This is a genomic window from Streptomyces brasiliensis, from assembly GCF_014647875.1.
Taxonomy (GTDB): Bacteria; Actinomycetota; Actinomycetes; order Streptomycetales; family Streptomycetaceae; genus Streptomyces; species Streptomyces brasiliensis.
On the sequence record NZ_BMQA01000024.1, the window covers coordinates 1 to 56,283 of the forward strand.

General features: G+C 68.2%; 53 protein-coding genes and 4 pseudogenes (1 of these 57 only partly in view). 24 read left to right on the forward strand and 33 right to left on the reverse strand.

The window, feature by feature from the left end:
• A partial coding sequence (locus IEZ19_RS28940; protein WP_229840932.1) for a hypothetical protein occupies positions 1-208 on the forward strand: 208 nt, incomplete at its 5' end.
• Between the two features lie 37 nt (positions 209-245).
• Here IEZ19_RS28940 and IEZ19_RS28945 read toward each other — a convergent pair.
• The 5 genes from IEZ19_RS28945 to IEZ19_RS28965 form a co-directional block, all read right to left on the reverse strand.
• Positions 246-878: a peptide deformylase gene (locus IEZ19_RS28945; RefSeq protein ID WP_189314268.1), complete on the reverse strand. Its 633-nt coding sequence runs from the start codon at positions 876-878 to the stop codon at positions 246-248.
• Between the two features lie 746 nt (positions 879-1,624).
• Complete coding sequence (locus IEZ19_RS28950; RefSeq protein ID WP_189314269.1) at positions 1,625-1,936, reverse strand: replication initiation protein, RepL2; 312 nt, start codon at positions 1,934-1,936, stop codon at positions 1,625-1,627.
• Positions 1,933-2,385 carry a MarR family transcriptional regulator gene (locus tag IEZ19_RS28955; RefSeq protein ID WP_189314270.1) on the reverse strand — a complete coding sequence of 151 codons (453 nt, stop codon included), beginning with the start codon at positions 2,383-2,385 and terminating at the stop codon, positions 1,933-1,935. The genes IEZ19_RS28950 and IEZ19_RS28955 overlap by 4 nt, the downstream gene beginning before the upstream one ends.
• Positions 2,386-3,306: 921 nt before the next feature.
• Positions 3,307-4,500: a ParB/RepB/Spo0J family partition protein gene (locus IEZ19_RS28960; RefSeq protein ID WP_189314271.1), complete on the reverse strand. Its 1,194-nt coding sequence runs from the start codon at positions 4,498-4,500 to the stop codon at positions 3,307-3,309.
• Complete coding sequence (locus IEZ19_RS28965; RefSeq protein ID WP_189314272.1) at positions 4,497-5,762, reverse strand: ParA family protein; 1,266 nt, start codon at positions 5,760-5,762, stop codon at positions 4,497-4,499. The genes IEZ19_RS28960 and IEZ19_RS28965 overlap by 4 nt, the downstream gene beginning before the upstream one ends.
• A gap of 277 nt (positions 5,763-6,039) precedes the next feature.
• Here IEZ19_RS28965 and IEZ19_RS53615 point away from each other — a divergent pair.
• Positions 6,040-6,102 (forward strand): annotated as a pseudogene (locus IEZ19_RS53615) (hypothetical protein); the annotation flags it as partial.
• 31 nt (positions 6,103-6,133) lie between these two features.
• A pseudogene (locus IEZ19_RS51090) lies at positions 6,134-6,432 on the forward strand (transposase); the annotation flags it as partial.
• Here IEZ19_RS51090 and IEZ19_RS28975 read toward each other — a convergent pair.
• The 3 genes and pseudogenes from IEZ19_RS28975 to IEZ19_RS28985 all read right to left on the reverse strand — a co-directional run.
• Positions 6,425-6,934: a hypothetical protein gene (locus IEZ19_RS28975; RefSeq protein ID WP_189314273.1), complete on the reverse strand. Its 510-nt coding sequence runs from the start codon at positions 6,932-6,934 to the stop codon at positions 6,425-6,427. The pseudogene IEZ19_RS51090 and the gene IEZ19_RS28975 overlap by 8 nt on opposite strands.
• A 640-nt stretch (positions 6,935-7,574) precedes the next feature.
• Positions 7,575-8,435, reverse strand: coding sequence for a hypothetical protein (locus tag IEZ19_RS51095; protein WP_229840935.1), 861 nt, complete (start codon positions 8,433-8,435; stop codon positions 7,575-7,577).
• A gap of 378 nt (positions 8,436-8,813) precedes the next feature.
• A pseudogene (locus tag IEZ19_RS28985) lies at positions 8,814-8,986 on the reverse strand (DUF4291 family protein); the annotation flags it as partial.
• 79 nt (positions 8,987-9,065) lie between these two features.
• Here IEZ19_RS28985 and IEZ19_RS28990 point away from each other — a divergent pair.
• The 6 genes from IEZ19_RS28990 (at position 9,066) to IEZ19_RS29010 (ending at position 15,781) form a co-directional block, all read left to right on the forward strand.
• On the forward strand, positions 9,066-9,863 hold the full coding sequence (locus tag IEZ19_RS28990) for an SMI1/KNR4 family protein (protein WP_189314274.1): 798 nt from the start codon (positions 9,066-9,068) through the stop codon (positions 9,861-9,863).
• A gap of 904 nt (positions 9,864-10,767) precedes the next feature.
• A complete protein-coding gene (locus IEZ19_RS51105; RefSeq protein WP_229840938.1) occupies positions 10,768-11,022 on the forward strand; it encodes a hypothetical protein in 255 nt (84 codons plus the stop codon).
• A 162-nt stretch (positions 11,023-11,184) separates the two neighbouring features.
• Positions 11,185-11,484 carry a DUF1963 domain-containing protein gene (locus IEZ19_RS51110; protein ID WP_229840940.1) on the forward strand — a complete coding sequence of 100 codons (300 nt, stop codon included), beginning with the start codon at positions 11,185-11,187 and terminating at the stop codon, positions 11,482-11,484.
• Between the two features lie 1,069 nt (positions 11,485-12,553).
• A complete protein-coding gene (locus IEZ19_RS29000) occupies positions 12,554-13,651 on the forward strand; it encodes a bifunctional DNA primase/polymerase (RefSeq protein ID WP_189314361.1) in 1,098 nt (365 codons plus the stop codon).
• Positions 13,648-15,198, forward strand: a complete 1,551-nt coding sequence (locus IEZ19_RS29005) for a DNA primase family protein (RefSeq protein ID WP_189314275.1) — start codon at positions 13,648-13,650, stop codon at positions 15,196-15,198. The genes IEZ19_RS29000 and IEZ19_RS29005 overlap by 4 nt, the downstream gene beginning before the upstream one ends.
• Positions 15,199-15,400: 202 nt before the next feature.
• Entirely contained in the window at positions 15,401-15,781 is a 381-nt protein-coding gene (locus IEZ19_RS29010; RefSeq protein WP_189314276.1) for a DUF6009 family protein, read from the forward strand.
• A 142-nt stretch (positions 15,782-15,923) separates the two neighbouring features.
• On the opposite strand, the gene IEZ19_RS29015 is transcribed toward IEZ19_RS29010, so the two are convergent.
• From IEZ19_RS29015 to IEZ19_RS29025, 3 genes are all read right to left on the reverse strand, one after another.
• Positions 15,924-16,865 (reverse strand): alpha/beta fold hydrolase, encoded by a 942-nt coding sequence (locus tag IEZ19_RS29015; protein WP_189314277.1) that lies wholly within the window; start codon positions 16,863-16,865, stop codon positions 15,924-15,926.
• 152 nt (positions 16,866-17,017) lie between these two features.
• Positions 17,018-17,956 (reverse strand): RNA polymerase sigma factor, encoded by a 939-nt coding sequence (locus tag IEZ19_RS29020; RefSeq protein ID WP_189314278.1) that lies wholly within the window; start codon positions 17,954-17,956, stop codon positions 17,018-17,020.
• Between the two features lie 160 nt (positions 17,957-18,116).
• Positions 18,117-18,800, reverse strand: a complete 684-nt coding sequence (locus tag IEZ19_RS29025; RefSeq protein ID WP_189314279.1) for an aggregation-promoting factor C-terminal-like domain-containing protein — start codon at positions 18,798-18,800, stop codon at positions 18,117-18,119.
• A gap of 1,274 nt (positions 18,801-20,074) precedes the next feature.
• Here IEZ19_RS29025 and IEZ19_RS29030 point away from each other — a divergent pair.
• From IEZ19_RS29030 to IEZ19_RS29040, 3 genes are read left to right on the forward strand one after another with little or no spacing between them, the layout of a single operon-like run.
• On the forward strand, positions 20,075-20,962 hold the full coding sequence (locus IEZ19_RS29030) for an ABC transporter substrate-binding protein (RefSeq protein ID WP_189314280.1): 888 nt from the start codon (positions 20,075-20,077) through the stop codon (positions 20,960-20,962).
• Complete coding sequence (locus IEZ19_RS29035; protein WP_189314281.1) at positions 20,959-21,804, forward strand: ABC transporter permease; 846 nt, start codon at positions 20,959-20,961, stop codon at positions 21,802-21,804. Before IEZ19_RS29030 ends, IEZ19_RS29035 begins: the two co-directional genes overlap by 4 nt.
• A complete protein-coding gene (locus tag IEZ19_RS29040; protein ID WP_229840942.1) occupies positions 21,794-22,630 on the forward strand; it encodes an ABC transporter ATP-binding protein in 837 nt (278 codons plus the stop codon). The genes IEZ19_RS29035 and IEZ19_RS29040 overlap by 11 nt, the downstream gene beginning before the upstream one ends.
• A gap of 60 nt (positions 22,631-22,690) precedes the next feature.
• Here the strand turns inward: IEZ19_RS29040 and IEZ19_RS29045 are convergent, their stop codons facing one another.
• Complete coding sequence (locus IEZ19_RS29045; RefSeq protein WP_189314282.1) at positions 22,691-23,491, reverse strand: FadR/GntR family transcriptional regulator; 801 nt, start codon at positions 23,489-23,491, stop codon at positions 22,691-22,693.
• A 540-nt stretch (positions 23,492-24,031) separates the two neighbouring features.
• Between IEZ19_RS29045 and IEZ19_RS29050 the strand changes: the two genes are divergently transcribed.
• From IEZ19_RS29050 to IEZ19_RS29060, 3 genes are all read left to right on the forward strand, one after another.
• A complete protein-coding gene (locus IEZ19_RS29050) occupies positions 24,032-25,027 on the forward strand; it encodes a PDR/VanB family oxidoreductase (protein WP_189314283.1) in 996 nt (331 codons plus the stop codon).
• A 98-nt stretch (positions 25,028-25,125) separates the two neighbouring features.
• Positions 25,126-25,893: an enoyl-CoA hydratase/isomerase family protein gene (locus IEZ19_RS29055; protein WP_229840944.1), complete on the forward strand. Its 768-nt coding sequence runs from the start codon at positions 25,126-25,128 to the stop codon at positions 25,891-25,893.
• 73 nt (positions 25,894-25,966) lie between these two features.
• Positions 25,967-26,461, forward strand: coding sequence for a MarR family winged helix-turn-helix transcriptional regulator (locus IEZ19_RS29060; RefSeq protein ID WP_189314284.1), 495 nt, complete (start codon positions 25,967-25,969; stop codon positions 26,459-26,461).
• Between the two features lie 106 nt (positions 26,462-26,567).
• On the opposite strand, the gene IEZ19_RS29065 is transcribed toward IEZ19_RS29060, so the two are convergent.
• From IEZ19_RS29065 to IEZ19_RS29130, 14 genes are all read right to left on the reverse strand, one after another.
• A complete protein-coding gene (locus IEZ19_RS29065; protein ID WP_189314285.1) occupies positions 26,568-27,584 on the reverse strand; it encodes an amidohydrolase family protein in 1,017 nt (338 codons plus the stop codon).
• On the reverse strand, positions 27,581-28,723 hold the full coding sequence (locus IEZ19_RS29070; RefSeq protein ID WP_189314286.1) for a Gfo/Idh/MocA family protein: 1,143 nt from the start codon (positions 28,721-28,723) through the stop codon (positions 27,581-27,583). Before IEZ19_RS29070 ends, IEZ19_RS29065 begins: the two co-directional genes overlap by 4 nt.
• Complete coding sequence (locus IEZ19_RS29075; RefSeq protein ID WP_189314287.1) at positions 28,720-29,322, reverse strand: RraA family protein; 603 nt, start codon at positions 29,320-29,322, stop codon at positions 28,720-28,722. Before IEZ19_RS29075 ends, IEZ19_RS29070 begins: the two co-directional genes overlap by 4 nt.
• Positions 29,319-29,981, reverse strand: a complete 663-nt coding sequence (locus IEZ19_RS29080) for an RraA family protein (protein ID WP_189314288.1) — start codon at positions 29,979-29,981, stop codon at positions 29,319-29,321. The genes IEZ19_RS29075 and IEZ19_RS29080 overlap by 4 nt, the downstream gene beginning before the upstream one ends.
• Positions 29,971-30,633, reverse strand: coding sequence for an RraA family protein (locus IEZ19_RS29085; protein ID WP_189314289.1), 663 nt, complete (start codon positions 30,631-30,633; stop codon positions 29,971-29,973). Before IEZ19_RS29085 ends, IEZ19_RS29080 begins: the two co-directional genes overlap by 11 nt.
• Positions 30,630-31,604, reverse strand: coding sequence for a DODA-type extradiol aromatic ring-opening family dioxygenase (locus IEZ19_RS29090; protein ID WP_189314290.1), 975 nt, complete (start codon positions 31,602-31,604; stop codon positions 30,630-30,632). The genes IEZ19_RS29085 and IEZ19_RS29090 overlap by 4 nt, the downstream gene beginning before the upstream one ends.
• Before the next feature lies 1 nt (position 31,605).
• Entirely contained in the window at positions 31,606-32,373 is a 768-nt protein-coding gene (gene phtC / locus IEZ19_RS29095; protein WP_189314291.1) for a 3,4-dihydroxyphthalate decarboxylase, read from the reverse strand.
• A gap of 53 nt (positions 32,374-32,426) precedes the next feature.
• A complete protein-coding gene (locus IEZ19_RS29100; protein WP_189314292.1) occupies positions 32,427-34,622 on the reverse strand; it encodes an acetate--CoA ligase family protein in 2,196 nt (731 codons plus the stop codon).
• A complete protein-coding gene (locus tag IEZ19_RS29105; RefSeq protein WP_189314293.1) occupies positions 34,619-35,800 on the reverse strand; it encodes an acyl-CoA dehydrogenase family protein in 1,182 nt (393 codons plus the stop codon). Before IEZ19_RS29105 ends, IEZ19_RS29100 begins: the two co-directional genes overlap by 4 nt.
• Positions 35,797-36,873: an amidohydrolase family protein gene (locus IEZ19_RS29110; RefSeq protein ID WP_189314294.1), complete on the reverse strand. Its 1,077-nt coding sequence runs from the start codon at positions 36,871-36,873 to the stop codon at positions 35,797-35,799. Before IEZ19_RS29110 ends, IEZ19_RS29105 begins: the two co-directional genes overlap by 4 nt.
• A gap of 36 nt (positions 36,874-36,909) precedes the next feature.
• The gene (locus IEZ19_RS29115; RefSeq protein WP_189314295.1) at positions 36,910-37,902 is read right to left on the reverse strand and encodes a TIGR03619 family F420-dependent LLM class oxidoreductase; all 993 of its coding nucleotides are present in this window, start codon (positions 37,900-37,902) and stop codon (positions 36,910-36,912) included.
• A 70-nt stretch (positions 37,903-37,972) separates the two neighbouring features.
• Entirely contained in the window at positions 37,973-38,203 is a 231-nt protein-coding gene (locus IEZ19_RS29120) for a hypothetical protein (protein WP_189314296.1), read from the reverse strand.
• Positions 38,204-38,210: 7 nt separating this feature from the next.
• Complete coding sequence (locus IEZ19_RS29125) at positions 38,211-39,485, reverse strand: aromatic ring-hydroxylating oxygenase subunit alpha (RefSeq protein WP_189314297.1); 1,275 nt, start codon at positions 39,483-39,485, stop codon at positions 38,211-38,213.
• A 146-nt stretch (positions 39,486-39,631) separates the two neighbouring features.
• Entirely contained in the window at positions 39,632-40,495 is an 864-nt protein-coding gene (locus IEZ19_RS29130) for an isocitrate lyase/PEP mutase family protein (protein ID WP_189314298.1), read from the reverse strand.
• Positions 40,496-40,979: 484 nt separating this feature from the next.
• Between IEZ19_RS29130 and IEZ19_RS29135 the strand changes: the two genes are divergently transcribed.
• Complete coding sequence (locus tag IEZ19_RS29135) at positions 40,980-41,591, forward strand: TetR/AcrR family transcriptional regulator (protein ID WP_229840946.1); 612 nt, start codon at positions 40,980-40,982, stop codon at positions 41,589-41,591.
• Positions 41,592-41,636: 45 nt separating this feature from the next.
• On the opposite strand, the gene IEZ19_RS29140 is transcribed toward IEZ19_RS29135, so the two are convergent.
• Positions 41,637-42,500 (reverse strand): 3-hydroxybutyryl-CoA dehydrogenase, encoded by an 864-nt coding sequence (locus tag IEZ19_RS29140; protein ID WP_189314299.1) that lies wholly within the window; start codon positions 42,498-42,500, stop codon positions 41,637-41,639.
• 159 nt (positions 42,501-42,659) lie between these two features.
• The gene (locus IEZ19_RS29145) at positions 42,660-43,847 is read right to left on the reverse strand and encodes a thiolase family protein (RefSeq protein WP_229840948.1); all 1,188 of its coding nucleotides are present in this window, start codon (positions 43,845-43,847) and stop codon (positions 42,660-42,662) included.
• 443 nt (positions 43,848-44,290) lie between these two features.
• Here IEZ19_RS29145 and IEZ19_RS29150 point away from each other — a divergent pair, with 443 nt between their 5' ends.
• Positions 44,291-45,370, forward strand: coding sequence for a hypothetical protein (locus tag IEZ19_RS29150; protein WP_308429017.1), 1,080 nt, complete (start codon positions 44,291-44,293; stop codon positions 45,368-45,370).
• 144 nt (positions 45,371-45,514) lie between these two features.
• Here the strand turns inward: IEZ19_RS29150 and IEZ19_RS29155 are convergent, their stop codons facing one another.
• The gene (locus tag IEZ19_RS29155; protein WP_189314302.1) at positions 45,515-46,441 is read right to left on the reverse strand and encodes an SDR family NAD(P)-dependent oxidoreductase; all 927 of its coding nucleotides are present in this window, start codon (positions 46,439-46,441) and stop codon (positions 45,515-45,517) included.
• Positions 46,442-47,054: 613 nt separating this feature from the next.
• Here IEZ19_RS29155 and IEZ19_RS29160 point away from each other — a divergent pair.
• Complete coding sequence (locus tag IEZ19_RS29160) at positions 47,055-47,552, forward strand: DUF1877 family protein (protein ID WP_189314303.1); 498 nt, start codon at positions 47,055-47,057, stop codon at positions 47,550-47,552.
• A 129-nt stretch (positions 47,553-47,681) separates the two neighbouring features.
• Here the strand turns inward: IEZ19_RS29160 and IEZ19_RS29165 are convergent, their stop codons facing one another.
• A complete protein-coding gene (locus tag IEZ19_RS29165; RefSeq protein ID WP_189314304.1) occupies positions 47,682-48,080 on the reverse strand; it encodes a VOC family protein in 399 nt (132 codons plus the stop codon).
• Between the two features lie 91 nt (positions 48,081-48,171).
• On the opposite strand from IEZ19_RS29165, the gene IEZ19_RS29170 reads away from it, so the two are divergent.
• A complete protein-coding gene (locus tag IEZ19_RS29170) occupies positions 48,172-49,158 on the forward strand; it encodes a helix-turn-helix transcriptional regulator (RefSeq protein ID WP_189314305.1) in 987 nt (328 codons plus the stop codon).
• A gap of 294 nt (positions 49,159-49,452) precedes the next feature.
• On the opposite strand, the gene IEZ19_RS29175 is transcribed toward IEZ19_RS29170, so the two are convergent.
• The 3 genes from IEZ19_RS29175 to IEZ19_RS29185 all read right to left on the reverse strand — a co-directional run bounded on the left by IEZ19_RS29175 (position 49,453) and on the right by IEZ19_RS29185 (position 53,386).
• Complete coding sequence (locus IEZ19_RS29175) at positions 49,453-50,253, reverse strand: SDR family NAD(P)-dependent oxidoreductase (RefSeq protein WP_189314306.1); 801 nt, start codon at positions 50,251-50,253, stop codon at positions 49,453-49,455.
• Positions 50,254-50,449: 196 nt separating this feature from the next.
• Positions 50,450-51,250: an SDR family NAD(P)-dependent oxidoreductase gene (locus IEZ19_RS29180; protein WP_189314307.1), complete on the reverse strand. Its 801-nt coding sequence runs from the start codon at positions 51,248-51,250 to the stop codon at positions 50,450-50,452.
• 714 nt (positions 51,251-51,964) lie between these two features.
• Complete coding sequence (locus tag IEZ19_RS29185; protein WP_229840949.1) at positions 51,965-53,386, reverse strand: MFS transporter; 1,422 nt, start codon at positions 53,384-53,386, stop codon at positions 51,965-51,967.
• A gap of 278 nt (positions 53,387-53,664) precedes the next feature.
• On the opposite strand from IEZ19_RS29185, the pseudogene IEZ19_RS29190 reads away from it, so the two are divergent.
• From IEZ19_RS29190 to IEZ19_RS29210, 5 genes and pseudogenes are all read left to right on the forward strand, one after another.
• A pseudogene (locus tag IEZ19_RS29190) lies at positions 53,665-53,841 on the forward strand (ATP-binding cassette domain-containing protein); the annotation flags it as partial.
• A 173-nt stretch (positions 53,842-54,014) separates the two neighbouring features.
• Positions 54,015-54,425, forward strand: coding sequence for a VOC family protein (locus IEZ19_RS29195; protein WP_189314308.1), 411 nt, complete (start codon positions 54,015-54,017; stop codon positions 54,423-54,425).
• Between the two features lie 299 nt (positions 54,426-54,724).
• The gene (locus IEZ19_RS29200; RefSeq protein ID WP_189314309.1) at positions 54,725-55,243 is read left to right on the forward strand and encodes a helix-turn-helix transcriptional regulator; all 519 of its coding nucleotides are present in this window, start codon (positions 54,725-54,727) and stop codon (positions 55,241-55,243) included.
• Positions 55,243-55,887, forward strand: coding sequence for a VOC family protein (locus IEZ19_RS29205; RefSeq protein WP_189314310.1), 645 nt, complete (start codon positions 55,243-55,245; stop codon positions 55,885-55,887). The genes IEZ19_RS29200 and IEZ19_RS29205 overlap by 1 nt, the downstream gene beginning before the upstream one ends.
• Positions 55,888-55,965: 78 nt before the next feature.
• Positions 55,966-56,283 carry the 5' portion of an iron chaperone gene (locus tag IEZ19_RS29210; RefSeq protein ID WP_189314311.1) on the forward strand. The gene runs 168 nt beyond the window's last position, so 318 of the gene's 486 nt are visible here — the first part of the coding sequence; it begins with the start codon at positions 55,966-55,968; its stop codon lies off the right edge, out of view.

Here is a 56,283-nt window from a genome sequence, read left to right on the forward strand (position 1 = left end):
CCCTCTCCCGACCCCCACCGGGGTCGGCGTCAGGGTGTCCACCACTCAGGGGGAGGTCCCACACGTGACCCGACTGGCGCTGGCCGACCTGGGCATCAAGCCACTTCCCCGCGGCTTCTCCGCCCTCCGATCCTTGCTCTCTGTAGAGCGATCTGCCCTGCTGATCACCGTTCCCATGATGATCTCGGCGATCATCGCGTCCCACTGAGCCAGATCGCACACAGAGACTGGCGGCACCTGGTCCGTTACGGCAGCGGGAAGCCGAGCTGCTCCGCGGCGGTTGCGAGCCCGGCGGCGCCCCACCGCTCCACCACCTGCTCCGCCGTGGACAGGGACCGCAGTTCGGCACGGTCGAGGTGGAGCATCCCGTCGAGGTGGTCGGTCTCATGTTGCATGATCCGCGCCCCGAGCCCGGCGTGCTCTTCCACCAGGCGCTGTCCCGTCTCGTCCTCGCGGTCCAACCTGATCCGGTCGGGACGAGCCACCACGGCCTGCCAGCCGGCCACACTCAGGCATCCTTCGAAGCTCGCCGTCCGCGGTCGGCCCACAGCCTTGTACGAAGGGTTGACCAGCACGGTGAACGGCACCGGCTGCTGTCCGCGCTCGATCAGCCGGGCGGAGAACTCCGCAGGCGTCGCCAGCACCGCGAGCCGCAGTGGAAGCCCGACCTGGGGCGCGGCCAGTCCGACGGCTCCGTGGGTCTGCTCCATCGTCTCGCGCATCCTGGCGATCAGACGCTGCAGCATGTCATCGTCGAGCTGCCCGTCGTAGGAATCGGTCTTCTGGCGGAGTACGGGATCGCCCGCCTGGATGATGCTCAACGGCCCCGGCTTCTCGAGGAGTTGGGCTGCCTTGTCGGTGAGTTCGGTGCTTCCCATATCTGACCTTTCGGATGTGTCCCGGTGGTGCCGAGCGGACTTCGAGGTGACGCGTAATACCTCGCCCCTGCATAAGCGGTGCCGGGCCGGTGCGGGTTCACACCCCTGCTGAAGGAGTGAGGAAAAACACGTGCGCAGTATCGCTGCGCAAACATGTGTCACAGAAAGCAAAATACGTGTGTTCGATGTACGATGCATGCATGATGCAGGGCGGGGTGTGAACGCGATCTGTCATCGTCCGCCGGCGGCCCCATGAGCAAGGCGGTTCAGGGCATTGACATCGATGAGGGAAAATCGCTGACGGCACAGTGAAGCGGCTCCGCACCCGCTGATCGTGGGCGCCGGCTGTCGCGAACCGGTTAAGGGCGAGAGGTCGCGTTCGAGATCACGCAGGGACGAAGGGTCCGGGGGCGGAGAACATCGTCCGCGCCTGAAACCTCCGAACCGCCTGCTCTGGTACCGCCGCGACGCCGAAATCGCTCCGAACGGGCATGCGGCCATCTCCGGGAGAATCGTTCTGAGCGAAGAATCGAACTGTTCGAATTAGGCGCGGATTGGCTACCGTTCGCCCCATTTACGAGATTCGAGTGAGGGCGCCGCCGCTGCCCCGCCCTCACTCGTCGAGGAGGGACTGGGGTACGCGACACGAGCGGCAGAGCGGCACGATTGCCCGGACGGCAAGCAAGGCGTCCTACAGATCGTTCCTCATTGACGTGACGTACATGAGGAACGATCCACGGAACGTCTCAGGTAGCCCGACGGAGAGGAACGACGACCCGCTCCCCCAGCCGCCCGGGGGTGAGCCGGTAGTACTTGATGTGCCCGATCTTCTCGGTTTCCTCGAGCCAGCCGAGTCCGATGACCTGTTTCCGGGTTCTGGAGAAGACGGGCGGCGCCATGCCGACCAGCTGGGCCAGCTGGGCCGCGGTCTCCAGAACGGCACCTGAACGATCAGTCGGGTGCAAGGCGTAAAGCATCACGACGAGACGCTGGTTGGCGGTCATACCCGCCGTGGCCTCCAGCAACCTGAGGTTCTGCTGCTTGGCCTCACTGGTCACTTTGCCTCCCACCGTGCTGGGGTGTTCTCGTTGAAGCCAGGGATGTCTGGTGGATTACATGCTTTCACCGCTTCACGCTGCTCCAAGCCTGTTCCATGGAAAGCAATGTAAGGACTGATGCGGTAGAGCTTGTAGTTCCCGATACGTCCACGGACGACCAGGATGCGGTGCTTGGTGAGTTTCCTGTTGATTTTTCCGACCGCGTCCGTCGACATCCCCACCCTCTTTGCGATGTCGGCTCCCGTGGCCCTCAACGGCTCCATCCCCTCGGGAGATACGCCGATCCACCAGAGGACGAGAAACTTCTCACTGGGGGTGAAGGCCCTCGACTCGGTGATGGCCTCGACCCTGGCTTTGTCCACCTGGGTATGCCTGCCGGAGAAGGCATACGGCGCATAGGGAATCGGCTCACCCGTGTCGGCGTCGACCAGCCTGCGTACTGCTCCCAACACGCCCTCCGTGCATCGGTCATTGCCGCGCTGTTCCATAGGGGCGGTCTTCAGACCGCTCTCATGAACTTAACGTACATGAGCAGGAAGTCAATTAACTACGCCTGTCGGCCGTGTCGCTTGCCTGTCGGGCCACATGCGCACCCCTCGCCCAGAGCCTCATCGCCGCGCGAGAGATGAACGTGACGTACATCTACAACGATCCTGGAACAGCGGTACTCAGTTGCTGTGGACGTGGTGGCGGTTCCTCATGACTGCTTGGCAGTCCAGAAAGACTGGGGACCGCGTCTCCTGAAACTGGGTACTCAGCTCCTCCGATCCGCCTCCACTGTCACAGGATCTGCCTGGCAGTTCGTACGATCTTGGTCGAAACGCCTATTTCCGCAGGTCAGACCCGTGTTGGAGACGTTGCTCTCTTACCTTGTGACACAGGGCCGTATCCCACTCCCCCACCCCACCCGACCCCGTATGGGCCGTCTCCAAGCGACTGCTTGATCCGGCACTCCGACCGGCTTGGTCCATGACACCGCCGCTCGGCAACACTTCCCCCCTGTGCGCCCGCACCACAGAAAGTCAGCCACGACGAACCGGTACACGGTCTCTCAGCCGCACGTGTGCCTCGGTCAACCCCCACTGGGCCCAGCCACGCCACAAGTCTTTGAACCCACCACAATGAGGCAGCCGCCGACGAAACCGCAGGCGATACGCCGGGACGCCGCAAGCCCCACCAGGGCTGGCCGACTGCGGACCCCTACCCAGGAGGACGGCGCGCGGCCGGAGGAGCAGAGCCGATCGGGGCAAGCGCGGCGACCAGAGGCGGACTTGATCAACCGACGGCCTGTCCGCTTATTGCCGCGTGATAGCGAGAAAACGCCTGTGGCCGGCACGAGGAAGTGCTCGTGCCGGCCACAGGCGCGATGATCACGAAGCGCGGGTCCGAGACCCCAAACGCTGGCTCTGATGCTCGTTCAGGATGTCCAGCATCTTGTCGAACTCTTCGTCACTCATCTTCTGGATGAGGTGCATTGCGATGAACGCACCGTCGTCGTAAGGGAGTCGGCGAGCAGACCCCGACTCCGCCTTGCCCGGCTCCTCATCGGCAGACACCCTGTCGGCCGCCCGGGGATCGGGCACGCTCTCCCCCTGCTCGACTGAAGCGTCCTGCTCGGGGGGATCAACTGCCTCCGCTGCTGCTGGCGTTATGTCGGCAGCAGCAGCACCGGCACCGGTGGAAGGGCTGCTCGCAGGCTCACGCGTGCTTGTGCGGGTGGGAGGAACGATCTTCGGCGGCTCGGGGGTCGGTACTTCCTCAGCGACCTCCCGGTCGTCGACGGCCTGGGAAGGCACGGGGACTTCCCGCGTGGTCTCTTCGTAGGGCGCGACTGGTGCGGGCACCCTCCGCTCCGCATCCTTACGCGCGCGTTCGGCCTTGAGCTCTTGGAGGGCGGCTTCCTGCCGGTCCTGCGGTTCCTTGGCAACGGAACGCAGAAGTTCGACAGGCTCCTCCCCCACGACTGCCTGAAGTTCTGGGCTCAGATTGAGCAGAGAAAGGCGCTGGGACACCCAACCCTGGGATTTGCGGAGCCGCTTGGCAAGCTTGACCTGTGACCCGTGAATGGCGAGCAAGCGTTGCAGAGCCCGTGCCTCGTCGAGGGGATCGAGGTCGTTTCGATGGATGTTCGCGACGAGTGCCGATTCAAGGATGGCGTCCCCGTCACTGCCCTGCTCATCGTCGACCATGACGTTGAGGTGGGTGAGGCCCGCCTCGCGAGCGGCCGCCAGTCGACTGCTGCCGTCCACGACGACATGAGTGGTGTCGGGCTCGAGGTCATTCGCACGGGCCGGGTTGGCCTTGATGTAGGCGTCACGGTTCATGACCGTGATGGCCTGCTTCTGGCCGTGTTCCTCGAGGCTGCCCGCGAGTTCGGTCAGATCGCCGAGGGTGGTGCGGGGGTTCTCGGGGTTGGGGCTGATGCGGCTGACGGGGAGCCGTGTCGGAGGGGCCACTCCTTCGGTCGGTACACCGGTGGCGGCACCAATGGCGGCTCGGCGGGCGCTGACGGGCCGGGTACCGTCGCCGAAGCGTCCGGATCCCAGTTGGGCGGCCTTGCTCATGAGATCTCCCGGGCCAGTGCGCGCATGGCAACGGCCTGCTGCGAGGCGGGCGCGTAGCTCAGCAGGGGCTGCTTCATGCGGACTGCCTCCTTCTGTTCCTTGAGGTCGGTGATGAGGCCGACGACTCGCGGATCCTTTATGTCGATCCATCCCTGCAGAGACGACGTGGCGATGTATCCGCGTCGGCCGTCGTAGAGGTTGACGACGATGCCCAAGTAGTCGATGTCGAGGGCGAGGTCGTTACGGAGATCCTCTATCTGGTTCGTCAGCAGGTCGTAGGCGTCAGCGGAGCTGTCCTCAGCCTGGACGACGATGAGGGCTCCGGATTGACCCGGCCCTTCACCGTCACGCCGGCGCCCGTAGTAGGCGGCCGCATCCATGCTGAGGCCGAGGCTGGGCGGGCAGTCCACGATGATTACGTCGTAATCGGCTTCGAGTGGCATCAGTGCCCGCTCCAGGGCCGCCTCGCGAGCGCGCACCGCAGACAGGCGTACGTCGAGCAGGAAGGCGTCATGACATGCGGGCAGGAGGTGCAGCCGCCCCCCGAAGTGCTCGTCGTCGACGGAGACAAGCAGATCCCGCAGGTCACCCTTGGGCTCGCCTGCCATGTGGTTGGTGAGGCTGTCACCGTTCATCGCCAGAGGGGCAGCGCCCAGTTGGTTGGTGAGGTGGCATTGCGGATCGAAGTCGACCAGGAGGACACGGAGTCCGTGTCCCGGAAGCTTCTCGATGTCGAGCGGGTCGGTATCGGTGTCGCTCGCGTCGGCCTGGGCATCTCCAGCCCGAAGAGCGGCGGCCAGGGCCTTGGCGACGCGCACGGGGAACAACCGGTTCGGGTCCTCCGAGAGCGCCTCCCCCACGCCCGCGGTGATGGCGGTCTTGCCCACGCCGCCCTTCTGGTTGCAGACGACGATGCGACGGGTGACGTCCGGGCGCTGGACATCCGGCGCGGGGTTCGTGTCGAGCCAGAGCTGGACGGACTGGGCGAGACCCTGAATGAGGGATACGCGCCGGTCCTCCGCGATGCTTCGGAACTCCTCCCACTGCCCTGGCGGCAGGAAGGTGGAGAAGGACTCGGCTCCAGCGGTGTCGACCGAAGCCGTGGCTGAGGCAAGGTCGCACCAGGCGTCAATGCCCTGCTCGACGGCGGTCTGGATCTCGATGCCGAGTTGGGCGGTTCTGACTTTGAGGCTCTGCCGGAGCCATCCTGGCAGCTTGGAGACGACCTTGGCCCGGTCGCTCGAGGTTGCTGGCATACTCATGGCGCTACCTTACTAACGTCCTAGATCATCTGCTGTATCGACACGTTAGTTAGTGCGACTTGATGACGCGTAGGGGCCTGACACCCCTATTACGGCGTAATAGCTCCGTCGGGTTCACCCCAGGCGCATGAGGCCATCCCCGCTCCTCAGCGGCGTCTCCCCCACAAGCCCTTGAGCCCCCCATTACCTTCTTGCCAGCCCTGGCCCCGCAACGGGCTCCCGGTCTCCGGAGCCGGCATGACTGGACGCTGTCGTCATCGCGGACGCGGCCCGCGACATGCCTCACACGCTGCGCTCGGTCGAGCTCGAAGACGAGACCATCGCCGAGCTGGAGGTGATCGTCGGCTTCGAAGATGACCTGGCCGGAGAAGCCAACAGGATCAGCAACTGGCTCCGCGGCCTGCCCCGCGACGAGGAGTTCGGGATCCTCGATTCGGCGCGAACAACCGTCGCAGAGGAGAAACAAGCAACTCAAACGGGCTTCTTCCTCTCCGCGTTCGCCGCTCTCGCCGACCCGGCATCCAGGGCCTATTACGACAGGAAGATCAGCCAGGTCGAGCACGACACCCAGGCCCTGCTCCGCCTCGCCCGATGCCGAGCCGACGTCCTGTTCGCCATACTCCACGACGGCACCTTCTACGAACCTCAGGCGGCAGCAGCGGTCACATGACCGGCGGTTCAGCAAGGATCACGACGCGGTCGGCTTCAGCATCAAACCCGAGTACTGGATGGCCGTAGTCGCCCTCTGGATCCATCAACACCGGCTTGCCAAGCCGTCGCCCGATCGCCCGATCGCCCGATCGCCCGATCGCCCGAAGAAAAACGCAGAGCACGTCGAGTCGTTCCTGCCCCTGAAGCTCTCGCAGATCCACATCGAAGTCGATCTCATCGGCCGCATGGAAGCGGAAGATCGCCAGCACATCGTCAGAGGGACAGACCCGCAACTCAGGGAACTCTGCGTCAACCGGTCGGGAAAGCACTACCTCGGCCCGGGGTACAGGCAGCATCGTCTCGCCTTCGGAGTACTGGCACTTCCAGCCGCTTTCACCAACGAGGTCGAGGAGCGCCTGCCAGTCCTCCACCGAGGCGTCTGACACGCGCACGTCTGGCAGCGACCCCATCAGGTCAGGGGCGAAGAAGCACGCGACGTCAGCCCATAGCAGCTCGGACACCCCGTCATGCTGCCCGCCATCCAACCCAGCCCCAACCCGATTTTCCTTGACGAACCAGATGGTGGCCCCGGGCGGTGCGGGTCTGTCGAGCCCTCAGATCTATTACGGCGTAATAGCCACAGCACGATGGACAGCTCGGCCTCCCCATCACTCTGCTCTGCCCGAAGCGTCCGATGCCTCGCTCAATGGTCGTGGTTCGAGCCGCCCTTGTGCTGTGCGTCAGGGCTTCGTCAGTCGGCAGATCTGGATGGTCATACCAATGAGTGTCAGAAGACTGCGCTCGGCGACTGCGCTCGGCGCCAGCCGGCCGGCGCGACGGCTGGCACCATCACGGCGCCGCCGAGCGCTGCCAGGCCGGCCACACCACCGTGCAAATGCCGGGGGACCGCGGACCGCTAACGCCCGAGTGGAGCGGTCCGCATGCACGACTGCCCCGGCCGACCTCACCAATCGCCCTGGCAGCCCCGGCGTCGAGGAACGCGTGGTGTCAACTGCGGGAGCAGCACCGCGTCGGTCTGCTGCAACTGGCTGGACTGGTGCAACTACAACCTGGCTGCTCTCCCTCTACCTATTACGACGTAATAGGTAGAGGGAGAGCAGCCAGGTGGCCGACGGTCCCAGGTACAGACCACAAACACATTCACGCCCCCGGCACCTGGGCGTCTGAGAAGCCGGCCTCGTTGCTCAAGACCTGTCCCTGTTGGAGTTCCACAGCAGCAGCCAGCGCCAGACGGGCCTCCTCGGTCAGTGCGGCAGAACGAGCCGAGCGCCTCTCCAATTTGGTCAGGGCCCGCAGCGCCGCGTCGAGATAGCGGTTCAGGCTCACCATTTGCAGCGGTGTCTGGCAGTGGGGCAGTACTGCCTCGATCTCCTCAAGCCAGTAGTCGATGTCGTCGTCCCGCAGCAAGGCCTCGCGTTGTTCCAACAGTCGAGTGGCAACCGGCACCATGAGCTCATGCAGTCGCTGCGCTGCTTCCTGGGCTCGGCGCTCGGCGGCCTGCTCCAGAGCAAGTCGGCGCTCCGCTTTGAGAACCGCCTCGGGGGTCCGGCGCACATGGTTTGCTAGGGGAGTCTCATCGATCAGCTCGACAGCCTTCAGCCGCTTCGCCTTGTTGTAAGCAGCGTTCGGCGCACCCACTGCCATCGCGGGAGCCAGCTGGATCCATTGGGCTCCTGCGTTTCGCGCGTCATCCACTGCGCGTGCCTGGTGGATCTCGGTCTGTTCGCGCAGGTACTCCCACAACTGCACTCGCTTGAGAGCTGCGGCACGCTGCACCTCAGTCGATTGCCTCCGTAGCGCCTGAACGTGCTTCTCCACATACAGCAGTGCACCGAACAGCTCGTCGTCGGCCGGCATGCGCTCCACGTCCGGATCCTCTGCCTCCTCGTGTATCTGACGCAGCTCGCCGACAACAGCCGGAGCATCGAGGGGACCGATCCGCATCGATGCTCTGATCAGCGGTTTCGTGGGGCGAGCCGAGCTCCGCTTGCGTTTCGTCATGCTGACAATCCTGGCCCACTGGGCCCGTTTCACAGAATGTGAAACGGCTCATTCGAGGATGAGGCAACCCGAGCAAAAAACAACAGCCCTGCTCCAACGCATGGCTGTGATGGGCATGGGCCTATTACGGCGTAATAGCAAGCTTCCTCATCAGCCACGCTGGCCATGCCGACGTAGCTGATGCTGTGCCACAGAGGTCCGTAGCGCTGGCAGTTGGTTCGACAGGAGGGCGTCTCCTCCAGCTCGGGCCAGACGACGAGGATTCTCGACAGCTTCATCGACGGGCGTCCCGCTCACGATCGTGGGCGAGGTGCACGTGAGGTACCGGTGGGGGAGCGGCTGAAGGTGCAGGTCGCGTTCGGGGGCCCATTGCACCCGGGCCGGAGCTCGCTTCAATTGGCGCTTCCACGTGGCGCGGTCGGCGTGGAGCCCGTGCTCGTAGTGGGACAGGCAGGTGTGTTCCAGCGCCCACTCGAAGCCTTCACGGGAGATCTCGACGGCGAGGACGGTCTCCTGCCCTTCCTTGGCGCCCACCCGCAGCGGTACATCATCCGCAGGAACGACGGCTTGATCCATGTCTCTTAAGTCTGAGCACGGCCATTGTCAGTGCGGTGCGATTCACTGTCCGCCATGGAGCTCACGCAAGCGACCGTCAACGACCTGCTGGCCCAGCTCGGCCCGGGGGACAGCTACATGTATCTGTCCAGCGAGCTGGACCCGCAGGCTCTGACCGACCTGCTCGCCAGCAGGTACGGCGCCCCGCGCACCCTCGTCCTCGACGGTTTCACCGATCCGACGGTCGACGATTCCAGGGGCGCGGCTCTCCTCGTCCCCTTCGAGGACCGAGCCGTGAAGATACGGGCGTGGGCGTACGGGAATCAGTGGGTCGGCACGGGTGCGGCGCGAGACACCGAAGGGGTCGAGCGGCCAGTGCTGGTGGTCGCTCACCGGCAGGTGCCAGAACCCTTGGCGGTCGCTCCGGACGAGGACGTCGACTGGATGGAGCGGCTCATAGGGATCACCGGCTGGACGCAGCCCGCCCAGCGGCCGGACGTGTACTGGGCGGAGGTGGAGTCGCGGCTGGGCACCGCGCTCCCGAGGGACTACAAGCGCATGGTCGAAACGTTCGGCGTGGGCGCCTTCGACGGATACCTGGACCTGAACCAGGAGCCGTGGGCGGATCTCAGGGAGGACGGGCTGCTCATCTGGGCGGGCACGGAGCACGAGGACCTGTACTGCTGGAGGGCGGACAGCGACGACCCCGACCGTTGGCCCGTCGTCGTCCGGTCCTTCGACGGCAAGGACGCCGCCTTCGACTGCCAGGCCGCGGAGTTCGTCTGCCGCATCCTCATCGACCCGCACCACCCGTACACGATGGCCCGCTATTTCGACACCCACTGGTTCATGAGCTACCGGAAGAGCGACTGACCGAACCCGCGCGCGCCGATGGCATCCGCAGCCAGGTGGGCCAGTGCCTTCGGGGAACAGGGCAGAAACACTCGTCTGACACAGCGGACTCGGAGTGAGAACGGGCCCTTGTTCTGCCTTCGGAACTCGGCCACGAACATCTGACGCGACACAACCGATACACCAGTGCCGCCCCTGGCTTCAGGCAAGCGAGACCCGACGCCACCTCTGTAAGCCACGCCCGCCGGGTGCCACTTCGGGACAGCAAACCAGACCGCTATTACGCCGTAATAGCCTCCGACTGATCAAACAGCACTCCGTCCACTAGGGGCCAGGAGCTACCAGTACTTCGTTTGTCTCTCGCGCTATGAGTAGTCGGCGTCACCACGGCGTGAGGCTGGGGGAGTGGCGTTCGTTGCCTGTGTGCAAGGGGTTGACGCTGAAGGGCCAAACGCAAGCCGACTCAGACCGATGGCCGACGGCTGTCAGCGCGGTGCGACCCTGAAGCTCAAGACCATCAGGAACGTCTCCGTCGACGGAGCGACGCAGGAACTCGGCGCCTCGGATGGCCTTGTGGCGGTGCCACCCCTTGCGCGAATAACTGCGCGACCTCGAACCACAGCCACCTTCTGCTCCGGGCTCCACTGCTGTTCACCTGTGGCCGGTAGCTGCCCGCCGAGCAGGGTCGGTACTCACACCTGCGCGCGTGCTCCACAGCCCGGGGAGCCGCCTGACTCAGAAGACTAGGGTGTGCGGTGATCGACGACTGGAACATGGACAGAGTCAAACGCTTCCGCGCCGAGGCAGCGTCCCGGGGGCTGCCGACGGAAGAGGTTGAGGAGTGGATACGGCTCGCCGTGCCGGGCACGTTCTTCACGCAGGGCGGTGACGGGCCGCTCGCGGTCCGGATGGGGGGGGCGCCCCGATGCTGCCGGAAGGCGGGCCGGACCCGCGCCGGAGCCTCGTCGTCTCCGTCGACTGTGCGCTGCTGCCGACGGGCGCGGCCGGACTTCCCCTGCCGGGCGACGGCCACCTGCTGTTCTTCGCCGACCCCGACCTGGACTTTCGTGGCCAGAGGAACGACGCCGTGTGCTACGTCCCCGCCGGGGCACCGACGGCGGTCCGGCACGTCGCCACCACGTACGAGCCGTTCCCATCACAGGACATGCGCACGATGTGACATCACTTGTCCCCGCCGATGCCGGAGAGTTTCGCCATGACGTGGGACGACGACCCCGACGACGAGGAGTACCAACTGGCCGATGACTTGCAGGACGCCTGGACGCAGGTGGGGGGCTCGTGGCCGATCTAGACCTTCGCACTCGCCGGTCACCCGCTCATCATGAACGACGATCCCCTTCTCCTTGCCCGGGACAGTGAGCCGAAGGCAGCAAACACAAAGGACACCGACGACTGGGTTCTGCTGGCCACTTGGCTCTGCGGCCAGGAGGTCAGGTGGCTGGACTCGGGTGTCGTCAGCTGGATGATCCGCCGTCAGGGCCTGACGGGCCTCCGCTTCGACCGCGTGTACGGTCACGTCGAGATGGGGGGACGGCGACTCCCGGCTCCCTTCGCACGGGACGGAGCCGTAGAGGCGGTGCCTCGATGTCGGGGAAAAAACCGCCCCGTGCAGCACCGATGACCTGCCCATAGTGGGCCGCACGGGCCTCGGCAGTGGCGACGTCCAGGTGCCGCTGGCTATCACGTCCATCCTCCCGGATGGCAGTACGCAGTTCCTGCAAAAAGACTGCAGGAACAGGCTTCAGCCCAAGCACATACCTGAGCCCCATTACGAGCCTGTAGGCGAGAGCCGGGGGAGTGCCTCCAAGAGCTTCAGGAGCCCGCCAGCAGCACCGACGACGGCTGTGGGCTCTGGCCGGACAGAGCGATACGTGCACCTCACGGCAAAGGAACGTATCTTCTCCAACCCGACATCAGCCACCTTCCCGACAAAGAGGCATCCGACGCAAAAAAAACGGCGCCGGAATGGCGGGTCCTGCGCGCGGGGCGAGTGAACGCGAAGCAGGGACTGAACAGATTCCGTTGGGGCCCGCCACCACGGTCGCCCCGGCAGCCGTTTTCGAAGAGCCGGTCTTACGGGGGAGGGGCTGAGGGACCTTGCCCGGGACTGGGAGGGACTCTGGTTCTTTCGGTCCCTGACCTTCCGTCCCTGACGTTTGCGCAGGTCAGAGCCGTTCCCTCCCCTCCGCCAGGGACTGTAGGGACTGAAGAACGCAATTATGACGTAGATAAGTGATGTGTTCGTACGCGCGCGCATACGAACACCACATCAAAAACAGCTCATAATGGCGAAGTTGAGTCCCTACAGTCCCTCTCTCGAGCGGTTATGAGGCCCTGACCTGCACTGATGCTCAGTGACTGACCAGGAACCGGCGATGTGCACAGCCCCTGCCGTTCGGTCCCTGGACCCTTCCGTCCCTTCCCTGGTGCAGCCGCCCCCTCGAAACGCGACATGCCTTCTGCGCGTCGGTCCCTTCAGCCCCTAGGGTTGGAAGAAACCTCCGAGTCAAGGGACCCAAGGGACCAGGAACCTGATAGAAACGGCTCGCGGGTTGGACAGACCCTTTTTCGGCGAAGGTGGGCCTTACACTCTTTTCGCATCAGAGTCCCTTCGGTCCCTGACGAAGCGGGCTCCCTGTCAGGGGTGTGAAGTGATCGGGCAGACGACAGAAGTGACGAGGACGATTCCTGTGCCGCGCGAAGGTGAGAACCGAGACAGTGCAGCCAGAAACGCGCCCACGTCACCGCGAGCCGTCGCGCGGTGGTGTGCTGCGCAGGGTTGGCCTGTCCATCCTCTGTCCCCGGGTCGGAAGACCCCTGTCGGGAACTGTTCCTCCTGCTCAGGAGCCAGACACGAGCCGACGTCGTGCCCCTGCCTGCCTGCAGGACGCCCTTGCCATGGTTTCCACGCTGCGACGACCGATCCGGGCCTTGTCGATCGATGGTGGGCCGACACCCCGTCCGCTGGAGTGGGTGTCGCCTGCGGCCCTGCCGGCCTCGTCGTGATCGACATCGACGCTCACCAGGTGTCTGTCGCAGACCGGGCACATTTGTTGCCTGGCATTCCCATCCCCGAGCAGGTCGAGCTCGATGGTCTGGCCTCTGGCTTCGACACGTTGGCGCTGCTGGCGGCTTACCGGGGCGCGAAGGATCCGGCGCAGGACGAGAGCACGCTGCGTGTACGTACGCCTTCCGGCGGCCTGCATGTCTGGTACCGCAATCCCGAAACGTCCACCCGCTACCGCTGCTCGACCGGTTCCGGTCGAAACACGGCGCTCGCCTGGCAGGTCGACGTGCGTGCCAACGGCGGCTACATCGTGGCTCCGGGCACACGTACGCCACAGGGTGTCTACCGTGCGGTGGGGGCGGCGCGGCATCCGGCCATACTTCCGGAATGGCTTCGGGGTGAACTCCGCCGTACGGGACATGTCATCGAGAGCCAGACTCCGGCCGCGGTTGCCGTACCCCTCGCAGTAGCCGCTTCCCCAGCGCGCGCCCCGAGGCGCGCGGCTCCCGCCCATCAGGTCATCGACCCGCTGATCGCCTTGGTCGCGGAGTGTGCCGTCGCCCCGGAGGGGACCGGTTTCACGGAGAAGCTCAACAGGGCTGCCTACACGGCCGGCGGTCTGATCGGAGCGGGGCATCTCGACCACACCGCCATTCGCGACCGACTTGTCCGTGTCGCTCACTATGCCCGCCCTTGGCAGCAGTCTCGGAACGAAAAGATCGTTGACGACGCCCTTGCCGTGGGGTCCGTCCGTCCTCTTCACCTCAAAGGACGCCCATGAGCAGCAGCGCCGAAGGCTCACCACGTTTCGACCCGCAGGCTGCTGCTCAGCAGATGCTCGACCTCGAGTCGGCGGAACTGGTCCCCGGTCCCGTCAGGCTGCCCGCACAGGGCTTCATCGGTGCTTCTGCCTCACCTGTCGCCCCGGGAGCCGGTGCCTCGGCCCTGCTGCCTCCCTCCCTGTCCGACCGGGGGAACGCCCGTCTCTTCGTGGAGCTGCATCACGACCAGTTCCGCCATGTGGAGGGCTTGGGCTGGTTCGCGTGGGACGGCTATCGGTGGAAGCGTGGGGGAGGGGAGAAGGCCGCTCTGTGGGCCGCGGGGGAGATGGCCGAGGACATGTCGGCCACCGATCCGCGTGGTGTCTTCAGCGACCGTGAGCTCGGGCACCACAAGCGGCGCACGTTGTCCACCGCCGGTCTGAAGGCCCTCCTGACGCAGGCGAAGGCGTCCCCGGACATCTCAGTGGATCCCGACAGGCTCGACGGGGATCCCTACGCCCTGTGCACCCCCGTCGGAGTGGTCGACCTGCACAGCGGGCATCTGCGCAAAGCCGACCCCACCCGTGACTTCCACTCCCGTGCCACCAGCGTCGCCCCGCAGGAGATGGAGACGCCCCGCTGGCACCGCTTCCTCGCCGACACCTTCGGTGACGATGACGAGGGCCGGGAGATGATCGACTTCCTGCACCTGCTGCTGGGGTACTCCATCACGGGCGACGTGGGAGCCCAGGTGTTGCCCTTCCTGCACGGTGAGGGCAAGAACGGCAAGTCCGTGCTGCTCGACATCATGATCCAGATCCTCGGTGACTATGCGGACGCGGCCCCGCCGGGCTTCCTGATGGACCGGGGGGCCTTCTCGGAGCACTCCACGGAGCTGACCGAACTGCACGGGCGTCGTCTGGTGGTGTGCAGCGAACTGAAGCCGAACGACAAGTTCGACGAGGCACGCGTCCGACTTCTGACGGGTGGTGACAAGATCAAGGCCCGCCGCATGCGGCAGGACTACTTCTCGTTCACCCCCACCCACCACTTGTGGCTGTTGGGCAACCACCGTCCGGAGGTCTCCACCGGCGGCTTCGCCTTCTGGCGACGCATCCGCCTGCTGCCCTTCACCCGGACGGTCCCGGCCCACCGAAGGATCGACAACCTCGCCTTCGAACTCGTTCGCGACGAGGGCCCGGGGATCCTCCAGTGGCTGATCGAGGGGGCGCAGCGCTATCTGCGCACCAGAGACCCGCTGGAGGGCCCTGACAGGGTCCGTATGGCCACGACGGCCTACGCGACCACCGAGGATCACATCGGCCGCTTCCTGGCCGAATGCTGCACGCGGGACGGAGACTCGGGGAAGGACCTGAGGGTGGAACAGGGATTGCTCTACTCGGAGTACAGCTCCTGGTGCAACGTCGGTGAAGGGATCCGGCCCGCGACTCCCCGAGCCTTTGCGAACCGCGTCCGACAGGAGGTGGGCGTGGCCTCGCCGACCGACATGATCAAGTCGAATGGCCGAAAATACTACCCAGGTATCGCACTACTGGAGCACGCATGACGGCTGACATAGGTCAGCTATCCACACTATGGGCCCTACACCGGTGTCGTCGTGCGCTCTACGATGGTGGTCCGGTCCCGCATGCGGCGGCCCCAGCAGAGCGGCCCGCCACTTGGCGGCGAGCGGGCCGGAGAGAGACGGACAGATGCCCGGACATGCCCCCATGGCCGGGGAGCACGCCGACGAAGGAGGGGCTGCAGCCATGAGTTCGCTGTTGACCGAGAGCGACCTCATCCACGAGGACGAGGTGGTGTGGCTGGAGAACCTCGAAAAGCTGGACTACGTCCGTCAGGCACTGGACAAGACCAGGCGGCGCAACACCAAGCCACCGTACGCGCGCGACGGGCGCATGGTGGGCTACGCACTGCTGGACGAGGACGCTTCTCCGGATCCTGACAGCGGCCTGTACAAGCGCCGGGTGTTCTTCCTGCTTCCCCATGACCGTGACAGCTTTCCCGACGGCCTCTACCGCGAGGGGGCTCCGGGTGAGGCCGTCGACCCGCGCACGATCGCCCCGAAGAAGCCGGGAGCGAAGACGCCCAGGTCACAGAGCGGGACGGTGGCCGTAGCGTCGGCGCCCTGATTCCCTGGCACGGCACAGCACGGGATCCTTCATACAGGGCGTGCAGACAACTCTCCATCACCACTACGAGCCCAGTACCGCACGAGGTTCACACGGGTCGACCCGAGGAGGGGGCCGACCCGCGTGAGGTGCCTCCGGTGGCCTACGCGGCACCGTCCTGCGAGGTGCTGGTCCGAAGGACGAAGTCACGGACCGCGCCCGCGAACAGTTCGGGCTCCTCGATGTGCCCCATGTGCCCGCTGTTCTCCAGCACCAGCAGGTGCGAGTCGGGGATCAGCTCGTTCAGTTCTCGCGCCCAGCGAGGCCCGCAGATCACGTCGTGCCGGCCCACGACGACCAGAGCTGGTGTCTCCAGGCCCTCGAGGGCGGCGCGATCGTCGATGACGTCGGGCGTGAGGTCCACGTCCAGGCCCGAGATGTACGTGGCCTGGATCGCGTCCCGGAACGGGGCCAGCCGTTCCTCGTCGCCCCAGTAGTCGGCGAAGTACGACGGCAGCACACCTTTGGCGACCGCCACGGTCTGCTCGTCGCTGGAGATGCCGGACATCGCGCCGAACGCGGCCAGCACATCGGGCAGTCCGGGATGACCGGCGTGCTTCGCGGCGAACGCCTCCACCATGCGGCCCGCCTCCGCCCCGTGCTCGGGGCCGGTGACGGGTGCGCCCTCGTACAGCACGACGCCCGCCAGCCGCTCGGGGCGGTGCAGGGCGTGGTAGGCGGCCACGAACGCGCCGTGCGAATGCCCCAGGAGGTGCACCTTGGGCACGCCGAGCCGGTTGATCAGCGTCTCCAGGAATCGGCTGTACCTCTCCCGGGTGTAACCGTGCGGGTGCGAGGGGAGACGGCTGTCCTCGGCGGTGCCGATGGGTTCGACGTAGACCATCGTCAGGTGCTCTTCGAGGGCGGGCATGCGCAGGTAGTTCCAGAAGATGCCGGGACCGCCGGAATGCGCCACGCACACCGGGCCGTTGCCGTGGACGTGATAGCGCTGGACGATTCCGTCCGTCTCATAGGAGTGGGTTCCGGGGGAGAGGTTTTCGGTGCCGGACGCCGGGCCGTCGGTGTGTGCGGTGGGTGCGTTCATCGGGATCTCCGTGGGGTCTGCAGGTGTCTGTGACACCGGCAAGACGCTCCGGGTGCCGAGAAGTTCGATCGTCAGAATGTGATCTGGGTCATGTTTCCGGGCAGACGCGGCATGGCCTGCACTCAGGCGGCGGCAGGAGCGGGGACTGCCTGCTAGGGGCGTGGTGTGTGGCAGAGGGAAACCCGGTCGAAGCGGCCACCGTCCAGCGACATGATCCAGGCGACACCGGGCGGGCAGTGGTCCGGATCGTCAGGCGGGTTGATCAGTTCCATCTCCCAGATGACCAGGGACCGGCCGGCCACCACGTGCAGCGGGCGCTGGCGTACACCGGCCGAGAGGTCACCGTCCATCCCCGTCAGCAGGAGGTCGGCTCCGCCGAGCCGCCGGCCTCCGGACAGCAGCGAGACCCCGGGGGAGTAGCGGTCCCTGACCACCTTGCCGAACTCGCCGCGCTCGGCGGCCGCGAGTGTCTCGTGCGCCTCCTGCCAGCTGGCTTCGGTACGGCGTGCCGCGTCCTCGTGTGCCGTGGCCGCGGTGGAGCTGAGAGCCTGGGCGAGGGTGCCGCGTGCCTGACTCAGCCGGCTGCGCACGGTGCCGACGGGAACCGCGCATGCTTCGGCAATCTGCTGGTACGAGGTGATCCCGGTGGAGAAATAGCGCAGAACGAGCGGCAGGCGCAGAGCCGGGGACAACGCCTCGACGGCCTCCCAGATCCAGTCCCGCAGCGCATGGCTCTGCAAAACCTGTTCGGGCGTGGCCCCGTTCGACGGCAGCGGCACCGACTCCATGGGCTCGACACGGCGGGAGGCGCGCAGCAGCGTCCGGCAGTTGTTGCGTACGACCATGCGCAGCCATGGCCCCACCGCTTCCGGATCGCGGACGTCCACGATGCGGCGCAACGCCACCAGCGCCGCTTCCTGCATGACGTCGTCCACGTCCGGGCCCGGCCCCAGCAGGCTGAGCGCCACCGCACGCATCCCGGGCCGGTGACGCTCCAGCAGCACGGCCAGAGCCGATGTGTCGCCCGCCTGCGCGGCCCGTGTCAGTGCCGCGTCCTCCACAGGCCCGATGTCCCTCGGTATCCCGCTCATACCCTGCCCTCCCGGGTCACGATACCGGCCTTCTCTCGACCTGACCGTTCCGAGACACATGGCGACCGGACCAGCGGGGACCTGACGTCGCCGGCGGGGAACCCGTTGCGCGGCGTCAAGGTACGTGTGGCCGGGGCGGCCGGCTGGCCCGGAACGGGGCTCAGTACCAGTGATTCGCCTGCCAGAACGTCCAGGCGGCACACGGGCTCCCGTAAGCGCTGTTCATGTAGTTGAGGCCCCACTTGATCTGGGTGGCCGGGTTGGTGCGCCAGTCGACGCCGACGGAGGACATCTTGGAGCCCGGCAGGGCCTGGAAGAGGCCGTAGGCACCGGAGGAGGCGTTGACGGCCAGGTAGTTCCAGCTGGACTCGTGGTCCACGATGTTGCTGAAGCACTGGAACTGGGCGCCCGGCACCATCTGCGCGGCCATCGCCTGGATCTGCGCGACGGTGTAGGAGCTCCGGACGGGGAAGCTGGAGGCGTCCCGGGAGGCGGCGGCCTTGGCCTCGGCGCGCTCCTTGGCCTCCTGCTCCGCCTTCTCGGCGGCTTCCTTCTTCTGGATCGCGGTCCGGGCGGCGGCCTTGCGGGCGGCCTCCTCGGCATCCTTCCTCGCGCTCATGTCCGCCTGCATGGCCTGGGTGTCGGCCTGGCGCGTCAGGGAGGCGATCTGTACCTGTGCCTGGTGACCCGCGGGTATGTCCGCGAGGAGCGTGGTGTCTGCTGCTGGCGCCTCTGCGTCGTTGTTCTGTGCGGTGCTGCCCGAAGCAACGCCGACGACGCTTCCGACGGCGGTGACCGTGGTGGCGGAGACCACCGCGAATCCCCGGACCGAAATCGGGCTCACGCGTCTTCCTTCCGGTTCGTCCGTAGGGTCGTGCCGCGACTGTTGCAGGTGTCTCACCTGTCGGGTCCGGCAGTTGGAACACTCTGCCGTGCCGGAGTAGACGGTGCAATCTTGGAGCAGGTGTGGATGGTCACACCTGATGTCGGCCGGGTGGTTCACGACGTCGTCACATGTATCTGTTGCGGTGCCATCTCAGCACACCAGCGCCGTAGAAGTTTCACATCGGTCGATGAGCAGGACGCTCATCGACGAGGTCCGCTACCTGCGCGAGTCTTCCCGGCCGAAGTGGTCACCGTGGCGTCCCGCGTCATCGGGCCGATCGAGGACGGGGCACGATGGCGGTTCGAGCACACGATGTCGCGCGAGAGCGGGGAGGAAGCGGCTGTGCGGACCCTCGGTGCCTGGATCGACCTCGGCGTCCGCAAGATCGCCGCGCCGCCACCGGACTGCGGACCGTCATGGAAGCGGCTCGGGCCGCCGACTGCGCGAACCTCACATCGAAGCCCTGACCTCCCGTAGGCCCATGGGGTGTCGGCGGCATCAGGTCGGCTGTGGTGGGTGGAGCGGCCGCCCTCATGTCGGGGAAGAGCATGAGGACGACCGCCCCGTCCTGCGGCCAGGCCAGCCAATGAACACCCTGACTGCAGGAGATCTTCTCTAGGGCAACGGGATTGGTGCCGTGGCGGGTTCACAGGTCGGACGAGACAATCGCGTCGGACGACTCCAGTCCTTCCGCCGGCGGATCGCCCGAAGGCAGGCCAGTCGGGCACGACTTCGCACGCCGTGTCATCCCCGCGGCCAAAGACGAACGACCCGACGGAGGCGCCCTGTTGAGGACCGGCTGCGACGGCACTTCGAGGCACGTCGGCAGATCGGCTCGACAGGCCGGCACGGCCACCCGCCCTCACCTGCGCCGGGCCCGGGCGCAGGGGAGGGCCGGCGCATAGGAGAAGCGCTGCACGGCCGCCGCCGTTTGCCGATCACGCCGTTCTCCGGTGCTCCGGCCTGCCCGCGGACGACTTCGTGCACGTGGCTAGACCTCGTCCCGCTTACAGGCTAATCATAGGAGCAACCGGGAACGTGCTCGCCGAGCGCGATCCTCCCGGGTGATCAGCGTTCTGGCACAGACAGGAGCAACGATGCTCGGCGCGTGTTCAAGAAGGCAGACCCTCCAGTTCCTCCTCGCATCAGCGATCGCGACAGGCTGCGGCACCGCGGCCGGCGGCAGCCGATCGGCCGCGGGGAGCTCCGGCAGGAAGGTCGTCCGCCTTGCCGTGCAGGAACAGAACTTTGCGACCATCCCCCTCACGCTGAGCCAGGACCTCGGCTTCATGCGACAGGAGGGGATAGAGGTCACGGTCACGATCGGGCAGAGCACCAGCACCATGACGGCAGGCCTGATGGGAGGTTCCTTCGATTTGCAGATAGGCGGTTCGGAACTGGTGGTGGCCCGCCAGCAGGGTGCGCCCCTCATCGCGATCGACGGGATGTGCAACAGCCCGATCTGGAGCGTGGTGGCCAAGCCCGGGATCACCGGTCTCGACCAGCTGCGCGGCCGGACGATCGCCACCTCCGGGCCCAGCACGGTGTCGACCGTGGCACTGGTCGCCACTTTGAAGCGTCAGGGGATTCCCCCCGGTTCCTACCGGCAGTTCACGGCAGGCGGTACGGCGGAACGTTTCACCGCGGTGCGCAACGGCCAGGCCGACGCCACAGTGGTCACCTCGCCCCTGGAATTCCAGGCGGTCGACCAGGGCCTGCGCAACCTCGGCTCCCTCTATGACGCCATGCCGAACTTCGCCTCCGGCTTCGTCGTCACGACGAAAACCTTCGCCGCCCACCATGACGCAGAACTGGTCGGCTTCTCCCGGGGATGGCTGCGCACCCTGCGCTGGATGCACGACCCGGCCAACGAGCACGATCTCGTCCAGCGGGTTTCCAAGATCCTCAAGACGCCGCAGCCCGTGATCGAGCAGGCCTACGGCTACTGGCTCACCGGGAAGCGCGCCGAAGCGCTCTTCCCGGCGGACGGAAAGATCGACCTTCCCGCGCTGAACGGCGCGATCAAGGCTTTCGTCGACCACGGGGCGATGAAGAAGGTCACCAGCGTCGACGGGTTCGTCGTCAATACCTACCTGGACCGAGCCACGGAGTCGCTGTGACCACCAGCCGCCCTGCCGCCCCAGCACCGGTCCCCGCGGCATCCCGCAGGACCCGCCCGCTGCGCCCGTTCGGCCGCCGACGCGGCAACCGCGTCAGCTTCTGGGTGGGCTGCGCCTCCATCCTCGGCGGACTCCTTCTGTGGCAAGGCGCCACCGTGGTGTTCCATGTGAACCCGCTGGTGCTCGCCTCACCCACCCAGATCGCCCACGCCTTCGCCGAGATGAGCTCCGGCGGCGAACTGACCGGGCATCTGACGACCAGCCTGCGTCAGTTCGCGGTCGGGTTCGTCATCGCCGGAGCCCTCGGCGTCCTGACCGGCCTGTTGATGGGGCAGTTCCGCTACGTCCGCTATGCCACCGAACCCTGGGTACTGGCCCTGTACGCCACTCCCAGCATCGGCCTGGCCCCCCTGTTCATCATCTGGCTCGGATTCGGATTCGCGGCCAAGGCCTTCATCGTCGTCCTGATGGCCTTCTTCCCGGTCGCCATCAACACCCTTTCCGGAGTCGAGAGCCTTGCCCGGGAATGGAAGGACGTCGCCGCCTCGTACAAGGCCAACGCACTCGAGCGTTTCGTGAAGGTCGCCCTGCCCGGCTCCCTGCCCTACATCTTCACGGGCCTTCGCCTCGCTGTCGGCCGCGGTCTGGTCGGCATCGTGGTCGCCGACTTCTTCGGCGCCCAGAAGGGCCTGGGTTTCCTCATCCTCCAGGGCGCGCAGCAGTTCCGTACCGCCGATGTCTTCGTCGGCACCATCCTGCTCGCGGCCCTCGGCGTCGTCCTGACCACCTTCCTGCGCACTGTGGAACGCAAGGTCTGCCCCTGGAGGACAGATGCGAGCTGATATGGCCGCCGAGGCCACGCACACCGACACCCGTACCGCCGTCGCGGGAGGAGCGCGCCTGCTCCTGTCCGGTGTGGGCATGGAGTTCCCGCAACCCCACACCGGACAGACGCTGACAGCTCTCGAAGGCATCGACCTGGAGGTCACGCCAGGGGAGTTCATCGCCATAGTCGGCCCGTCGGGGTGCGGGAAGACCACCCTGCTCCGGCTCATCGCCGGGATGACGGCGCCCACTGCGGGCACGATCGCGGTCGGCGACAGCACCGCGGCCAGTGCCCGCACCGGCTTCGTCTTCCAGCAGGCCAGCCTCTACCCCTGGCGGACCGTGCTGCGCAACGTCGCCTTCGGGATGGAGTTGCGCACCCGCACGCCCAACCGGCACGAGCGCTCCCGGCGCGCGGTGCGCCGCCAGGCACAGGACCTGATCCGGCTCGTCGGGCTGGAGGGATTCGAGGACTACTACCCGCATCAGATCTCCGGAGGAATGCAGCAGCGCGCCAATCTCGCCCGCGCCTTGGCCATCGCCCCCGAACTCCTCCTCATGGACGAACCGTTCAGCGCACTCGATGCCCAGACCAGGGAAGAACTGCAGATCGAGCTCCAGCGCATCGCCGTACAGACGAACACCACCACGGTCTTCGTCACCCACGACATAGGAGAAGCGGTCTACCTCGCAGACCGGGTCGTGATCCTCACCGGACGGCCCGGTCAGGTCCGCAAGGTGCTCTCCTGCCCCACTCCGCGGCCCCGCCCGCTGGCCTACCAGGTGTCGGACGAGTTCATGGCGCTGCGCAATGCCGCCTGGGAGCTGGTTCATTCGAATTAAACCCCATGAACCTTGCCCGGTGCTCACCGCGACGCGGTCCGCGGTGAGCACCAGGTGCTGTCAGGGGGCGACGTCGCGCCAGCGCACCGTCCGCTCGTAGACCATGGGGAACTTCTCCTCCACATACCGGCGGAACTCGCGCATATGACGGCGCATGGCCCAGCGGGCCCCTTCCGCGTCCCCCGCCGTGATGGCCTCGCCCACGGCCTCATGCGCCCGCAATACAGCCTCGCGCCGCTCCCGGGGATAACTCACGCCCAGCGGCATGCCGTCGGTGATGGAATGCAGCGAGGAGATGAGGAGAGCGAAAAGGCCGTTTCCGGCGGCGGTGGCCACGGCCGCGTGGAACCGGTCGTTCTCCGCCAGGAAGTTCTGCTCGTCGTCGAGGAACGCCCGCATTCCCGCGATCGAGTCGGTGATCTCGTCGGCGACGTCACCTCCTGAGGCGTCGGCGGCCAAAGCGGCCAGCTCCGGCTCCAGGATCTCGCGCGCCGATACCAGTTCCTTGAACGGCAGGCCGCGTAGCTGGAGGAAGAGGCCCAGCACTCCCGCGAGGTCCTGAGCGTCGGGCTCGGACACAATGGGGCCGCCCTGAGGTCCGGCTTTCACCGTGATGACCCCGTTCATCTCCAAAAAGCGCAGCGACTCCCGCAATGTGCCGCGCCCCGCCTCGAACCGCGCAAGCATGTCGCGTTCGCTGGCCATTTTCGTTCCCGGGCCGAGGCCGTCCTCGGTGATGTCGTCGACGATCTGCTGGGCGATCTGCAGGGCTGCCTTCTGTGCCTTGCGGCTCTGGGGCCGGCGCCGAGGGGTCCTTGCCCCCTCCGCGGCCCCGCCGGTGCCGGACACTTCCTCGGCCATGTCGCCCACCCTTTCGCCTCCCGCGCTACCGCTCCAAAAATTCGATTCATGGTACGCCAGGAGGAGAGAAGCATGCTGGCCAGATACAGCGCCGACACCAGTCGGGATGGTGGGGCAGCCCCGGCGTGGAAGGCACGCCCAGCGGCGATCAGGGTCGTCGCGCTGTTTCCGCGGAAGCAGTTCGCCGCAGCTGTAGCAAAGTAATGGTCCATTGATTATCCTAGTTGTGCGGGCCGTTGAGGGTGGCTCATCGGCCCGCTGCCGCGGCTCATCAGGTGCCCTGTACGGTCCGCGCCCAGGTGCCGGCATCACCAGCTGCCGCTGTGCCGGTACGGCGGCACGAACCGGTTCGCGGGGCGCCCGAGCAGCGGGCCCGGGCACACGGCCGAGAAAGCCGGCCGGCCTCGGGAAACCGCACCCCTGAGGCCGGCCGGTACCAGCCAGACCGGGGCCGGCCCTCCGCTGCGGGCCCCACCAGCCACGGACGGCACGCAGGAAGAGAGCAACCATGAACAGCACCCGCTCACGCCAAGGGGCGTCATGACCACCTCCCCGGACAACCAGGAACTGCACCTTCACGTCGAGCAGATCCGCTGGGAAGCCGACGACGTCGTCTCACTCCAGCTCAGCCGCAGGGACGACGCAGAGCTGCCACCCTGGCAGCCCGGCGCCCATCTGGAAGTGCGTCTGCCCTCCGGTCTGACGCGGCAGTACTCCCTGTGCGGACATCCGGAGGACCGCCGCAGCTACACCATCGCCGTCCTGCGCGCACAGCCTGGCCGGGGCGGCTCGGCGGAGATCCACGACACCGCCCTCATCGGACGACAACTCCGCGTCCGCGGCCCGCGCAACCAGTTCCCGCTCCAGCCCGCACCGTCCTACGTTTTCATCGCCGGAGGGATCGGCATCACCCCGATCCTGAGCATGGCGCGCGATGCGACGTCCCGCCGACTGCCCTGGTCCCTCCACTACGGGGGCCGATCCGCCCGCTCCATGGCCTTCACCCGGGACATCACGGATCTCGCCCAGGCGGCCGGCGCCCCCGTGACCGTCCTGCCCGAGGACCGCCACGGGCTTCTCCCCCTGAAGGACATCGTCGAGTCGGCCGGCACCGGCGCGGCCGTATACGGCTGCGGTCCCTCCGGCATGCTGGCGGCACTGCGCGACTCCGTCACGCACCGGCCGGACGTCTCCTTGCACACCGAGCTGTTCACCGCGCCCGCCCCTGAGACCGGCGACGTTTCTGACACCCCGCCCGACCAGCACGACCGGGAGTTCACCGTGGTCCTGGCACGGACCGGGGAGACGGTGCAGGTCACCGACGGCACCACCATCCTGGAGGCCGTGCGCCGGCTGCGCCCCGAGGTTGCCTACTCGTGCGAAGAGGGCTTCTGCGGCACTTGCGACACCAAGGTCCTCGACGGCACCCCCGTCCACCGCGACACCGTGCTCACCGAGGCCGAATGCGACAGCAACACCTCCATGATGATCTGCGTCGGCAGCTGTGCGTCCGGCGAACTGGTCCTCGACCTGTAGGCCGCTGCGGCCCGGCGCATCCACTGCCCGGGCCCGACGGCGCCCCACCACAGTCCACGCATGACCCGACAGCGACGTCAGCCGAGGAACAAGATCCCGTGACCAGCCCAATGGTGCAGCTCCATCACGACTCAGGCAGGGCGGAACTGGTGCTCAGTGCGCCGGAGCGCTCGAACGCCCTCGACCTCGACACGGCAGAACAGCTCCGCAGCGCCACCGCCGAACTCACCCGCATGCCAGGACTGCGTACGGTTCTGCTGCGCGCCGAGGGCAGGAACTTCTGCGTCGGAGGCGACCTGCGCTCGTTCGCCGCCCACAAAGACGGCCTCGGCGGCTACGTCGAAGCCGTGGCCACCGCCGCTCACGAGGCGCTGGAACATCTCAGCGGCCTCGCCGTCCCGGTGGTGAACGCCGTACAGGGCGCCGTGGCCGGCGCCGGCGTCGGCCTGGCCTTCTGCGGCGACATCGTCGTCGTGGCACGCTCCGCCAGGATCCGGCTGGCCTACACCGCCGTGGGGCTCTCTCCCGACATGGGCAGCAGCTGGATCCTGCCCCGGCTGCTCGGTCCCCGCCGAGCCGTGGAGCTGGCCCTCACCAACCGTGTACTGAGCGCCGAGGAAGCCGTCACCTGGGGACTGGCCAGCCATGTCGTCGACGACACCGATCTGATCGAACGGGCCCGCGACATCACGCGGACGCTGGCCGAAGCGCCGGCGGAGGCCCTCGCCGCCACCAAGCGCCTTTTCCGGCAACCGGCCGACACGAGGAGCCTGCACGATCAACTCGCCCGCGAGAGCGACCTCATCTCCTCCCTGGCATCCTCGGGCCACGCCCAGGACGCCATCGAGAGCTTCCTGCAACGTTGAGACTTCTGCCGCCGGACCACATTTCCGGGAGTTCTCACCTCTTTAATGTGCAGGTAACCTGTATGATTCATGGGTGGCGCTGAACGAAAACCCTTCGGCAAACCTGGCCTTGGAGCTCGTCCGGTCCATGGACCGCCTGCGTGGGCGCATCCGCTCGGAGACCGGCATGGGCGCCGGCCCCTGGAGCCGTAGCCAACTGGCCGCTTTGCACCGAGTGGTCTACGGACCGCCTGCCACGACGAGCGACCTTGCCGCGGCCGAATACATGCGCCCCCAGTCCATGGCCCAGACCCTGGCCGTCCTGGAACAGAACGGCCTGGTCACGCGCAGCCCCGACCCCGACGACGGCCGCCGCATACTGATCACGGCCACCCCGCGCGGGCGAGAAGAAGCCGAGCGCTGGCTCGAAGCGCGAGAGGCCTGGCTCACCGCCGCCATCGACCAGACGCTGACCGGCAGCGAACGCGAGGGTCTGACCGCTCTGGTGGGAATCCTGGAGCGCCTGGCCGACTCGGACGCTCCGTCTGCCGCGCGCCGCAGCCACCGGCCCGCTCCGGAAAAACCCTGAGCGCATCGGCAAGGAAAGAACACAGGGTTTCACCCCGAGGAGAAACCCGATGAACGCCGAAGTGCCGGCCCTGGAGTTCGATCCAGGGCCGGCACCTCCTTTTGTGTCAGCTCTCCCGGCCCACACCGGGGAGTCGGAAGACCGAGAGCGCGTTCTCCGACAGAACCGCCCGCTTCTGCTGGGCATCGAGGAAATCGAAGCCCTCGATCACCGGGCGGATGTCGTCGAAGTCACGGCCGGTCTGCGGGTCGGGAGCGCTGCCGCTGCCCGGCTTCTCCGTCCCGAACAGCACACGGTCGGATCCCACCGTCCTCAGCAGCAGTTCCAGGGCCAGCGGATGGTGCAGGACGGTGTCGAACCACAGACGGCGCAGGCTGTCGTCGAACGACTCCTGGAGAACCTGCCCCTGCCGCAGCCGCTGGTGCGCGCGGGCCGCCCGCCACCGGCCGATCTGGTAGGGCACGGACCCGCCGCCATGGGCGACGATGATCTTCAGCGTGGGGTAGCGCAGGAACACCTCCGAGTTCAGCAGCGACAGGATCGCGATGCTCTCCTCGGTGATGAAGTGTTCGCTGTAGGTCTCCCGGCCGTTGTGGCAGCCACCGGAGTGAATGAGCGCGGGCACGTCCAGCTCGACCAGCTTGTCGTAGAGCGGATACCACCACTCGTCGCCCAGCGGCGCGACGTCCCCGGTGCCTTCCGACGGATCGGGGTTGAGGACGCACCCCACCATGCCGAACTCGGTGACGGCCCGCTCGAGCGCCGCAGCCCACTGCTGCGGCGACTCGCCGTAAGCCTGGGGCAGACCCGCGACACCCGCCAGCCGTCCGGGAAACTGAGAAACCTGCCGGGCAATGGCATCGTTGACCGCATCCGTCCACCAGTGAACGATGCGGGCCGGCTGCGCGGAGTGCGCGCAGGAGAAGGGACGCGGTGAAATCAGCTGAAGGTCGGTGCCGACGCTGTCCATCACCCCCAGCGTGTACTCCCCGCGCTCCTTGAGCTGCGCATCACTCACCCCGGCGCCGAAGTTGCCATGAGCCCCTCGCGAGGACAGCAGGGAGGCCTGATAGGCGTACAGCTCCGCCGGCGCGTTCAGGTGCGCATGGGCGTCGATGATCATGAAATCTCCTTCAATGCAGTGAAATGCGAGGCGGTCGGCAAGGCCACCTGGTGCTCCAGGGACACCGGCGCGCCGGTACGCGCCGATTCGTGCACCGCCAGACACGTTTCCAACGTGGCAACACCCCACGCGCCGTCATGGACCGGCTGACGCCCTTCGAGCGCCGAGTCCATCTCGTCGAGCACCGCGTCCCAGCCCGAGAGCTGTCCGGCCACGGACTGCTCCCGCACCCCGGTCTCCTCGTGGATCAGAAGCCCCCTCGGCGTCAGCCAGACCGTGCCCTCGCTGAACGTGGCCACCGTGGTGCCGAACATGGGAGACACCTGCGTGACGGCCTCCCGCCCCGGCAGCGCGAAGTAGCGGCCGAGCGGCGGCCCCGGATCGATGTCGACGGTGGCGAGTTCCCCCACGCCCCAGGTCAGCAGCCGGCTGTCGAAGCCGCCCGTGCCGCTGTAATAGGCGCTTGCCTGCGCACCGTTGCCAAAACTGATGCAGGCGGAGAAGCCACGCTCCCGTCCCGCCGAGCCACCGAAAGTCATGGCGAAGACCCGTTGCGCGACGCCACCGCACACATAGCGCAGGATGTCGAACTGATGGGCTCCCTGACGCAGCACCAGCCCATTGCCCTGCCCCGCGTCCAGGTCGGCGGCAGAGCGGGGCCTGCGGTGCCAGTCCGTGTGGCAGGCGGACGCCACAGACAGCAGCGCGCCCAGCCGGACCTCCTCCACCAGGCGGCGCAGGGCCCGCACCGGTGCGTCACTGCTGTGGGTGGCTCCCACCAGCAGCACGACACCGGCCCGTTGCGCCGCCTCGACCACCCGCTGCGCCTCTTCCAGCGTCACCGCCAGGGGCTTTTCGCTGATGACGTGTTTGCCATGCGCCGCAGCGGTCTCGACGGCGGCCCTGTGATGGACCGTCGGCGAGGCCACATAGATGACATCGACGTCTCGCGCACCGGCCAGTTCGTCGACGCTCGCCCAGACCGAGCAGCCCGCCTCCCGGGCCGCATGGGCCCGGGCGTCCTCGCTGATGTCGGCGACGCCCGACAGCCGGAACCGGCCGGTGCGCTCGGCCGCGGCGGCCATCAGCCGGCCGGCTGCACCCCAGCCCACGATGCCCAGACCACGCGCGGTACTCATGCCAGTCCGTAGATGTCGAGCGTCGATTCCCCGGCCGCGAGACGGGCCCTGACGGATTCCTCCTTCTGCTCGCGCTGCTCGGCGCGCGCGGCGACATCGTGGAGGTGAGCGGGGGGAACGACCACGACTCCGTCGGCGTCCCCGACGACGATGTCGCCGGGCCGCACCGTCGTGGAGCCGATGGTCAGCGGGACCTGCAGACCGCCCTGCGCGGCGTCCTTGCCGGTGCCGCGCACGCACAGGCCGCGGGCGAAGACGGGCAGGCCCAGGCGCAGGAGATCGGCCGAGTCCCTGACACATCCGTCGATGACCAGGCCGCCCAGACGGCGCTCGGCCGCCGCGTGGGCCATGATGTCGCCCCAATAGCCGTACTCGAAGCCGCCGTTGGCGCAGGCCACGAGGATGTCGTTCGGTTCGGCAGCGTAGATGGCCCGGTGCAGCCAGATGTTGTGGCCGGGCGCCAGGTCCACGGTGAAGACCCGCCCGCACACCCACCAGCTCCGGTCGAGCGGGCGGATCTGTGGGGGCAACGGGGCCGCCCCCGACTCGTGCAGGGTGGCCGTACCGAAGGGGTGCAGGTCCACTGCCACCCCGGTCATGGCCGGCTGCCAGGGGTCTGGAGCCGGTGGTAGCCCGTCGCGGCGCGGGCCGCGTCCAGGCGTGACCCGGCGGCGACGGACTGCCGGATACGGTCTTCGGCCTCGTCGATCTCGGCGGCCACGGCGAGCACCCGCTCGGCCTCGGCAGCGGCGAGGACGACGACCCCGTCCGCGTCGCCCACGACGATGTCGCCCGGCGCGACCGTCACCTCGCCCAGCAGGACCGGCCGGCCGGTGTCGGCGAGCCGGACGCGGTCCTTGCCGGTCTGCATGGAGCGGCCGCGCGCGAAGACGGGGTAGTCGAGCTGCAGACTGGGCCGCACGTCACGGCAGACACCGTCGATCACGGTGCCGCCCACGCCGCGGGAGGAGGACACGTAGGTGAGGATGTCGCCCCAGACCGTGCAGTCCAGGCGGCCCTGGTTGTTCAGCACGACGATCTCGCCCGGGGCGACGTCGTCGATGTAGTCGCCGACCGTCCCCCCGGTGTCGTCGACGGGCTCGTACTGCCCGGTGAACGCCCGCCCGCACAACCGCAGGCGGGCGTCGAACGGCACAATCCCCGGCACCGCACCCGGCAGGCCGATCCGGTCCAGGGCGTCGGACAGCGTGGACGTGCCGATGTCGCGCAGCCGCTCGACGATGTCGTCATTGCCCATTGAGCATCTCCTCGTAGTCACGGCCCAGCACCGCCGACGGGAGATCTCCGCGCCGCAGGCCTTCGGCCATCAGTCGTTCCTTGGCCACCAGCCGCTCCGCGTGCCGAAGGACGTCCTCGATCCGCGAGGCGGCGATGAAGGCCACCCCGCTGGCGTCCGCGACGACCCAGTCGCCGTCCGCCACCGTGACCTCCCCGACCCGGATCGGCCGGCCGACGGTGTCCTCGACGTAGCGGCCGCGCGCGGTGAAGGGAACGGCCGTGCGGGCAGATACCGGCAGTCCCAGCTCGCGGATCTCATCGACGTCACGGCAGGCGCCGTCGATGACGATGCCGCCGATGTCGCGCAACCGGGCCGCCTGGGCGAGCAGGCCGCCCCAGGTGGCGGAGACCGGGGCGGCACCGGCTCCGGCCTGCTCCACCACGATGATGTCGCCGGGCTTTGCCCGCTCGATGGCCGCGGTGCCCAAGTGCTGGGTGCTTGTGCGGCCTTGCGCGGGCACCGTACGCATCGGAATGATGCGGCCGGCCAGGCGGCTGCCCTCCCACACCGGCAGCACGCCCGCGACCGCACCCGGCAGACCGAGTGCGTCCAGCGCATCGGAGACCACGCACACGTCCAGCGCGGCCAGCCGCTTGCCGTGGTCGTTCACGAGCCGTCCCCGTTCCAGGCGAAGAACCCCATGCCGCAGCCCGAACCCGCCGCGGAACGGTAGGCCGGGATGTAGTCGACGGTCCTGCCCGGTATGCCGTGCAGGGCGGCGCCGACGGCGATCCAGTTGCGGATCTCCGAGCTGCCCTCGGTCAGCCCTTCCGCCGGAAGCTGCGCCAGGTCGTCGCAGTCGTGCCGTTCGAGCGCTTCCAGGAGCCTGCGGTCGAGCTTCTCGTCGATGATGGGATGGGTCAGACCACCCGAGGCGATCAGGGCGACCCGCTTGTCGGACGGCCAGCTGTCGATCGCCGCCCGCAGCGCCCGGCCGATCTCCACACATCGCCGCGGAGTGGGCTGGTTGGGCGGGTAGTAGGTGTTGAGCATGATCGGCACGAGGGGCAGCCGGGGCAGGCCCTCGAACAGCCGCCGGTAGATGAAGGTGAAGGCATGGCCCAGCGTGCGGCCGGCCGGCTGCTCGGTGAACTGCGCGGCGTCGACACCCGACTCCACGAGCCGCTCCACCAGATGCAACCCCAGCCCGGGCTCGGTCCGATAGGTGTCTTCCTGCTCCGCGTGGTAGTAGCGGTAGGCGGATTCCATGGTGGACGGGTAGGCCGTCATGCCCGGCGGCCGGTCGTCGAGCGAGGTGCCCCAGAAGATCGACAGCGCGGGCATGATGTCGTCGAGGAACAGCTCACGCTGGTCGTCACCGATCACCACGAGGATGTCCGGCCGCATCGCCAGCAATTCCCGCCGCGTCGCCTCGAGAGCCCGCTGGCAGGCCTCGTGACGAGCCGTGATCACCCGCTCGTCCAGTTCGCCCGCCAGCTCGTCGGCCGTCCGGTCCGTGGGCGGCAGGCCCAACTCGGCGAGCCGGCCCTGCTCCAGGTCACCGTGGGCACGCCAGCCGCCCGGTTCGATCGACAGCTGCGGGCTGTGGGAGACGCCCGCACCGCCTACCAGAAGTGCCATCTCAGTTCCTCCTCGTGACGTCTGCTGCCGCGCCCAGTGAGCGCAGGTAGAAGTCCCAGGTCCACTGCGCGTAGGTCCGCGCCGCGTTGCGGCTGCTGACGAATTCGGCCACCTCGGCGCTGTCCTCGGTACTCAGCAGCATCGGTTTCGCGCCCGCGACGCTGTGCAGACCGAGGGTCAGATCGGCCAGTGTCTCCAGCTTGATCGCACGTACGGTGGCCTGCCGGACGTCCTCGCCCACGGCGACGACGCCGTGTCCGCGCAGCAGACAGGCGTCCGCGTCGCCCATCGCGGCGGCCATGGCACCGCCCAGTTCGCGGTCGCTGATCAGCACCGCCCGCGGGTACACCGGCACGCCGCGCACGGCGAGTTCCATCGCGCCCGGGTCGTAGGCGCCGATCACCGGCTGCAGCGGAAGGTCCAGGACGCCGCACAGCAGTGAGGCGCGCGGGTGGCCGTGCACCACGGCGCCGATGTCCGGTCGGGCCCAGTACAGCTCCGTGTGGATGGCCCATTCACCGGGCAGGGCGTAGCCGCCGTCCAGATCGGCGTTGGTCGCGTCGAGACCGACGAGCTTGATGTCGTCGACGACGGTGAACTCGACCCCCGGGTCCCGCGGGGGGCGGCACCGGACGAGGAACTGCTCGGTGCCCGGCACCCGGACACTCACGTGGCCGGTGATCTCCCGGACGCAGCCCGTCGCGGCCAGGATTCGGCAGGACAGCGCGACCAGGGTGCGCAGGTCCTCCACGTCCGTGGTGGTGCTCAAGGGGTGGCTCCTCTCGGATGGTTTCGACGGGGCGGAGAAGGTGCTCTGCACGGTCATGCGGAAGCCTCCTTCGCGAGGAGAGCCGCCGCGGCGGCCATGCGGGCGGGCTCGGTGAAGACGCGGATCCCTTGGTGGGCCAGCAGACGCATGCCGTCCTCCGCGAGGGCACGTGAGACCAGCCAGGAGACGAGTAGCGGCGGCCTGCCGGGGCCAGCCGCGTCGGCGATCTCCTGGGCCACTCGGACAGCGTCGTCGCCGGTGATGCTGGTGAGGACCACGCAGACGACATCGACGCCGGGGTCGCCGGAGACCGCCTCGAGCACCGTGCGCAGGGTGCCGGGTGTGAAGGCGCCCTCGGCCGTGACGTCGAGCGGGTTGTCCACGTTCGCGAAGGAGGGGAGCACTCCCGCGAAGGCGGCCCGGGTCGCCTCACCGAACGTCGCGATCTTTAGGTCCTGCATGCTGATCAGGTCGGCGGTGGCGCTGCCCGCTCCCCCGGACGTGGTCACCACGGCGACCCGTCGGCCCGAGGGGCGAGGCGTGTGGCCGAGGACCCAGGCGACCTCCAGCAGCGCGGTCATCTCGGGCACCTGAAGGGCGCCCGCCCGCTCCAGCACGGCGCGGTAGGCGGTTTCGCTGCCGGCCAGTGCCCCGGAGTGGGACGCGACGGCGCGCCGCCCCGCGGCGGTCACACCGGTCTTGTACACGACCACCGGTACCTGTGTGGTCCGGGCCGTCTCGAGGGCCTGCTGGAAGCGGGGACCGTCGGCCACCCCTTCCAGGAACAGGGCGATGCAGGTCGTGCTGTCCAGGCCGGCGTAGTACGACACGTAGTCGGCGACATCGAGCTGTGACTGGTTGCCGACGGTCACCCAGTCGCCGATGCCGTAGCCGTGGGCCAGTTCGTGCGAGACCAGGCTGCCGGCGACGGCACCGCTCTGGGCGATCACACATGTTCCCGACGGGCGCAGGCCGAAGGTGTCGACCGCCTGGCTGAACGTGGCGGCCATCTGGTGATGGGAGCTGACCACCCCGATCGTGTTGGGCCCGCACAGGAGCATGCCGGAACCGGTGACGGCATCGCGCAACTCGCGGTCCAGCGCGCTGCCCTCGGGGCCGCTCTCACCGAACCCGGAGGCGTAGACGATGGCGGCGGGAACCCCCAGCCGCACGCACTCGCGCACCGCCTCGACACTGGCGGCAGCCGGGAGAGCGATACAGGCGAGGTCGGGCACGACGGGCAGGGCGCTCAGTGAGGTGACGGCGGGAAGCCCGCCCACCTCGCCCCCCGCCGGGTTGACCGGGTGGATCGCGCCGGGGAATCCGTGGCGGCGCAGGGAGCGCAGCACACGCCCGCCGGGTTTGGCGGTGTCCCGTGAGGCGCCGATGACGGCGACACTGCGCGGCCGGGTCAACGGCCGCAGGTCGAGGGGCGCCCGGGGATGCCGGGCGGCTCCGGCAGCCGGGCGGGCAGCGAGTACGGCGCTCGCGTCGAGGGCGAGGCAGGTGCCGTCCGGCAGGATCCGCACCGGGTTGAGGTCGAGGTCCGCGATCTCGGGCAGGGCCAGGGCCAGGTCGCCGACGGCTGCGACCAGCCGGCAGAACTGGGTGGTGTCCACGGCCTGCCGGCCCCGGTAGCCCGCCAGCAGTGGAGCGCAGGCCAGCGATCCCAGCAGGCGGGCGGCGTCGTTGGCCGACAGCGGCGCCACCGCGTGGGCCACGTCGCGAAACAGCTCGACGGTCACCCCGCCCATGCCCACGAGTACGACCGGACCGAACGTTTCGTCGCGGACCCAGCCCAGGAACATGTCGGTGCCGTCATCGGCCATGGGCTGGACGACGATGGCCGGCCGGGTCAGCCCCAGCGCTCGGGTCCGGGCCGCAAGCCGCCCGTATGCGTCCCGGACCTGGGCGGCGGTGACGAGTCCCAGTTCCACCAGCCCGGCGTCGCTCTTGTGGATCACTTCGTCCGACAGCGCCTTGAGCACGACCGGGCCGGCGAGGACCGCGGCGATGGCTGCGGCTTCGTCGGCTGAGTCGGCCGTCCGTGAAGGCACGAAGGGGAGTCCGAGCGGCGCGAGCAGGGCCCGGCTGGTCGCTTCGCCCAGGGCCGTGCCCGGCTGGTACGCCGTGAGCGCGCGCCGTACCCGGGCGATCGCTTCGGCGCCGGTCGCCGGGGCGGCGAACGCACTGTCCACGGTCGCCGTGCTCAGGCCGGTGGCGCCGAGCGGCGTGGAGGTGTCGGTCATGGCCGGCTCTCCCGCCCTCCGGTGGCGAACGCGTTGCGTGCGATCAGGAGCCGGTGGATGTCGTTGACGCCCTCGACGATCTGGAACACCTTCGCGTCGCGGTAGGCGCGCGCCACGCCGTAGTCCTCCGAGACGCCGTACGCTCCGTGGATCTGCACCGCCTCGGTGGCGGCCGCCTGGGCGGTGTCGCTGGCGTACAGCTTGGCCATGCTCGCCTCGATGCGGGCTCGCTCGCCGCGCTGCATGGCCACCGCGCACTGCTCCGTCAGCAGGCGTGCCGCCTGGACGGACACCGCCATGTCGGCGATCTTCTGCTGGACCATCTGGAAGTCGCTGATCGGCCGGCCGAAGACGACGCGTTCCTCGGCGTAGCGCACGGAGGCTTCCAGGCACGACTGGGCCAGTCCCACCGCCCGCGAGGCGACCGACAGCCGGCCCCGCTCGACGGCGTTCATGGCGACCGAGAAGCCCTGGCCCTCCTCGCCCAGCAGGGCGTCCGGCTCCAGTTCGACCTCGTCGAACGTGAGGTCGCCCGAGCACAGGGGACGGAAGCCCAGTTTGTTGTGCACCGGGTTCTTCAGCACGCCGGGGGTGTCGGCGGGGACGATGAACGCCGACAGGCCACCCCGGCCCAAAGAGGGGTCCTTCGTCGCGAAGGTCACGAAGAAGGAGGCCCGGTCGAGGTTGGTGATCCAGGCCTTCGCGCCGCGCAGCACGAACCCTGTGCCGGTGCGTTCGTAGCGGGTCTGGGTGCCGGCGACGTCGCTGCCGGAGCGAGGCTCGGTGACACCGGCACCGCCGAAGATCCTGCCCTCGGCGAGCGGGACCAGCCAGCGTTTCTTCTGGTCGTCGGTCCCGAAGGTCAGCAGGCCGCTGCCGACCAGAGCCGAGGGCATGCTCATCAGCACGCCCAGGCAGTGGTCGACCCGGGAGATCTCCTCGATCATCCGCGCGAAGGTGACGTGGTCCAGGCCCAGTCCGCCCCACTCCAGCGGTACCACCCCGCCGAAGAAGCCGAGTTGGGCCATCTCCGTCAGCAGGTCGTCCGGGATCTTCTCCGCGGCGTCGTACTCCTGGACTCGCGGCGCGACGCGTTCCTGGGCGAACGTGCGGACCAGGCGCAGGAATTCTTCTCGCTCCGCCGGTGCGGGAGCCGCCTCGAGCAGGTCCTTCGTCATCGCGCCGTCTCCGCGGCTTCGAGGTTCTTGCGGAGGCGGGGGAAGATGTCCAGCGCCGTGTCGCCCAGCATCAGATCGAGGTCGGCGGCCGTGTTGTTCGCGTTGCCGCGCAGGACGGCCGTGATGTCGTCGGCCCAGCCCTCGGCGGGCGTCTTCTTGTGGGAGCCGTCGCCGGGGCGTTCCGTGCCCAGCACCACGCGGTCGCTGCCCACTGCCTTGACCAGCAGGTCCAGGGCCTCTTCGGTGTACAGGCAGGTGTCGAAGTACAGCCGGCGGACGGCCTCGTCGAAGGTGCCGCCGCGGCCGGTGCCCTCCCAGTAGGTGCCGCGGAAGCGCCCCACCTGGTAGGGGATGGATCCGCCGCCGTGCGGGACGATGACCTTGAGGTCGGGGAAGGTCTCGAAGACGTCGGACTGCACCAGCGACATCACCGCGATGGATTCCTCGTTGATGAAGTGCAGGCTCTGGTTCTCGCGGATGGAGACGCAGCCGGCCGAGTGCACCAGCAGCGGCATCTCGTAGGCCACGAGCTTCTCGTACAGCGGGTACCAGTACTCGTCGCCCAGGCCCGGGACGTCCATGGGAGCCCGGCCCTCGCTGGGGTCGGGGTTCAACAGGACGCCGACGAAGCCGAGTTCGTTGGCGCACCGGTCCAGTTCGTCGAAGACGACATCGACGGGTTCGTTCCACACCACGGGCAGGTTGGCGATGCCCTGCAGCCGGTTCGGGTAGAACTGCACCTGGGTCGCGATGGCGTCGTTGACGGTCTGGGCCCACCAGTGGACGATGCGGGCCGGCTTCTCGGAGTGCATCAGGCTGTAGGGCCTGGCCGAGACGAGCTGCACGTCCGTGCCGACCCGGTCGAGCCAGGCGATGTGCTCCTCGGCGAAGTGCTTGAGCTCCTCGGGCGGGATGACACCGGTGCGGCCGTGGCTCATTCCCTCGCGTTCCTCGGAGAAGCCCTTCAGCCGGCGGCCGTAGTGGCCGCGGGTGCCGATGAGGAACTCCCGGTAGCTGTAGAGCTCGGAGGGCGCCACGATGTGGCCGTGTACGTCGACGATCTTGCGCGGCATGGCAAGTGCTCCTTGGAAGCGGTGTGACGAGGTGGGTCAGGGATGAGGTGTGGCGGCGCCGTCCGGCGGCGCGGTGTGTTCCACGTGGGACAGAACGTCGGAGCTGAACCACGCCATCGCCTCGGTCAGGGCTGCCTGGCTGGGGCTGGGCAGGTCCACGATGAAGTCGGTGGCACCGGCCAGGCGCCAGCGTTTCAACAGCTGGAGGCAGGCTTGTGCGGCCCGTGCTCCGGGGGTGGTGCGCGGTGGAGCGGGTTCGCCGCGCGGGGCGCGGCCGCCGAGCGGGGCGATGGGGACGACGACCCTGAAGCCGGGCGGCAGGCCGCCCCGGTGCTGGGCCGCCCGCGCGAGGAAGCCGGCGACCTGGTCCGGGGTGAGCGCCCAGGGTGTCCAGGCGTCGCCCAGGTCCAGTGCCCGTCGCAGACCGACGAAGCGGTCACCGCCGACCCACACGGGGGGCCGAGGCCGCTGGACCGGCCGCGGCCGGCAGACGAGCCCGTCCATCTCGACGAAACGGCTCTGCTGGCTCGCGGGTTGTCCGCTCCACAGCTTGAGCACCGCCTGGAGGTACTCGTCGGCGACCGCTCCCCGCTCGGCGAACCGGACGCGGGCAGCCTGTGCCTCGTACGGGCGCCTGCCGACACCGAAACCGGCGATGATCCGGCCGTCCGAGAGCACATCGAGGGTGGCGAAGGCCTTCGCGGTGATCAGCGGGCTGCGCAGGGGGAGTTGGTAGACATGAGTGGCGAACCGCAGCCGCCGGGTACGGGCGGCCAGGAAGCCGATGGTGGCGACGGGGTCGAAGAAGCGGGCGCTGCCGTAGTAGGCGCTCTCGTCCTCGGCCAGGGCCGCGTGGTCGCCGACGGTGACGAAGTCGAAGCCCAGCGCCTCGGCCGAGACTGCCACGCTCGCCAGTTCGTCGGGGCCCGCGATGTCTTCCCAGGCCTGGAGGTTGATGGGCTGGACTATGGGAGTGAACAGGCCGAAGGTGACACCGGCGGCCGGGGTGGGTGTTCCTGACTGCGGCATGTGGTGGTTCTCATTACGGGAACGGAGGCTTGGGTGGACCGCACTCTTCGCGGCGCGGTCCACCGCTGCTTCAGTTGACGAGGACCCTGATGGTGTGGCCGGTGGCGCACAGGTGCCGGACGGCTTCCTCGTGGGTCCGTTCGCCGAGCGCGGCCGTCCAGCCGCATCCCGGCGCACGGCACTTGGCATCGGGCAGCCACTCTCCGCAGACCCCGCAGATGCCGCCGATGTCCTCGTGCCGGCCGCTGCCGCAGGAGACGGCTTGGTCCGTGGGCGAGCTCAGATCGCTGTGCCGTTCCACGGTCGGCTCAACCGGCCTTGTGCAGTGCGGACTCGATGCGGTCGGACAGGGTGGTCAGGCGCCGGCTGTAGAGCGCCTGTGTCCTGAGGAAGGAGGCCATCGGGTTGCCTCCGCCACCGCCGATGCCGAGTTCCTTCTGCTCCTGCGGAAGCTCGATGACGTCCTTGGCTTCCTCGGCGGCGACGACGTTCATCAGCTGTCCGCCGGATTCCAGGGCCTCCAGCTGACTGCGCAGCAGGTTGCGGTACAGCGCGATGCCCTGGTCGGAGGAGCTCAGATGCTCGTCGTCACGCGTGGTCAGTGGGCCCTGTGTCACCCACACCATGGCGTCCTGCGAGTCGATGGTGTCCATCAGGAAGGAGCCGTCCGGTCCCTGCAGGGTGACCTCGTAGGTGTCAGGCAGGTGGCGGATGTCGTCGACGAAGCCGGAGTACTCCTCCGGCACGTCGTACCAGCAGTACCAGAAGTGCAGCGTGTGCGTGTCGTCCATGGGCACCCGGATCTGGAAGGAGCTCAGGCCGTAGCCGCCGACCTTGAGGACATTGGGGAAGACCACGGGGTGGCCGATCCTCCAGTCCTCGTCCTCCTCGGTCTGTCCCTCGCGCAGGCGTCTTTTGATGATGCCGTAGTCGACGAGATCGAAACCGATCTTGATGTGGTGCCCGGCCAGGACGGTGGGTTCCTTGCCCTCGCGTTCCAGGTGGTAGTTGAACAGCCGGCCGTGCAGCCACTCGACGTGCGTCGGGTCGAAGGAGTTCTCCATGATCTGGAGCCAGTTGCACGGGATGACCGCGTAGCCGATGTCCCGGAAGCGGGTCGGCCCTTCCCCCAGGGTGAACAGGTCCAGCCGGGGAAGAGCCGGTGCCGGCCCCTTGCCGAGGTAGGCGAAGACCAGGCCGCCCAGAGGCTGGACGGGGTAACTGGTGATCTTCGCCCGGGACTTCAGCTGGGGGGAGTCGGGTGTCTGGTTGGGCTGTTCGAGACATTCGCCCTGCGGCGAGAACAGCCAGCCGTGATAGGGGCAGCGCAGTCCGTCACCGTCCGGGAAGCCGTAGCCGAGAGAGGCACCGCGGTGCGGACACCTCTCCCTCACCAGGCCCAGCTCGCCGGAATCCGAGCGGTACAGCACGAGGTCCTCGCCGAGAACACGCACCCGCTTGACGGGATTGTCGGCCAGTTCTGATTCGGTCGCGACGGGAAGCCAGTGCCGGCGATAGAGCTCGCCCGCGGGGGTTCCGGCGCCGACGCGGCTGAAACGTTCGTTTACGTCAGAGCGCAGCATTGCGTCCTCGTATCTCTTGACGCCCCTGCGGCCTCATCGCCGCCGGGGCCAGCGGCTCACTCACTACGCGGATCGCTATTAGGGTAATCATAGGAGCAATGCGGGAGGTGTCAACCCTCATGCTCGGTGCGGCAGTACTGACCGGCTCAGGTGCCGGGTTCGGTGGTGGCGCGCTCGATGTCGTAGAGCTCCTCGAAGCCGGCGAGGTGCTGCAGAGACTCGTAGACCTCGAACGCCTCGGCCACCGAGCGCCCGCTGGGCCGTCCGGTGCGCTGGCGCTCGTACGCCTCCCGCAGGGCACTGAACGCGGCGGTGTGGCCGGTCACGGGGTCGATGACCAGCGCGTAGCCGAGCTGTGCCCACTCCTCGGGGGTGTGCAGGTCGAACGAGGTCAAGGTGGCGACCGGACCCGGCAGGCGGCGCGGCGCCTCGGCGAGCTGCTCGGGATTCTGCGTCAGCAGCATGACCGCGTCGGCGCCCGCCTCGAAGTAGGCCTCGCAGCGCTGCAGTGCGGCGTCGAAGCTCTCGTTCTGCACCGCGCCGGTGCGGGCGATCAGGAGCAGGTCCGGATCGCGCCGCGCTCCCACCGCGGCCTTGATCTTGCCCGTCATCACCTCCGTCGGCACGAGGTGCTCCACGTGCCGGTGGTGACTGACACGTTTGGGCGCGACCTGGTCCTCCAGTTCGATGGCATGTGCCCCGGCGTTCTCCAGCTCCCAGACCGTGCGCGCCACATGCACCGCGTCACCGAATCCCACTCCGCCGTCCACCACCAGCGGCAGAGCGGAGCGCCGGCGCACCGCGGCGGCGGCCTGCGCGAGTTCGGTGATCGTCAGGAGGGCCTCCGAAACCGCCAGCGCATAGCCAAGGCCGCCTCCGTCCAGGTAGCCGCCGTCGAAGCCCAGCTGCTCGCACAGGCGTGCCGTCAGGGCGTCCGGGCAGTAAGGAACCATCAGAGGCCCCTCGTTCTCCACACGGCGCCGGAAGTCGGCGCGCGCCAAGTCGTTCATATTTCGCCCAACCTTCGTACAGGGGCCCACGCAGCCCGTGCCGTCGTTTCAGGTGTGCGACGGAGCGGGATACGTGTGACCCGACCTCAGATGGCCCGCCAATCGGATGGGCCTATGCCCGTGGGTGGTTCCTACGGCCTGCCTTCGTCCCCGTCGCTGCCCCGGGCACGCCGAAATGGCGTCGATGGTCCGGAAAAGGGGAGCCGGCAGGGCACTGGTCACGGAGACGCCGAGGACATGCGGTGCGCCTCGTGGGGGCGTGTTTGCCGTCCGGCACCAGACCAGTCGGGACTGCCCTGGAGAGCTGATGTACAACTGCTCTGCCGCGCCGGCGCGGGACGTGAGGTCGTCAGCCACGCGACGAGGGTGTTGCAGGGGGACGCGGGGGCTCCTCCTTTCGCGCCTGAAGGGGGCACGCAGACACCCCAACCCGGAACGTCTACGACCGTAGACTCGTTTTTTGCGTTTGACTACACTGCGGGCCATGGAAAGTGAATCGCCTCAGCCACCATCCGGTCCTCCCGCGGCCAAGAGGCCGCGCAACGCGGCAGCGACCCGTGAGGCGATCCTCAGATCCGCGGTGGAAGCCTTCACCCGCGTCGGCTACGACGGGGCGGGCGTGCGGGACATCGCCAAGGAAGCGGGCGTAACCGCGATGCTGGTCAACCGCTACTTCGGGTCCAAGGAACAGCTCTTCGCCGAGACCGTGGACGCCTCCTTCGCCCCGCGCACCGTCGTGACGGACGATCCCGCGACGCTGAGCCGCGACATCGCCAAGTCGCTCGTGGACCGCACCGGCCCGGAAGCCGACCACCTGAGTCCCTTCCTGCTGATGCTGCGCTCGGCGCCCAACCCGCGTACCGCCGAGATCGCCCGTGCCGGCATCGAGCGGCATGTGGAACGGGAACTGACCGGCATGCTCACGGGCGAGCAGGCGAGAGAACGCTCCGCACTGGCCCTCGCAGTGATCGCCGGAGTGTGGCTGATGCGAAAGGTCATCGGCGACACCGCACTGGTCGAGGCCGACGCCGACGACCTCACCCGCCGCCTGGAAGACGTCCTGCGGGTCCTGCTGGAAGACCCCGAGCCGAAATGAGGGCCTGAGCGGTCCGGCCGCGCACAGGATCAACGGCACCGCAGGTCAGACGTCGTACGCGTAGAAGCCGCGGCCGCTCTTGCGGCCCAGCTGCCGGGCCGCGACCATGCGCCGCAGCAGAGCGGGCGGCGCGTACAGCGGTTCCTTGAACTCCGCGTACATCGACTCCGCGACCGACTGCGCGGTGTCGAGGCCGATGAGATCGAGCAGCCGCAGCGGGCCCATCGGGTGGGCGCAGCCCAGCTCCATACCGCGGTCGATGTCGTCAGCGCTGGCCTGGCCCGACTCGAGCATGCGCACCGCCGACAGCAGGTAGGGCACCAGGAGTGCGTTGACCACGAAGCCCGACCGGTCGGTGGCGGTCACCGTCCGCTTGCCCAACTGCTCGGTGGCGAAGTCACGGGCACGGGCGAAGGTCTGCTCGCTGGTGGCGAGGGACGGGATGACCTCCACCAGGCGCTGCACCGGTACCGGATTGAAGAAGTGCAGGCCGATGACCCGGTCGGGGCACTGCGTGGCCATGGCCAGGTCGACGATGGGAATGGAGGACGTGTTGGTGGCGATGACCGCATCGTCGCCCTGCACGACCTTGCCGAGCATCGCCAGCACCTCGGCCTTGATCTCGCGCTTCTCGGCCACGGCCTCGATGACGAACTGACGGTCCTGCATGTCGGCGAGATCATGGGTGAACGAGATACGGCCGAGCGCGGCCGTCAGCTGCTCCTCGGTGAGCTTGCCGCGCCGCACGCCGCGCTCGAGCGAGCCGGTGATGCGCCGGCGACCGTCCTTCGCGGTCTGGGGCGTCGCTTCACCGACCAGGACGTCAAGTCCGCGCAGAGCGGCCACTTCCGCGATGCCGGACCCCATCAGGCCGCAGCCGACGATGCCGAGGCGGGACACGCTTTCCATGGCAATCCTTGTCTCGAGGGGATGTTCAGACGTTGCTGCGGTATTCACCGCCGACTTCGAAGAAGGCTTCGGTGACCTGTTGCAGTGAGCACACCCGGGCGGCGTCCATCAACGCGGCGAAGACGTTGCGGCCGCCCCTGCGCCTGCAACCGCTCCGGCTCAGCCGTCCCACCGCCGGAACAGGGCGGCCAGCGCCTGCCCGCCACCGATGCACATGGTGACGACGCCGAATTCGAGATCACGGCGCACGAGGTCCTTCACGACACGCAGCGTCAGGATGGCACCCGTGGCACCGACCGGATGCCCCAGGGCGATGGCTCCGCCATACGGGTTGGTGCGCTGCGGATCGAGCCCCGCGTCCCGGATCACCGTAACCGCCTGTGAGGCGAAAGCCTCATTCAGCTCGACGATCCCGACGCCCCGGGGACTGAGACCGGTCTTCCGGAACAGCTTGCTCAACGCCAGAACCGGGGCGTATCCCATCAACTCCGGCTCCAGCGAGGCAGTTGCCACCGCCTCCAGGGACGCCAGACCCGACAGGCCCTTCTGCCGTGCCACAGAGGCACGCGCCAGTACGACGGCCGCGCCGCCGTCGTTGATCCCGGAAGAGTTCCCGGCCGTCACTGTTCCCTCGGCTTCGAAGGCCGGTCGCAGGCGAGCGAGAGCCTCCAGCGTGGTCTGGGGCCGAGGGTGTTCATCCGTGTCCACCACACCGGGACCTCGGCGGCCGGGCACCTCGACCGGCACGATCTCTTCCCGGAACACGGCGAGGGAAGCCTCTGCTGCGGCTCGCCGCTGGCTCTCCAGCGCGAACTCGTCCTGCTCCGCACGGCTCACGCCGTACTTGCGGGCGACCATCTCGGCGGTGCGGCCCATGTGCACACCGTGGAACGGGTCGGTGAGGATGCCCACCGTTCCGTCGAGCAGGGTGCGATCGCCCAACTGATAGCCGGCTCGTGCGCCGAAGTCGAGGAACGGCATCCGGGACATGCTCTCGTCGCCACCGGCCACGGCGACATCCGCGCTTCCCCAGCGCATCTGCATGGCCGCCGACCAGACCGCCTGCAATCCGCTGCCGCACAGCCGGTTGACCGTGTAGGCGGGAGTGCTCACCGGCAGTCCGGCCGCCAGTGCCACCCGGCGAGCGTTGTAGGCGTCCGGCCCCACCTGACCGATGCAGCCCATGACGACCTCGTCGACGTCCTTCCCGTCGACGCCGGCCCGCCGCAGCGCCTCGCCCACCGCCTGCGCACCCAGTTGATGCGCCGGGACCTCCTTCAGCGAGCCGCCGAAACCGCCCACCGGCGTCCGTGCTCCGTCAATGACGACGATCGGTTCAACAGTCACGTTCAAGACCTCCTGGAACGCGGCCGCGGATCCCCTTGGAGTACACGGCGGCTGCTACCGGGAAACGCCGGGTCTCCCTAGATTGCTCCTATGATTACCCTGAATGCGAATCACTGTCCAGGGCCGGGCGCGGCCCACCGGCAGTGGCCCCGGGTTCCCCTCACGCCCGCACCCGGCTGTCCGGCCGGGCGCCGAGCCCCACGTGACGACGACCGCGTACGCGGCCGCTTGTCCATGGCGCGAGCGGCGTCGTCGCCGGAGGGCCGCAGAACGCCGCTCTTCTCGGCCGCCTCCCGGACCGCCCGTGCCGGGTCGGCGGGGCAGGCGTTCACGAGAACCCGACAGCAGATGTTCATCGATTTCGACAGCACAGAGCGGTCCGGAAGTTTCGAACGGTCCGTCGCCTGATGACGTCGGACAGCCCTCGGGCCTAAGGTGTGCCGGTGATCTTCAAGAGGAAGCAGAAGGCCTCGGACCTCGGCGCCGCCGTGTCCCAGCTGGAGCAGGCCGTTGACGCTCGTGACGGTACCCGCACCGAGCGTGCCTTCGCCGCCGCGATCAAGGGTGTGCAACAGGCGACGGACGCCGAACGCGTCCTGGCGGGGCCCCGGTTGGCCGCACTGCTCCCCGTCTTTCCGCCCACCGGCCCGCGCCCCCTACTGGCGTCGGCGGCCGGCTTCTGCGTCGAGCGTGGGGCCGATCCGACGGCCTGCGCGGAACCGATCCTCGGCGGCGTACACCGAGACCTGCTCGACGCGTTGGAGTTCGCCCGCCGCTGGACAGCCGCCGGCGGGGCCGAGGACGAACTGCCTGAGCCCGACGAGAAGATCATCGACGATGCGCTACTGGCCCGCCTGGGCGGCGACGCGTACGAGGCCACGCGGTTGGCGCTGGCCTGGTGCTCGGTCGATGAATGGCAGCCGCCCGCGTTGGCCGTGCTGTGCCGCAGCGCAGAGGTGCGCCGTCGGCATGCGGCCACGCTCCTCCCCGCCTGCCGCGACCTGGCAGACCTGGAGCGGCACGACCTCAAGTGCCTGGCCTACGCACTGGCGGTCCTGGACGACGAGCCCCTGGTCGTGCTGCACCGGCCCACCGGGACCGGGTTCGAGGTGCGCATCGGCGGCATCGGGGACAACTTCCAGTTGCACACGCTGCTCGCTCACGTCCTCGTCGGCGGCGGGCACGTGCCCGGCACCGCGCCTTCGGCTGAGAGCGTCCGCCTGGCCACGGGCCCCGAGCCCGCCCGAGGACGCACCGAGGCCGTCGCGACCGGGGCCTTCGAACTCCTCGCCCCGGACGGCGAGCGGATCTGGAACGAAGGGCTGCCCGACGACATCCCGGTGGTGGAGGGATGCCGCCTGCTTGTGCTGGACGAGCCGATGTATCGACGCAGTTGGAACGCCGACCGGTTCTTCCCACTGCTCCCGGGTACGGCCGAGCTGACCCGCGTCCTGTCCACCGACGAGGCGCGGACCTGGTTCGCCCGCACATCGTCCGGCAACGGGACCTACCGGGCTTCCTGACTCGCGCGAACAGGGTGCTGACCACTCACACGTCCCGGAGCGTGACCGCCACGAATCGACGCGTCGACCATCCGGCCGCGCACCGTCGGACCTGCCGGGCCACTTGAGCAGGGTCTGCGAGTGGCCCGGCGACGAGCGTCCGCGTCACAGGATGTGAGGGGCCTTGCTGCCGGTGGCGAGCACGGTCCGCGGCAGCAGGTCGACGAGTTCGTCGTACGACCACGGGCCGTTCTGCTCGTCGCGGAATATCGTCCGCGTCTCGACGGGATGGCTGTAGATGCCGATCTTGCCCCCACCGGCCCGGAAGACACAGCCCGTCACATCGGCTGCGGCGTCCGAGGCCAGGTAGACGACGATCGGCGCGACCATGCCCGCGTCGGCCCGCGCCTCCTTGGCCTTCAGCCGGCGCTCGCTCATGGCACCGGAGGCCACGAGCGCGGCGTCGCGCTGCTTGGCGTCCTCGGTCATCCTGGTCAGGGCGAACGGCGCGATGGCGTTGACCGTGATGCCGTCGGTGTTGAGTTCCCAGGCCAGCTCGTAGGTCAGGCTCACGACACCGCCCTTGGACGCGGCGTACTCGGGGTTGCCGATCGGCGCCGCCCACTGGTTCGAGCACGTGTTGACGATGCGTCCGCCGCCGTACTGCCGCAGCACCGGAATCGCGCTACGGCACATGGCGAAGGTTCCCTTGAGGTTGACGTCGATGGTCAGCTCGAAGTCCTCCTCCGTCACATCTTCGATCTTGTGCTGTCGGACGATCCCCGCGTTGTTCACCAGGATGTCGAGTCGGCCGAACTGCTCGACCGCGGTGTCGACCACACGGGTCGCGCCCTCCCAGTCCGCCACGGACTCGTAGCTGGCCACCGCGTGGCCACCCTGGGCGCGGATGAACTCCACCACCTCGTCGGCCGGTCCCTCGGCGGCCCCGTGGCCGTCAGCCCTCACGCCGACATCATTGACGACGACCTTCGCCCCGGCAGTCGCCAGCGCGATCGCCTCACCCCGGCCGATGCCACGTCCGGCACCGGTCACGATGGCCACACGGCCGTCCAGCGGCCCTCGTTCGGCCATGACTTCCTCCTTGCACGCAATGGTTGTTCGCGCGCTCTTCGAAGGCTTCAGCGCGCAGCGCCTACGGTGCATCGGCGCTGCGAGCGCCGATGAGCATGAGCTGGTTTCGCGAGTCGGGGGACGATCCGACGCAGTGCACCGACAACGAGCGGGAACAGAACCTCGCCGGGCAGACGGGTTCGGAAACCCTGTGCCACAGCGGCCAATGTCCGGGTCTGCACTCCGCGGAAACTCATATGTCGTCAGCGGGCTGATTCGGCACCGAGGCGCGGTGTGGTCACCAAGTCCGGCCACGGTGTGATTGAGCAAACCCGACGGTCGATCGTCTCACCGACGAAAACCCATTATAAACACACTCCTGCATACGTATGACCCGTTTGTCTGTCGTCGCGGACTTGGCGTGCTCGGCTGCCGGACACCCAACGCCGGCTTCTTCGGTGCCGCGCGGTCGCTGACCGTCGAGGGGGTCCTCGATGAGACAAGTCACTTTCCACGCGGCCAATGTAGTCAAGCCGACGATACAAGTCTACAGTTGCATACATACTGGATCCGGAGCCCGAACACTTGAAAGTCCGGCCCGACCGGCGGGCCGCCGAACTGGGGACTCGTCGCGGTGAGCATCCACCTGCACCTTCGCGCCGTCGCGGAATCCGAGATCCGGGACGACCACACCTGGCTTGCGGCGTTCATGTCCGAGGCTTGGGACAACCACCCCGACGAGTACGCGGCCGGTATCGCCGACTCGATCGATAAGGTCTTCAACTCCGTCAATGACCTCTACGCCGCAGCCGATGTCTTCGATGCAGACGCCGACAAGCCCTGGACGCTGCCGATTTACGGCGGTCGCCCCGTGGCACACAGAGCTGATGCCGACCCCTCCGACCCGCCCCTGATGGTTCTGGAGCCGCCTGGGGTGTCACAGGCCGCAGAGTTCCTCGCGACTGTCTCTTTCGACGAGCTGTGGAACGTTGCCGGTGCCAAGCTCGGCGGCCGCGTCCGGGAGGAGGCGCAGGCCAGGCAGGAGTTCCTCGACCATCACAGGGACCTCCAAGGGTTCTACGGGCGGGCGGCTTCAGCAGGCCACGCCGTGGTCAAAGCGGTGTGGGCTTGAGAGACACAACCGCAGACGTCCTTCGGGGTCAGCGGTGCGTTCCGGTGCCTCCTGCTGTCGGCGCACCTGGACTCGGCGGACGCGTTCACCGGGAGCCCTGGTATCCAGCGTGAACGGCTATGCGTGGCGTCAACGTGCGAACTTCTCGATGGCCGCCGGGGTGACGGGTGTGAAGAAGTTGACGAGATTGCCGTCGGGGTCGCGGAACAGCAGCGACCGATTGCCCCAGGGCATCGTGGTGGGCTCATTGACGAAGTCGGTGACGAAGCCGGTCAGGTTCTGGTGCACGCGGTCCACGTCGTCGGCGAGGAATTCGGTGATCACGCTGTGGTTGTCCGCCGGGCGGGCAGAGCCAGGGGCGAACAGCGGGACGGTGCGGGTGCCGGCGATCGCGAGGGTGGCGTTGGGGGTCTTGAGTTCGGCGAAGTCCTCGGTGGCCCAGATCGCTTGCACCCCTGTGGCTCGCTCGTAGAACTTGACGAGGCGCGCGACGTCGCTGGTGATGATGCGGATCGAGACAAAATCCATGGGGATCTCCTTGGCTGCTGGAATCGCTGCACTCCGCAGACTAGGAGAAATAGTGGACAGAATCGGTCCTGTATTCACGTAGGCTGTGGACATGCCTCGACCCACCGGCCGCGTGCTGACACTCCTGGAGCTGCTGCAGTCGGGCGGCACCCGGACGGTGGCGGAACTCGCCGATCGGCTCGGCGTCGAAGGGCGCACCGTGCGGCGGTACGTGGACCAGCTGATCGACCTCGACGTGCCCGTGGAATCGGTGCGCGGCCGCTACGGCGGGTACCGGCTCGCTTCCGGGTACCGCTTGCCTCCGCTCATGCTCAGCGACGACGAGGCGCTGGCCGTGCTGCTCGGCCTGATCGCCGGCCGCCGAGCAGGGTTGACGACGGAGCACACGGCAAGCGAGACGGCATCGGCCAAGATCCGGCGAGTGCTGCCCAAGCACACCACCCAACGGCTCGACACACTCCTGGAATCTCTTGCCTTCACGGACCAGCCGGGTGAACTCGACACCCCGGACACCGGGGTCCTGCTCACCATCACCGATGCGGTGCGCCACCGCCGACCGGTCTCGATCCGCTACACCGACAGCGACGGCCGTCGCAGCGATCGCACACTGCACGCGTACGGGATCGTCGCCCATTCGGGCCGGTGGTACGTCACGGGCAAGGACGCCCGAATCGGCGAGGACCGAACCTTCCGGCTCGATCGCATCGCAGATGCGCGGACCCTGCCCGGCTCATTCGAAGCGCCCGTCGGTCCCGGTCCGGCACAACGCGTGTTGTCAGGATTCGCCACGGCTGAGTACCAGCATGAGGTGACCTTGCGGATCCACGGGACAGTTGAGCAGATCCGCGCCCATCTTCCCGCCAGCATCGCGAGGCTGGAGGAGCACGAGCCCGCGGCAGGCCAGGACCGAGCGGCCGAGCGCTGGCTGCGCGCCGAGCTACGGGTGGAGCGGCTCGACTGGTTGCCTCCGGCACTCGCCTCACTCGACCGGCCGTTCGTCATCGAGCGCCCCGATGAACTGCGCGATCTCGTCATCGCGCTCGCCGATCGCCTCGCGTCCTTCGCCCGCCGAGCCTGACAGCGAGGAACCAATGTCATGAGATGGCACATCTACACCTCCGATACACGGCCTCGTGCGGCCGGTATGACGTGAGCGAGCTTGGCCGGGGTTCTGTCGTGTGCCATCGCACACATGCTTGCCGAGCGCACCGTGCCCGGTGCCGGGAGCGTCATCGAGGCGCTGTGCCGGTACCCAGCGCGGTGAAGACGGGGAACTCTGTGGCGGGAAGGGATGGCATGGTGCTCCGGTGCGGGTGCCGTGCCGTTGTCGTTCGGCACCCGCACCGGCCACGGCCGCCTGCCCGCGGTGGGTTCAGAAGGCGGAGCGGATGAGTCCGCCGTCCACGCGGATGGTGGCTCCGCTGACGTACTGGGCGTAGTCGCTGCACAGGTAGGCGACTGCGGCCGCGATCTCGTCAGGCTCGCCGAAACGCTCCTGGTCGTTGGGGATGAGGGCGTTGACGGAGTTGGGCTGGATCTCTTCCCAGGTGTCGCCCCAGCCGCGGGCGGGGCCGATCTCCGTGACGAGTTCCTTCGTCGCCTCGACGAGGATCGCGCCGGGCGACACCACGTTCGAGGTGACACCGGTGCCCTTGAGCTCGCGGGCGAGCGACACGGCGAGGTTGTGCCGGGCCGCCAGGGTGGCGTTGTACTGCGGGTGGGTGTTCATCGGCTGGGAGGCGAGACCGCCGCCGATCGTGATGACCCGGCCCCAGCCGCGCTCCCGCATCGCCGGCACCAGGTGCTGGATCATCCGCACGCCCGAGACGACGTTGACGTTGTAGGTGTCACGCCACTCGTCCGGGGCGGCCTCCGCCCAGGACAGGTGCCGGTAGAAACCGGCGTTGTTGACGAGGATGTCGACGGGGCCGTCCGCAGTGGCCGCCCGGGCGACTTCGGCGGCGACCGCGTCGTCGGCCAGGTCGCCCAGCACCGTGGTGGCGCTTCCCCCGGCCTCGCGGATCTCCCGCGCGACCTTCTCCGTGCGGTCCTTGTCCCGGCCGTGGACCACGACCGCGGCGCCCTCGGCCGCCAGCAGCTTCGCGGTGGCCTCACCGAGCCCGGAGCTCGAACCGGTGACGAGCGCGCGCTTTCCGTTCAGATTCAGGTCCATGTTCTTCCTCTCTCGGACTCCCCCCACGCCGACACGGCACGGGGAGGTGTGTCGCTACAGCCAAGTATACACTTGTAGACTTTTTGCTCGACGACACATCCCGGCTCTCATGGCATGGCTGCGCGGCCGCACGGTGAGACACATGCGGCCCGGTCGGTGACGTTGCCGACCGGGCCGCAGGACGCTGTCTGTCGCGTCAGTTCACATGGCGGATGGTTCCGCCGTCCACGCGCAGCGTCGCACCGCTGATGTAGTCGGCATGGGGGCTCGCCAGGTAGACCACCGCGGCGGCGATCTCCTCGGGACGCCCCAACCGGTTGGCATCGTTGGGCACCCAGCTTTCCGCGGCCGCGCGCTCGATCTCCTCCCACGTGTCGCCCCAGCCGTGGGCGGGAGCAATCTGCCACAGCAGGTCCCGGACCGCGTCGGTGAGGATCGCACCGGGCGCCACCGTGTTGGAGGTGATGCCGCTCCCCTTCAGCTCGCGCGCCAGAGAAACGGCGAGGTTGTGGCGGGCGGCGAGGGAGGCGTTGTAATGGGGCTGCGCCGACATGGGCTGGGCGGCCAGGCCGCCACCGATCTGGATGACCCGGCCCCACCCGCTCTCCCGCATGCGCGGAACGAGACTCTGGATCATCCGCACACCCGACAGCACATTGGTCTGATACGTCTCCGCCCAGATCTCAGGCGTGGCGTCCATCCAGCCGACCTGGTCGTACGCCCCGGCATTGTTGACCAGGATGTCGATCGTGCCCGCGGACAGTGCCTTGTCGGCGACGGCCTGCGCACCCTCTGCCGTGCTCAGGTCTCCGACCGTCACCTCCACCCGGCCGCCCTCGGCGAGGATGCGGTCGGCGGTGCCCTTGGTGCGCGCCTCGTCCCGGCCGTGCACGACGACGGTCACTCCCTCGCGTGCGAGCGCCTCGGCAATCGCTTGACCGAGCCCGGAGCTCGAACCGGTCACCAGGGCCCGCTTTCCGGTCAATTGCATATCCATGGGCATGTCCTTCCTGTATCAGGCACGTGCTTCGAAGTGTGCACCCTGCGGGACATCGCTTGCAGGGTGTGCGCCCGCAGTCATGCCGCTGTCAACATGTGTGCGTTTGGGCGGGCGGTCGGCCGGTGCCGCTCCCGTTTGCCTCCCCAGGGGAGGAAACAGTGCCGAACAGCCCCGCGGAGATGACGGGGCGGCGATTACGGCTGTCGGGAAACGACCTTCACCTTGGGTGTTTCGGACGGCGACCACGGCCAGAGAGGCGAACATGGGCACCAAGCCCGTCCTCCCGAACCGGAGGTATGCCTCCACCTTAGAGGGGGTGACCTTGCGCATCAAGTCGAGGCCGTGACGCTCGAGATGAGCGGTCCGAGGTGGGCCGAGCAGCGCGGCACTCTTGCAGTGATGCGGTTTCTTACTAACGATTCGACGCCCGGGACCGCAAAGAGGGAGGCTCCGTTTGCAGACCCGCCACCTGTGATCACGCAGGCATGGATGTCACGGCGAACACCGTGCACGGGAGCGCCTCAGAACATCTTCGGGCCATAGAGGTGACACCGCGGCGAGGTGCGAGCGGTAGGGCCGGCGATGGAGGCGGCGTTGGGACTGGTCACGTCATCACCGGGCGCAGATGCGACCAGGGCGGCCGGTTCCGGCTCCGGCTCCTGCTCCGACGCGGATGATCCCCTCATCGCGTCGGCGGCGCCGCGGAAGCCTTCAGGACGCCTTCAGATTGCGGGCTCCCGACGGGGTGATGGCGAACAGGACAGCACCCAGGCCGAGGAGGGCGAAGATGATCGTGTGCAGGCCGCTGTCCGTGGCCCGGGCGCCGAAAGAGAGGCTGATCAGGCTCGACGACAGCACAGCGCCCAGATAGGTGAAGGTGCGCATGAGTCCGGCGGCGACGCCCACGGCCTCGGCGGGTGCCTGCTGGTACAGGGCGGCCTGGTTTCCGATCACGCCCAGGCCCGAGACGACGCCGAACACCATGGTGATCAGTACCAGGACCCAGATCGGAGTGGCCGAGGTGAACAGCAGCAGACCGGCCGGTCCGATCACGGCCGCGGCGGCTGTGCAGTACAGGGCGGAGCGCACCAGGTTGCGCCGGGCGAAGGGGATGGAAATGAGCGCGGCGAACACGGACATCGGCAGTATCAGCAGGCCCACGCCGACGGCGGACAGACCCCGCGTCTCCTGCAGCCACTGAGTGAGGCCGTAGAGGATGCAGTAGTTGAGCAGGAAGGTGAGGCAGACCCGCAGATAGGTGGCGCTCAACGGCTTGTTCCTGGACAGCATTCGGACGTCGACGAACGGATCGTCCGCCCGGCGCTCCCACAGCACCAGGGCGACGAGCAGGAGCGCGCAGAGCCCCCACCGTGGGTGGTGCAGGTCGTTGAGAAAGAACAACAGGGAGGCGATCGTGCCCGAGAAGAGCACCATTCCGGGGATGTCCAGCCGGGCCGGTGGTGCGCTCTCGCCCGTCCGCTCGGCACGGGGAAGGTCGCGCGGCACCCAGGCGAGCGTCATCAGCACCCCGATCAGGACCAAGGGCACGTTGATGAAGAAGGTGATCCTCCATCCGGCGGCCGCTGCCAGCAGACCACCCAGTGGCAGACCGAGGGCCGAGGTGACCTGCGCCGCGATGGCCAGCGCGCCGAGTGTGCCACCGGTTCGCGCCGGTTCATGGTCGGCGGCCCATCGGCGCACGATCACCATCGCCGTCGGGTAGCCGGCCGAGGTGCCCACGCCGAGGATGACGCGGGCCGCCACCAAGGTCGGCAGATTCATCGCGACGGTGCCCAACGCGCCGCCGATCCCGACCAGGGTCAGGCCGGCCACGAAGACGCGGCGCGGGCCGAGGCGTTCGGCGAGCCGCCCCATGGTGGGCTGGCCGATCGCGCTGGCCAGGTAGAGGGCGGACACCAGCCAGATGGTGGATGCCGCTCCGGCATGGAAAGTGTGTCCGATGGCGATCAGCGTCGTGGCGATGATCGAGCTGTTGATCGGGTTCAGGGACGACCCGAGCATGAGGGGGAGGGTGAACCGCCAACCCGGGCTCGCGGCCTCACGGCCTTCACTCGGCCGCCCTCCCGTCTTGCCGGCCGCGTGACGGGCCGACGTCGCATTACGTATCTCCATGACATCAATACTACAGGCAACCTGAACAGGTAGCCTTAACATGTTTTCAAGGGTAAGGCCGCCTGAGGACGGTTGCTCCCGTGCGCCGGAGGCGCCCATGCCCACCTCTGGGATGGCGGACCGTTCGTCCGAGCCACCCGTCTGTTCGACGTGGAGAAGGTCACTGGGCCACGCAGGTAAGTGCGGAAGATCTCATTCCAGGGCTTGTCGGCCGATCTGGACCGAGATACCCAGCGTCAGATCCAGGCGGCCTTGCGCCCGGCATCCTGCTGGTATCCGAGGCAGGCATGGCGGACGCGGCCAACCGCAGGATCGCCGGGTTCTCCCTGGGGATGAAACAACGGCTCTGCATCGCCGCCGCCCTGCTGGGCGACCCGCCCGTACTGCTCTTCGACGAGCCGCTCGATGGCCTCGCCCCCGAGGGCGTGCGCTGGGTGCGCGGCCTCTTCGACCGGTCGACGCCGGCCCGCAGCCTCCGTCGCCCCCTGGCGGACGGCTGACGGGGTGTCGGGCGCATGCGCGGGAAACATGTGCAATCCGCGTGACATGCCCGTGAACGTCCGAGTGCGTCCGGATCGATCAGGAATCGAGAAGCGCGGTTGACGGAGCCGCCTCTAATCTGCCCGTCATGGACATCACCATTCACACGAGTTCTCTCCCGCACGACGACCCGGATGCGTCGCTCGCCTTCTACCGCGACGTCCTCGGCTTCGAGGTCCGCAGCGACGTCGGGCAGGGCAGGATGCGCTGGATCACGGTCGGCCCGGCCGGCCAGCCCGACACGTCGATCCTTCTGGCGCCGCCGGCTGCCGACCCGGGAGTCACCGAAGACGAGCGCCGCACCATCACCGAGATGATGGCCAAGGGCACCTACGGCTGGATCCTGCTGGCCACCCCGGACCTTGATGCCACGTTCGAGAAGGTGCAGGCCGGTGATACCGAGGTCGTACAGGAGCCGATCGAGCAGCCGTACGGCATCCGTGACTGTGCCTTCCGCGACCCTGCGGGCAACCTGGTCCGCATTCAGGAGCTTCGCTGAGCCGTACGGGTATCGATGCGGCCGTGCGGGCCGACATCCGACCTGCAAGGAACGCGGCGGTGCACCAGCGCGGAGGTTCTCGCCCTGCCGGCTGCCCACCAGGGCCGCCTCCGGATCCTCGTTGAACCGGCCACGGGTCCGGACTCCATCCCGTTGCTGTCCAGCAGTTGCTCGACCTGCTGATCGACTCCGGCGGGGCCGGTCATCACCACCGAGCGAGCGCCCTGGGGTGCCTGCCTCGGCAGGCACCCCAGGGCGCTCGTAGACGTCGTTGGAAAATGAAAAAGGGGAGTGTTCTCATGTGTCAGCCCGAGTGGCGGCGTGCACGCGTCCAGGCGCAGCGCCTGGCTGATCTCGCGCGGCTGCGCCGCGTCCGCGACCGGATCGACAGGGAATACGCGCAGCCGCTGAACGTGGAGGCGCTCGCCCGCGACGTGAACATGTCCGCCGGGCACCTCAGCCGGCAGTTCCGGGCCGCCTACGGTGAGTCGCCGTACTCGTACCTGATGACGCGTCGCATCGAGCGGGCGACGGCGCTGCTGCGGCGTGGCGACCTCAGCGTCACCGAGGTCTGCTTCGCGGTCGGCTGCGCGTCGCTGGGCACGTTCACCACCCGCTTCACCGAGCTGGTCGGCATGCCGCCGGGGGCCTTCCGACGCCAGGCGGCGGAGGCGGCCGACCAGGCTGATGCTGCGGGTACGACTGGCGGTGCGGGCCTTTCGGTCACGGTGGAGGGGATGCCGGCGTGTGTGGCGAAGCAAGTGACAAGACCGGTCAGGAATCGAGAAGTCCCGGCCGCCGCGCAGCCCCTAGCGTGATGGCCATGGCAACCACCACTTCCGCCGCAGCCACCATGTCCCTCGCGTCCGTCACCCTTGAGGTGGCCGACCCCGAGGCCGCCCACCGCTTCTACACCGCCTTTGGCGTGGACTCGCACATACGCCTGCGGGCGTCCGAATCGCACTCCACCGGCTTCCGCGGCTTCACCCTGGCGCTCACGGTGTCCGGGCCGGCCACCGTCGACAGCTTCGTCGGCGCCGCCATGGACGCCGGCGCCACGGTGCTGAAGCCCGCCGCGAAGTCGCTGTGGGGCTACGGCGGCGTTGTCCAGGCCCCGGACGGGACGATCTGGAAGGTCGCGACGTCGGCGAAGAAGGACACCGGCCCGGCCACCCGCGAGATCGACGAGGTCGTCCTCCTGCTCGGCGTCGAGGACGTGAAGGCCACCAAGCAGTTCTACGTCGGCCGGGGCCTGACCGTGGCCCGAAGCTTCGGAGGCAAGTACGCCGAGTTCGCCTCCGGCGAATCCAGCCCCGTCAAGCTGGCGTTGTACAAGCGCCGCGGCCTGGCCAAGGACCTCGGCATCCCCGCCGACGGCACCGGCTCGCACCGTATCGTCCTCGGCACCACCGCCGGCCCCTTCACCGACCCGGACGGATTCGCCTGGGAGGCCGCGGCGTAGCTCGCCCCCCGCCGTCCTGACTCCCGAACCTGCACTCCCGCACCGCCCCGTCTCCCCCTGCCCGAGAGGAAACCTGCCATGCCGTCCACGAAGTCGTCCGCCGAGAACTCCGGCACGACCGCCGAGCAGTACGACGGATTCACCGCCGAGGAGCGGGCCGCGATGAAGGAGCACGCGCAGGAGCAGAAGAAGGCGGCCGCGCGGCGCAGTTCGTCCCGGGCGGAGAAGGAGGCGGCAGCGGAGCAGGACGTGCTCGCCAAGATCGCCGAAATGCCGGAGGCGGACCGCATCCTCGCCGAGCGGATCCACGAGGTCATCAAGGCCGCCGCTCCGGACCTCGCGCCCAAGCTCTGGTACGGGATGCCCGCGTACGCCAGGGACGGCAAGGTCGTCTGC

Coding starts and splice junctions, on each gene's coding strand:
- IEZ19_RS28945 (WP_189314268.1), bottom strand. CDS start 878: ATGGGAAGCACCGAACTCACCGACAAGGCAGCCCAACTCCTCGAGAAG.
- IEZ19_RS28960 (WP_189314271.1), bottom strand. CDS start 4,500: ATGAGCAAGGCCGCCCAACTGGGATCCGGACGCTTCGGCGACGGTACC.
- IEZ19_RS28965 (WP_189314272.1), bottom strand. CDS start 5,762: ATGAGTATGCCAGCAACCTCGAGCGACCGGGCCAAGGTCGTCTCCAAG.
- IEZ19_RS51095 (WP_229840935.1), bottom strand. CDS start 8,435: ATGACGAAACGCAAGCGGAGCTCGGCTCGCCCCACGAAACCGCTGATC.
- IEZ19_RS28990 (WP_189314274.1), top strand. CDS start 9,066: ATGGAGCTCACGCAAGCGACCGTCAACGACCTGCTGGCCCAGCTCGGC.
- IEZ19_RS51105 (WP_229840938.1), top strand. CDS start 10,768: ATGCTGCCGGAAGGCGGGCCGGACCCGCGCCGGAGCCTCGTCGTCTCC.
- IEZ19_RS51110 (WP_229840940.1), top strand. CDS start 11,185: ATGAACGACGATCCCCTTCTCCTTGCCCGGGACAGTGAGCCGAAGGCA.
- IEZ19_RS29005 (WP_189314275.1), top strand. CDS start 13,648: ATGAGCAGCAGCGCCGAAGGCTCACCACGTTTCGACCCGCAGGCTGCT.
- IEZ19_RS29010 (WP_189314276.1), top strand. CDS start 15,401: ATGAGTTCGCTGTTGACCGAGAGCGACCTCATCCACGAGGACGAGGTG.
- IEZ19_RS29015 (WP_189314277.1), bottom strand. CDS start 16,865: ATGAACGCACCCACCGCACACACCGACGGCCCGGCGTCCGGCACCGAA.
- IEZ19_RS29020 (WP_189314278.1), bottom strand. CDS start 17,956: ATGAGCGGGATACCGAGGGACATCGGGCCTGTGGAGGACGCGGCACTG.
- IEZ19_RS29040 (WP_229840942.1), top strand. CDS start 21,794: ATGCGAGCTGATATGGCCGCCGAGGCCACGCACACCGACACCCGTACC.
- IEZ19_RS29045 (WP_189314282.1), bottom strand. CDS start 23,491: ATGGCCGAGGAAGTGTCCGGCACCGGCGGGGCCGCGGAGGGGGCAAGG.
- IEZ19_RS29050 (WP_189314283.1), top strand. CDS start 24,032: ATGACCACCTCCCCGGACAACCAGGAACTGCACCTTCACGTCGAGCAG.
- IEZ19_RS29065 (WP_189314285.1), bottom strand. CDS start 27,584: ATGATCATCGACGCCCATGCGCACCTGAACGCGCCGGCGGAGCTGTAC.
- IEZ19_RS29070 (WP_189314286.1), bottom strand. CDS start 28,723: ATGAGTACCGCGCGTGGTCTGGGCATCGTGGGCTGGGGTGCAGCCGGC.
- IEZ19_RS29075 (WP_189314287.1), bottom strand. CDS start 29,322: ATGACCGGGGTGGCAGTGGACCTGCACCCCTTCGGTACGGCCACCCTG.
- IEZ19_RS29080 (WP_189314288.1), bottom strand. CDS start 29,981: ATGGGCAATGACGACATCGTCGAGCGGCTGCGCGACATCGGCACGTCC.
- IEZ19_RS29090 (WP_189314290.1), bottom strand. CDS start 31,604: ATGGCACTTCTGGTAGGCGGTGCGGGCGTCTCCCACAGCCCGCAGCTG.
- IEZ19_RS29100 (WP_189314292.1), bottom strand. CDS start 34,622: ATGACCGACACCTCCACGCCGCTCGGCGCCACCGGCCTGAGCACGGCG.
- IEZ19_RS29105 (WP_189314293.1), bottom strand. CDS start 35,800: ATGACGAAGGACCTGCTCGAGGCGGCTCCCGCACCGGCGGAGCGAGAA.
- IEZ19_RS29110 (WP_189314294.1), bottom strand. CDS start 36,873: ATGCCGCGCAAGATCGTCGACGTACACGGCCACATCGTGGCGCCCTCC.
- IEZ19_RS29115 (WP_189314295.1), bottom strand. CDS start 37,902: ATGCCGCAGTCAGGAACACCCACCCCGGCCGCCGGTGTCACCTTCGGC.
- IEZ19_RS29125 (WP_189314297.1), bottom strand. CDS start 39,485: ATGCTGCGCTCTGACGTAAACGAACGTTTCAGCCGCGTCGGCGCCGGA.
- IEZ19_RS29130 (WP_189314298.1), bottom strand. CDS start 40,495: ATGAACGACTTGGCGCGCGCCGACTTCCGGCGCCGTGTGGAGAACGAG.
- IEZ19_RS29135 (WP_229840946.1), top strand. CDS start 40,980: ATGGAAAGTGAATCGCCTCAGCCACCATCCGGTCCTCCCGCGGCCAAG.
- IEZ19_RS29140 (WP_189314299.1), bottom strand. CDS start 42,500: ATGGAAAGCGTGTCCCGCCTCGGCATCGTCGGCTGCGGCCTGATGGGG.
- IEZ19_RS29155 (WP_189314302.1), bottom strand. CDS start 46,441: ATGGCCGAACGAGGGCCGCTGGACGGCCGTGTGGCCATCGTGACCGGT.
- IEZ19_RS29165 (WP_189314304.1), bottom strand. CDS start 48,080: ATGGATTTTGTCTCGATCCGCATCATCACCAGCGACGTCGCGCGCCTC.
- IEZ19_RS29170 (WP_189314305.1), top strand. CDS start 48,172: ATGCCTCGACCCACCGGCCGCGTGCTGACACTCCTGGAGCTGCTGCAG.
- IEZ19_RS29175 (WP_189314306.1), bottom strand. CDS start 50,253: ATGGACCTGAATCTGAACGGAAAGCGCGCGCTCGTCACCGGTTCGAGC.
- IEZ19_RS29180 (WP_189314307.1), bottom strand. CDS start 51,250: ATGGATATGCAATTGACCGGAAAGCGGGCCCTGGTGACCGGTTCGAGC.
- IEZ19_RS29185 (WP_229840949.1), bottom strand. CDS start 53,386: ATGGAGATACGTAATGCGACGTCGGCCCGTCACGCGGCCGGCAAGACG.
- IEZ19_RS29195 (WP_189314308.1), top strand. CDS start 54,015: ATGGACATCACCATTCACACGAGTTCTCTCCCGCACGACGACCCGGAT.
- IEZ19_RS29200 (WP_189314309.1), top strand. CDS start 54,725: ATGTGTCAGCCCGAGTGGCGGCGTGCACGCGTCCAGGCGCAGCGCCTG.
- IEZ19_RS29205 (WP_189314310.1), top strand. CDS start 55,243: ATGGCCATGGCAACCACCACTTCCGCCGCAGCCACCATGTCCCTCGCG.